At 35.6% G+C, this 57,671-nt stretch carries 47 protein-coding genes, 1 tRNA gene and 2 pseudogenes (2 of these 50 running past the window's edge); 23 read left to right on the forward strand and 27 right to left on the reverse strand.

All coding sequences use genetic code 11. The annotated features are described in order from the left end of the window. A protein-coding gene (locus tag ABN217_RS03120) for a methyltransferase (RefSeq protein WP_231619297.1) crosses the window boundary here: on the reverse strand, nt 1-537 show its 5' portion. It extends 483 nt beyond the left edge of the window; the window shows 537 of its 1,020 coding nt (coding positions 1-537); its start codon is at nt 535-537; its stop codon lies beyond the left edge, outside the window. A 237-nt stretch (nt 538-774) separates the two neighbouring features. Here ABN217_RS03120 and ABN217_RS03125 point away from each other — a divergent pair, with 237 nt between their 5' ends. The 3 genes from ABN217_RS03125 (at nt 775) to yqfB (ending at nt 2,690) form a co-directional block, all read left to right on the forward strand. Beyond that, nucleotides 775-1,395 (forward strand): DNA-3-methyladenine glycosylase family protein, encoded by a 621-nt coding sequence (locus tag ABN217_RS03125; protein ID WP_196553018.1) that lies wholly within the window; start codon nt 775-777, stop codon nt 1,393-1,395. A gap of 65 nt (nt 1,396-1,460) precedes the next feature. Further along, the gene (gene ada / locus ABN217_RS03130; protein ID WP_196553019.1) at nt 1,461-2,309 is read left to right on the forward strand and encodes a bifunctional DNA-binding transcriptional regulator/O6-methylguanine-DNA methyltransferase Ada; all 849 of its coding nucleotides are present in this window, start codon (nt 1,461-1,463) and stop codon (nt 2,307-2,309) included. Between the two features lie 60 nt (nt 2,310-2,369). Next, nucleotides 2,370-2,690, forward strand: a complete 321-nt coding sequence (yqfB, locus tag ABN217_RS03135) for a N(4)-acetylcytidine aminohydrolase (RefSeq protein WP_196553020.1) — start codon at nt 2,370-2,372, stop codon at nt 2,688-2,690. Nucleotides 2,691-2,746: 56 nt separating this feature from the next. On the opposite strand, the gene ABN217_RS03140 is transcribed toward yqfB, so the two are convergent. From ABN217_RS03140 to ABN217_RS03150, 3 genes are all read right to left on the reverse strand, one after another. Continuing rightward, nucleotides 2,747-4,495 carry an ABC-F family ATP-binding cassette domain-containing protein gene (locus ABN217_RS03140; protein ID WP_197269191.1) on the reverse strand — a complete coding sequence of 583 codons (1,749 nt, stop codon included), beginning with the start codon at nt 4,493-4,495 and terminating at the stop codon, nt 2,747-2,749. 335 nt (nt 4,496-4,830) lie between these two features. After that, entirely contained in the window at nt 4,831-6,009 is a 1,179-nt protein-coding gene (locus ABN217_RS03145; RefSeq protein ID WP_197269192.1) for an MFS transporter, read from the reverse strand. Between the two features lie 133 nt (nt 6,010-6,142). Then, complete coding sequence (locus ABN217_RS03150; protein ID WP_072068100.1) at nt 6,143-6,577, reverse strand: MerR family transcriptional regulator; 435 nt, start codon at nt 6,575-6,577, stop codon at nt 6,143-6,145. 202 nt (nt 6,578-6,779) lie between these two features. Between ABN217_RS03150 and ddlA the strand changes: the two genes are divergently transcribed. Continuing rightward, the gene (gene ddlA, locus ABN217_RS03155; RefSeq protein ID WP_196553023.1) at nt 6,780-7,880 is read left to right on the forward strand and encodes a D-alanine--D-alanine ligase; all 1,101 of its coding nucleotides are present in this window, start codon (nt 6,780-6,782) and stop codon (nt 7,878-7,880) included. A 65-nt stretch (nt 7,881-7,945) separates the two neighbouring features. Here ddlA and ABN217_RS03160 read toward each other — a convergent pair. After that, nucleotides 7,946-8,706, reverse strand: a pseudogene (locus ABN217_RS03160) (DMT family transporter); the annotation flags it as partial. A gap of 248 nt (nt 8,707-8,954) precedes the next feature. On the opposite strand from ABN217_RS03160, the pseudogene ABN217_RS03165 reads away from it, so the two are divergent. Further along, nucleotides 8,955-9,014: pseudogene (locus tag ABN217_RS03165) on the forward strand (recombinase family protein); the annotation flags it as partial. A 169-nt stretch (nt 9,015-9,183) separates the two neighbouring features. Next, a complete protein-coding gene (locus ABN217_RS03170; RefSeq protein WP_349459049.1) occupies nt 9,184-10,053 on the forward strand; it encodes a YopJ/AvrA family T3SS effector serine/threonine acetyltransferase in 870 nt (289 codons plus the stop codon). Nucleotides 10,054-10,263: 210 nt separating this feature from the next. On the opposite strand, the gene ABN217_RS03175 is transcribed toward ABN217_RS03170, so the two are convergent. After that, nucleotides 10,264-11,370 (reverse strand): alpha/beta hydrolase family protein, encoded by a 1,107-nt coding sequence (locus ABN217_RS03175; protein ID WP_349459050.1) that lies wholly within the window; start codon nt 11,368-11,370, stop codon nt 10,264-10,266. A gap of 533 nt (nt 11,371-11,903) precedes the next feature. Here ABN217_RS03175 and ABN217_RS03180 point away from each other — a divergent pair. From ABN217_RS03180 to ABN217_RS03195, 4 genes are all read left to right on the forward strand, one after another. Continuing rightward, a complete protein-coding gene (locus ABN217_RS03180; RefSeq protein ID WP_231619298.1) occupies nt 11,904-12,281 on the forward strand; it encodes a lysozyme inhibitor LprI family protein in 378 nt (125 codons plus the stop codon). A 200-nt stretch (nt 12,282-12,481) separates the two neighbouring features. Then, entirely contained in the window at nt 12,482-13,015 is a 534-nt protein-coding gene (locus ABN217_RS03185) for a carbapenem self-resistance protein CarG family protein (RefSeq protein ID WP_072068095.1), read from the forward strand. Nucleotides 13,016-13,233: 218 nt separating this feature from the next. Beyond that, on the forward strand, nt 13,234-14,034 hold the full coding sequence (locus ABN217_RS03190; RefSeq protein WP_196553027.1) for a MetQ/NlpA family lipoprotein: 801 nt from the start codon (nt 13,234-13,236) through the stop codon (nt 14,032-14,034). 278 nt (nt 14,035-14,312) lie between these two features. Next, nucleotides 14,313-15,596 (forward strand): cystathionine gamma-synthase family protein, encoded by a 1,284-nt coding sequence (locus tag ABN217_RS03195; RefSeq protein ID WP_340896512.1) that lies wholly within the window; start codon nt 14,313-14,315, stop codon nt 15,594-15,596. Between the two features lie 71 nt (nt 15,597-15,667). Here ABN217_RS03195 and ABN217_RS03200 read toward each other — a convergent pair whose 3' ends face one another. Then, nucleotides 15,668-16,222, reverse strand: a complete 555-nt coding sequence (locus tag ABN217_RS03200; protein ID WP_340896511.1) for a GNAT family N-acetyltransferase — start codon at nt 16,220-16,222, stop codon at nt 15,668-15,670. A gap of 213 nt (nt 16,223-16,435) precedes the next feature. Here ABN217_RS03200 and ABN217_RS03205 point away from each other — a divergent pair, with 213 nt between their 5' ends. Together ABN217_RS03205 and ABN217_RS03210 are read left to right on the forward strand one after the other, a co-directional pair. Continuing rightward, on the forward strand, nt 16,436-17,281 hold the full coding sequence (locus ABN217_RS03205) for a helix-turn-helix domain-containing protein (RefSeq protein WP_197269195.1): 846 nt from the start codon (nt 16,436-16,438) through the stop codon (nt 17,279-17,281). Nucleotides 17,282-17,413: 132 nt separating this feature from the next. Then, nucleotides 17,414-17,950 (forward strand): metallophosphoesterase, encoded by a 537-nt coding sequence (locus ABN217_RS03210; RefSeq protein WP_072068090.1) that lies wholly within the window; start codon nt 17,414-17,416, stop codon nt 17,948-17,950. A 186-nt stretch (nt 17,951-18,136) separates the two neighbouring features. Here the strand turns inward: ABN217_RS03210 and ydeE are convergent, their stop codons facing one another. After that, a complete protein-coding gene (gene ydeE, locus ABN217_RS03215; protein WP_196553032.1) occupies nt 18,137-19,324 on the reverse strand; it encodes an efflux MFS transporter YdeE in 1,188 nt (395 codons plus the stop codon). A 304-nt stretch (nt 19,325-19,628) separates the two neighbouring features. Between ydeE and accA the strand changes: the two genes are divergently transcribed. Together accA and ABN217_RS03225 are read left to right on the forward strand one after the other, a co-directional pair. Further along, on the forward strand, nt 19,629-20,591 hold the full coding sequence (gene accA / locus ABN217_RS03220) for an acetyl-CoA carboxylase carboxyl transferase subunit alpha (protein WP_115349747.1): 963 nt from the start codon (nt 19,629-19,631) through the stop codon (nt 20,589-20,591). A gap of 78 nt (nt 20,592-20,669) precedes the next feature. Further along, on the forward strand, nt 20,670-21,557 hold the full coding sequence (locus ABN217_RS03225) for a LysR family transcriptional regulator (protein WP_196553479.1): 888 nt from the start codon (nt 20,670-20,672) through the stop codon (nt 21,555-21,557). A gap of 21 nt (nt 21,558-21,578) precedes the next feature. On the opposite strand, the gene ABN217_RS03230 is transcribed toward ABN217_RS03225, so the two are convergent. Continuing rightward, a complete protein-coding gene (locus ABN217_RS03230) occupies nt 21,579-23,081 on the reverse strand; it encodes an MFS transporter (RefSeq protein WP_196553034.1) in 1,503 nt (500 codons plus the stop codon). A gap of 152 nt (nt 23,082-23,233) precedes the next feature. On the opposite strand from ABN217_RS03230, the gene ABN217_RS03235 reads away from it, so the two are divergent. Continuing rightward, nucleotides 23,234-23,830 (forward strand): TetR/AcrR family transcriptional regulator, encoded by a 597-nt coding sequence (locus ABN217_RS03235; protein WP_349459051.1) that lies wholly within the window; start codon nt 23,234-23,236, stop codon nt 23,828-23,830. A 105-nt stretch (nt 23,831-23,935) separates the two neighbouring features. On the opposite strand, the gene fhuB is transcribed toward ABN217_RS03235, so the two are convergent. From fhuB to ABN217_RS03305, 14 genes are all read right to left on the reverse strand, one after another. After that, nucleotides 23,936-25,903 carry a Fe(3+)-hydroxamate ABC transporter permease FhuB gene (fhuB, locus tag ABN217_RS03240; RefSeq protein WP_196553036.1) on the reverse strand — a complete coding sequence of 656 codons (1,968 nt, stop codon included), beginning with the start codon at nt 25,901-25,903 and terminating at the stop codon, nt 23,936-23,938. Then, on the reverse strand, nt 25,893-26,813 hold the full coding sequence (locus ABN217_RS03245; protein WP_196553037.1) for an iron-siderophore ABC transporter substrate-binding protein: 921 nt from the start codon (nt 26,811-26,813) through the stop codon (nt 25,893-25,895). Before ABN217_RS03245 ends, fhuB begins: the two co-directional genes overlap by 11 nt. Continuing rightward, the gene (locus ABN217_RS03250) at nt 26,804-27,586 is read right to left on the reverse strand and encodes an ABC transporter ATP-binding protein (protein WP_196553038.1); all 783 of its coding nucleotides are present in this window, start codon (nt 27,584-27,586) and stop codon (nt 26,804-26,806) included. The genes ABN217_RS03245 and ABN217_RS03250 overlap by 10 nt, the downstream gene beginning before the upstream one ends. 75 nt (nt 27,587-27,661) lie before the next feature. Beyond that, nucleotides 27,662-29,746, reverse strand: a complete 2,085-nt coding sequence (locus tag ABN217_RS03255; RefSeq protein WP_349459052.1) for a TonB-dependent siderophore receptor — start codon at nt 29,744-29,746, stop codon at nt 27,662-27,664. Nucleotides 29,747-29,857: 111 nt separating this feature from the next. Next, nucleotides 29,858-30,979, reverse strand: coding sequence for a hypothetical protein (locus tag ABN217_RS03260; RefSeq protein WP_349459053.1), 1,122 nt, complete (start codon nt 30,977-30,979; stop codon nt 29,858-29,860). 2 nt (nt 30,980-30,981) lie between these two features. Beyond that, nucleotides 30,982-32,151, reverse strand: a complete 1,170-nt coding sequence (locus tag ABN217_RS03265) for an ABC transporter substrate-binding protein (RefSeq protein WP_349459054.1) — start codon at nt 32,149-32,151, stop codon at nt 30,982-30,984. A 9-nt stretch (nt 32,152-32,160) separates the two neighbouring features. Beyond that, nucleotides 32,161-34,350, reverse strand: coding sequence for a TonB-dependent siderophore receptor (locus tag ABN217_RS03270; RefSeq protein ID WP_349459055.1), 2,190 nt, complete (start codon nt 34,348-34,350; stop codon nt 32,161-32,163). Between the two features lie 228 nt (nt 34,351-34,578). Next, a complete protein-coding gene (locus tag ABN217_RS03275; RefSeq protein WP_349459056.1) occupies nt 34,579-36,177 on the reverse strand; it encodes an ABC-F family ATPase in 1,599 nt (532 codons plus the stop codon). 216 nt (nt 36,178-36,393) lie between these two features. Next, on the reverse strand, nt 36,394-37,023 hold the full coding sequence (locus ABN217_RS03280; protein ID WP_196553044.1) for an NAD(P)H-binding protein: 630 nt from the start codon (nt 37,021-37,023) through the stop codon (nt 36,394-36,396). A gap of 6 nt (nt 37,024-37,029) precedes the next feature. Then, nucleotides 37,030-37,518: a heme utilization cystosolic carrier protein HutX gene (gene hutX / locus ABN217_RS03285; RefSeq protein ID WP_208105246.1), complete on the reverse strand. Its 489-nt coding sequence runs from the start codon at nt 37,516-37,518 to the stop codon at nt 37,030-37,032. 42 nt (nt 37,519-37,560) lie between these two features. Continuing rightward, complete coding sequence (hutW, locus tag ABN217_RS03290; protein ID WP_419775775.1) at nt 37,561-38,907, reverse strand: heme anaerobic degradation radical SAM methyltransferase ChuW/HutW; 1,347 nt, start codon at nt 38,905-38,907, stop codon at nt 37,561-37,563. A 20-nt stretch (nt 38,908-38,927) separates the two neighbouring features. Continuing rightward, entirely contained in the window at nt 38,928-39,812 is an 885-nt protein-coding gene (locus ABN217_RS03295) for a heme/hemin ABC transporter substrate-binding protein (RefSeq protein WP_349459057.1), read from the reverse strand. Nucleotides 39,813-39,814: 2 nt separating this feature from the next. Next, nucleotides 39,815-41,953, reverse strand: coding sequence for a TonB-dependent receptor plug domain-containing protein (locus ABN217_RS03300; protein ID WP_340896500.1), 2,139 nt, complete (start codon nt 41,951-41,953; stop codon nt 39,815-39,817). A 276-nt stretch (nt 41,954-42,229) separates the two neighbouring features. Next, on the reverse strand, nt 42,230-42,712 hold the full coding sequence (locus tag ABN217_RS03305; protein ID WP_072068074.1) for a MarR family winged helix-turn-helix transcriptional regulator: 483 nt from the start codon (nt 42,710-42,712) through the stop codon (nt 42,230-42,232). 97 nt (nt 42,713-42,809) lie between these two features. Between ABN217_RS03305 and ABN217_RS03310 the strand changes: the two genes are divergently transcribed. Then, on the forward strand, nt 42,810-43,685 hold the full coding sequence (locus ABN217_RS03310) for an EamA family transporter (RefSeq protein ID WP_349459058.1): 876 nt from the start codon (nt 42,810-42,812) through the stop codon (nt 43,683-43,685). 69 nt (nt 43,686-43,754) lie between these two features. Continuing rightward, a complete protein-coding gene (locus tag ABN217_RS03315; RefSeq protein WP_072068072.1) occupies nt 43,755-44,210 on the forward strand; it encodes a YaiI/YqxD family protein in 456 nt (151 codons plus the stop codon). A gap of 100 nt (nt 44,211-44,310) precedes the next feature. Here the strand turns inward: ABN217_RS03315 and ABN217_RS03320 are convergent, their stop codons facing one another. Then, complete coding sequence (locus ABN217_RS03320; protein WP_340896497.1) at nt 44,311-45,552, reverse strand: TerD family protein; 1,242 nt, start codon at nt 45,550-45,552, stop codon at nt 44,311-44,313. A gap of 173 nt (nt 45,553-45,725) precedes the next feature. On the opposite strand from ABN217_RS03320, the gene ABN217_RS03325 reads away from it, so the two are divergent. Together ABN217_RS03325 and ABN217_RS03330 are read left to right on the forward strand one after the other, a co-directional pair. Continuing rightward, nucleotides 45,726-47,126 carry an amidohydrolase gene (locus ABN217_RS03325; RefSeq protein ID WP_340896495.1) on the forward strand — a complete coding sequence of 467 codons (1,401 nt, stop codon included), beginning with the start codon at nt 45,726-45,728 and terminating at the stop codon, nt 47,124-47,126. Between the two features lie 352 nt (nt 47,127-47,478). Then, nucleotides 47,479-49,125, forward strand: coding sequence for a mucoidy inhibitor MuiA family protein (locus ABN217_RS03330; protein ID WP_349459059.1), 1,647 nt, complete (start codon nt 47,479-47,481; stop codon nt 49,123-49,125). A gap of 187 nt (nt 49,126-49,312) precedes the next feature. Here ABN217_RS03330 and ABN217_RS03335 read toward each other — a convergent pair whose 3' ends face one another. After that, entirely contained in the window at nt 49,313-49,750 is a 438-nt protein-coding gene (locus ABN217_RS03335; RefSeq protein ID WP_349459060.1) for a GNAT family N-acetyltransferase, read from the reverse strand. A gap of 253 nt (nt 49,751-50,003) precedes the next feature. Further along, nucleotides 50,004-51,380 carry a hypothetical protein gene (locus tag ABN217_RS03340; RefSeq protein WP_349459061.1) on the reverse strand — a complete coding sequence of 459 codons (1,377 nt, stop codon included), beginning with the start codon at nt 51,378-51,380 and terminating at the stop codon, nt 50,004-50,006. 169 nt (nt 51,381-51,549) lie between these two features. On the opposite strand from ABN217_RS03340, the gene ABN217_RS03345 reads away from it, so the two are divergent. Then, the gene (locus ABN217_RS03345; RefSeq protein WP_196553052.1) at nt 51,550-53,109 is read left to right on the forward strand and encodes a bifunctional metallophosphatase/5'-nucleotidase; all 1,560 of its coding nucleotides are present in this window, start codon (nt 51,550-51,552) and stop codon (nt 53,107-53,109) included. A 191-nt stretch (nt 53,110-53,300) separates the two neighbouring features. Continuing rightward, entirely contained in the window at nt 53,301-54,044 is a 744-nt protein-coding gene (locus tag ABN217_RS03350; protein WP_349459062.1) for a DUF4184 family protein, read from the forward strand. A gap of 87 nt (nt 54,045-54,131) precedes the next feature. Here ABN217_RS03350 and mnmH read toward each other — a convergent pair whose 3' ends face one another. Next, nucleotides 54,132-55,217 carry a tRNA 2-selenouridine(34) synthase MnmH gene (gene mnmH, locus ABN217_RS03355; protein ID WP_349459063.1) on the reverse strand — a complete coding sequence of 362 codons (1,086 nt, stop codon included), beginning with the start codon at nt 55,215-55,217 and terminating at the stop codon, nt 54,132-54,134. Nucleotides 55,218-55,566: 349 nt separating this feature from the next. On the opposite strand from mnmH, the gene ABN217_RS03360 reads away from it, so the two are divergent. Further along, a tRNA-Arg gene (locus ABN217_RS03360) sits at nt 55,567-55,638 on the forward strand. Nucleotides 55,639-55,725: 87 nt separating this feature from the next. Beyond that, nucleotides 55,726-57,671: the 5' portion of a hypothetical protein gene (locus ABN217_RS03365; protein ID WP_349459064.1), read on the forward strand. Its footprint extends 367 nt past the window's final position; the window shows 1,946 of its 2,313 coding nt (coding positions 1-1,946); it begins with the start codon at nt 55,726-55,728; its stop codon lies beyond the right edge, outside the window.

The raw sequence follows: 57,671 nt of genomic DNA on the forward strand, positions 1-57,671 counted from the left end.
TGTCACTATTTTGTTCTCTGGAAATTTATAATGCTTAATAAGAAAATAATTTTCTATTTTTGATAAAGAGCTCATACCTGCTTGAAAATCATGATCTTCTCTTACATTATCTTGCCAATATTGATAAAAAGACATGCCATATAAGTTTTCAAAAGCAGGGTTACCCTGAACTGACTCAATAACATCGCCAACTGGGCGCCATAACGTTTCATTAGTTAACATTAATACGGCATCACGCAAGCTATATTTATGATCACTTAATAAAAATCGCCCCGCGGGAGCAAGAGAGTAACGCTCTCCTTCTGACTCATAAAATATACTTTCAGATGCTAACATTCTTAATATTCTATTTAAAACATAAGGAATTGAGTTCGTTTTCTTTGCAAGTTCATTTATATCTTTAGGCCCTTCTTTTAATAAATCTGCAATTTTTAATTTAGCTGCAACTCTTAAAGCGCCAGGAATAGTAAAGCTCATGGATTTTTTCATTAAATCTAATGCCGCTGATTTATTATTTAAATCTAAATTTTCATTCATAATATTAAACTCCATTGTGTAATGCAGGTGACTTGATAATAAAAAAACTTTTCAAATAAATTATAGAGTATTTTTTATTTGTGTTATTTTTATAAATATTTAAATTTCATTGTTAACTGTAATTGTTTCTATAATTATTATTCTGAGTATGAAAATAAAAAAGCAAGAAATGGAGTGCATAATATCTTGTTTTTCAAGTTATACTGACTTCTAATATATTTTTAATAGAGAATAGCTATGTATTTTCAGTATGGCGAAAAAGAGATAAAAACCTTAAAGCAGCGTGATAAACGCTTAGCTGCACTCATTGAAAGAATGGGTGACATTAAACGTCCTATTACACCTGATTTATTTACCGCATTAGTTAAAAACATTATTGAACAACAAATTTCTGTTTCTGCCGCCATAACGGTACACCAACGGCTATTGAATTTATGTGAGGGCATTTACACGCCAGAGCGTATTGCAAAATTATCAGAAAAAGAGGTACAGCAATGTGGAATGACTATGCGTAAAGCGGGTTATATTATCGGTATCGCAGATGCTGTTATTTCAGAAAAATTAGATTTAAATAAAATTCCTAATATGACAGATAAAGAGGTTATTGATACTTTAATTCAACTGAAAGGTATTGGAGTTTGGACAGCAGAAATGTTATTAATTTCTTCGCTTAATCGGCCAGATATTTTAAGTTGGGGAGATTTGGCCATTCAACGCGGAATTATGCGCCTTTATCGTCATAAAACATTAGATAAAGCACGTTTTGAGCGTTACCGTAAACGATATTCACCTTATGGCTCTACAGCATCGCTTTATTTATGGGCATTATCTAAAGAGCCTGAAATTATTGCGCAATAAACGGAGTTTTTTATTTATTATGACTGTTGATAATAACCGTAATCCCGCATTAAAGGACTGTCATAATGGAAAATAAGCGTAATCAACTTATTGAACAAGCCTGCCGTTTTATTGAACAAAATAACGGTGATGTTTCACTAGCTCGTATTGCTGAGCATGTTATGGCAAGCCCATATCATTTTCATCGTCTCTTTAAATCGATTATGGGTATCACCCCAAAAGATTATGCTAATGCCTACCGCCAAAAATTAATAAAAAAAGCCCTGATTGAAGATGGCAGTATTACTGATGCAATTTATCAATCAGGTTTTAATGCTAATAGCCGTTTTTATGAAAACGCAGCTGCAATATTAGGAATGACTCCAACCAATTGGCGTACCGGTGGTAAGAATATTGCTATCTTTTTTGCGATTGCACTGTGTTCTTTAGGTAATATTCTAGTGGCTCAAAGCGAAAAGGGAATTTGCGCTATTATGTTAGGGGATGATGCAGAACAATTATTAGAAGATTTACAAAAACAATTTCCTCTTGCTGAATTAATTGGTGCAAATAAAGAGTTTGAACAAATAATAGCTCAAGTTGTTGGTTTTATTGAATTACCTAAACAACCACTATCTTTGCCTCTTGATATTCAAGGTACTGTTTTTCAGCAAAAAGTGTGGCAGGCATTATTAGATATTCCTTTTGGTAGTACCATGACATATCAAGAAATTGCCAATAAAATAGGTTCCCCTAAAGCATATCGTGCCGTAGCAAATGCCTGTGCAGCTAATAAACTTGCTGTGGCGATACCTTGTCATCGTGTTATTCGTCAAAATGGCGAATTGTCAGGTTATCGTTGGGGGATCGAGCGTAAAGCAAAATTGCTTCAGACCGAAGCATCAAATAACACAATAATTAGCAAAAAAAGATAAAACACCAGTAAGACATGGTAAGATAATCAGCAAGTTATCAATTTATTCGTGAATAATACTATGTCATTTAACCCTACAGAAATTACTTTTTTTGAGCGTTTAATTCCTTCAATTCTTAAAGAAATAAAAGTAATTACTATTCGAGATGAAAGTGAAAGCTATTATAAGCCAGGTAGTGTGGTTGAGTTATATGCTAACGAACATCGTACTTACTATGGAAAATTAAAAATTCTAGCTGTATCACCTTTACATTATGATGATATTAATGAGTATCATGCACAGCAAGAAGGAATGACACTTCCTGTATTAAAAGCGCTTATTAAAGATATTTATCCAACAACTCAGTCTTTATACCTGATTGAATATGAATTAGTAAAATAAGAACAATAAAAAGGATCACAATGTGATCCTTTGAGTTACACCAAAATCTTATTCTTTTACATCATATTAAGCGATTGCTTTAACTGACTAATTTCCAGTTTCCATTGTGCTTGTAAAGTAGGTTTTTGATGGTTGGGTTTACGTGCTAAATCAGCATCCAGTTTCTCTTCTAATTCAATGAGCTTAAACAGTTTTTCATCATCATCATGGTGAGAAACAGACAGCACCGATGCATGATTTTCTATATCACTTTCCTTATCTGTTATCTGTATTTCTGGCATTTCCTCTTCAGAAATAAGTTGATAAATCGTTTCAATATCATGATGTTCAGTCAAAATACCATTGTGAATATACCAAAAGCGATTACAACTATTTTCAATCAATTCTCGATCATGACTAACTAATAAAATGCCACCAGTGAATTGACTAATTTGTTCAGCTAACGCCTTTTTGCCGTCCATATCAATATGATTCGTCGGTTCATCAAGCATCAAGAATGAGTATTTCGCTAAACTCAGACCGATAAATAATAAACGAGCACGTTCACCACCACTTAACGTACTCACTTTTTGCCCATGACGAATGTAAGCAAAACCCGCACTAATTAGTGCCATTTTACGTTGTTCATCAGTTAAAGGCGCAAAAGGTTTTAATGCATCAGTGAGGGTATCATTATCCTTTAACTGCGCAATGTTTTGGTCGTAATAACCCAATTCAACACGTGGATGTAACCTTATTGTACTTTGTGTCGTTGTTTCAACTGAATTTAATGACCAAATCATCTTTAATAATGATGACTTTCCGGTTCCATTAGCACCGATTATTGCCACTCGATCACCACTTTTAATGCGCTGATTTTCGACAATATAGAGAACAGGGGCATTATCAGCAGGAATAACGGAAAGTTGGTTTAATTCACAAAGCCTATCAGCACGCAGTGTTGTACCTGAGAATTGTAATACCCACGGAGCCTCTTCAGCCACTTCGGTTTGTTCATCTTTTAAACGAACAATATGTTTCTCCATCTGTTTAGCTTTGCGAGATAAATTCTCGTTATCATAAACGTGCCCCCAAATTGCGAGTTGCTTCGCACTTTGGGTGATCCTATCTATCTCTTTTTGCTGTGCATCACGTCGATGTTGCGCACTCATATCTTGCTCTTCTTGCGCTACTCTGGCTTGAGAGCAGGGCAAGCGAAAGATAGATAATGACTTATCACGAATGATCCACGTACAATTCGTCACGTTGTCTAATAGCGTATTATCATGAGACACCAAAATAAAGCTACCACGCCACTGTTTTAAAAAGGTTTCTAACCATAAAATAGTGGGTAAATCGAGATGGTTACTGGGTTCATCAAGTAACAATAGGTCAGGCTCAATAATTAACGCCCTTGCTAATAATAAACGCGTATGTTGGCCACCACTTAATTGTGAAACACGTAGATTTTTTTCATCAAACTTAAAACCCATTTCATTGAGTAGTAACTCTGCGCGCCAGCCTTCAGATAATCTGTATTCTTCAGGAAGTTTATGAAGTACAGCATCCATTAATGTCATTGGCTGTAATTCTTGAGGAAGGTGCTGCTCTATATAGGCCATTACGGTTTGATTAGCAATGGAAATAACACCTTCATTCGGTGTTAATTGATGTGATAAAAGTTTTAATAATGTACTTTTTCCACAGCCGTTATGGCCAATTAAACCAATTTTCTCACCTTTAATTAAGGCTAAAGAAATATCATTTAGTAATAAACCGTTGTTATTATGAAAAGACAGATTTTGTGTAGATAATAATGTGCTCATAGCTTACTCATTCTTTAGGCGTAGAAACGCCTTGGGTAATATCTTGCGATAACCCTGTAAGCTGAGAGAGGTCATAGTTAACGTCGCTCAGGCAGGTTAACGCAGTAAAATACTGTGAAAGCCTGAGCTGTGACGATTACCAAAGAAGTGTGAGTATTCAATAAGATCACACAAAAACATAATTAGCCTCCTTCTCTAAGTTTAAAAGTGAATCGGTGATTTAATTCTATCAATATAGAATTCCTCTATGCAATCCCATAAGAAAGATAAAAAGTATCATTTAGTGTGAAAGCCCGCAATTTATGCAGGCTTGAGATAATCATGAGTGAATAAAATTATAACGTACTCGTTGAGGGTAAATGTTTTCGTAGTTTAATTGCGGCTAATAAAATCATGACAGCAACAGTAATACCAATAATGTTGGTGTGCTGCCAACCTATTAAATAAAAAGCAAGACCGCCTGTGATACTGCCTAATCCACCAAAGAAGAAAATTAAAAAGTCATTGGTACCTTGGACTTTTGCACGCTCATGCGATAAATACGTTTTAGATAGCAAATGAGTAGAGCTAATTAAGTTTAGATTCCATGAAATACCAATTAAAACAAAACTAATAAGGTAATGATAAAAGCTATTGCCTTGTAAGTTGATACCTAATGCAATTATCAATAAGAGTATGGCAGTAAAAAAGAAAATCTTGATCCCGAATCGGTGGATAAGTTGACCTGTAATAAAAGAGGGAGCAAACATGCCTAAGATATGGCATTGAAACACAAAAGCAATGGTGGCAAATTCAAAGCCATTTTGTTTCATCGATAGTGGAATAGCGCCAACCATATACACCACAATGCCATAACCTAATGCACTAACAATTGTGACTAAAAATAACAAAGGTTGACTGTATAATAGCGGATAACTTCTTGGTTTTTCTTCTGTTTGTATTCTGGTTTTTATTATTTTTTTTAAAGGAATTTTCAACAGTAATCCGAAGGCTAAAATATAAATAATACTTAATGCAGTAAAAGGTCCAATAAACGGATAATCTGCAAAGAATTGCCGCGTTGTTACCGCTAATGTTGGTCCAATAACTGCGGCAACAATACCGCCACTCATTACTAAACCGATAGCTTTTGCATGCATGCTCACTGGTGTTTCTTCGAGTGCGGCAAATCGATATTGTTGTGCTGTACCAATAGCAACTCCAGTAAAATAAGTACCAAAGGAAAACAGCATTAAATTATGATAATAAATACCTGCAATAGATAATAATGCGCCGATTAATCCGCCTATATTTCCAATAATAAAACCTGCTTTACGTGAATATTTCATCATAAAGTGTGCCATTGGAAGCGTTGCTGAAATAATTCCAATATATTGGCTTAATAAAGGAACCGTTGAATAAATAGGATCTTTAGCAAGTTGCTCTCCCACGAGGACAGCGACAGAAAGCACTAATGCGTTCCCAGTTGTAAAAAGAGCCAAAGAAAATGCCAACCACCAGACTGATCTAGGCATAGATATCTCCATTGATGCGATAAATAAATTAAAGAGATACGCATCTTACAACTTGAAGTTAACTTCAAGTAAAGAGGAGGGGGGTATTATTAAAATAGCGTCATTTGATTTAGCGCTTACCTAAAGTAATCGATTATTTCTTATTAATTCGTTTTTTATTCTTTTTTAGACTTAATGCTAAAATTTTTTGAAATCTATTGCATTGAAAATGGTTCTCTTCAGGGCAGGTTTGAATATGTTCTAATCCTTTTTTAAGACGTTTAAGTTCATTTATTTTATTATCAATTTCTTCAATTTTTAGATGAACAATAGTTCTATCTATTGAGGGAATTTTTTGATTGCAGCTTAATTGTGCAATTTCATCTAGCGAAAAATGCGCTTGTTGCGCTAAAGAAATTAAGGCCAAACGGCTCAATATATCGCGGTGATAAACGCGTTTAAGCCCTTTACGTCCTATCGAATTAATCAATCCTTTTTTCTCATAATAACGTATTGCTGAAGAGGCAAGCCCTGTTGCTTTTGCTACTTCAGTAATATCCATTTCAATCGGTTGTTTTATATCAGTCATGGTGTTTATCTTATACCAATAGAATTGTGATCGTTATTGCGCTGTTATATCTTGAAATAGTGATGTTTTAACACTCTAAATCATAGAATTTCATCATTTTATCGTAATTTTTCGCAGATAAGAACTATCTACCTACATTGGGCGTTTTTATCATGATATATTGCTACCTATTCGCTATAGCTGTCCTATAAAAGGTTAGAAAATGAGTAAATTAAGAGTCGCTATTATTTTTGGTGGGAAATCCACAGAACATCAAGTTTCATTACAATCAGCAAAAAATATTATTAATGAATTAGATCGAACGAAATTCGACCTTTGCTTAATAGGTATTAATGAGCAAGGACAGTGGCATGAATATTCAGAAGCTGACTATTTACTCAATAGCGATAATCCTAAAACTATCTCATTAAGCAAACCTTTAAGAGCGGTTGCTATTATTCCAGGTAGTGTAAAAAATCAATTTATTTCGCTTGAAGACGGTCAAGCATTACCACAAATTGATGTTGTCTTCCCAATTGTCCATGGTGCCTATGGTGAAGATGGTACACTGCAAGGTCTATTACACATGATTGATATGCCTTATGTCGGCCCTAATATCATGAGTTCAGCCGCTTGTATGGATAAAGATGTCACAAAACGCCTACTTGATGGTGCGGGATTAGCGGTTGCACCTTTTATTACGATTATGGCACACCAAATTAATGATATTCCTTATAACGAAATGGTTCGTCAATTAGGATTACCTTTATTTATTAAACCAGCAAACCTAGGTTCTTCTGTAGGAATTAGCAAAATTAATAACGAAGAAGAATTTAACGCGGCATTAGCCATGGCTTTTGAATATGATCTTAAAGTGATTGTTGAAAGTGCTATTGTTGGTCGTGAAATAGAGTGTGCTGTTTTAGGTAACGAAAATCCTGAAGTAAGCCCTTGTGGTGAAATAGTGTTAAATGATGCTTTTTATGGTTATAACACCAAATACATCGACGAAGATGGCGCTAAAGTTGTTGTTCCTGCTGTTATAAATGAAGACACTAGTTTACATATTCGCCAAGTGGCATTAAAAGCTTATCGTGTGCTTAATTGCTTAGGTATGGCTCGTGTTGATGTATTCTTAACTCAAGACAACCGAGTTGTGATTAATGAAATAAACACATTGCCAGGATTTACAAATATCAGTATGTATCCAAAATTATGGCAAAGTGCTGGCTTAGGCTATCAGTCGTTAATTACTAAATTAATTGAGCTAGCACTGGATCATCATAAAAAAACAGCTACCTTGAAAACAAAGTGTGAGCTTTAATTAAAATAAAAACACGCTAAATAAAAATATTTAGCGTGTTTTTAGCTTTAACTAGTTAATATTAATTAAGCATATTTTCGTGAACCAGCAACACAAAAAATAACACCAACAGTTACGAGCAACATCAATAAATTCACAAACTCATTGAGTAACACGGCCGCTAATGCTAAACCAAAGAAAGGCTGTAATAATTGAAGCTGTCCTACTGTTGCAATCCCACCTTGAGATAACCCTTTGTGCAAAAATATAAAGCCAATCAGCATACTAAATAAAGAAACATAACCTAAACCTACCCAGGCAGAGAGATTGATTGTCGTTAATTCCTCTGGCATAAGAATAAAGCTAAGAATAAGCATAGGAGGTAACGATACAATTAATGCCCAACAGATAACTTGCCAACCACCTAATGATTTCGTCAACGTTGCTCCTTCTGCATAACCTAATCCACAAACAATAACTGACGCTATCATGAGTAAATCAGCGCTGACAGATGAAACGCCTCCTTGAGAGAGGGCATATCCCATGACTAACAAACTACCAATAATAGAAAAAAGCCAAAAAATAGGACGCGGTTTTTCACCACCTCGTATAACGGCAAAAATAGCCGTAGATAATGGTAATAAGGCAAGAAAAACGAGGGAGTGTGCGGATGTTATCTCTTGTAATGCAATCTCGGTTAACAATGGAAAACCTACCACGACACCTAATGAAACGACTGTTAATAAAAAAACCATTGTTTAAATGTTGGTGATTTTTCTTTATATAACAACAACATTAATAAAGATAATAATCCGGCAATACTTGCTCTTGCTACTGTTAAAAATAACGAACGTTTTGCAATCTCTCCTGTCCCAACGTAACCATGCGGTCTTGTACATTGCAAAAATGTATTGCAATATAAAAATAAATGGCAACAGGAAATCGCAATTATGCTCATCGGTTATGCTCGAGTTTCGACACGGGAACAGGATGCTCAGGCTCAGATCTCAGCACTAAAGACAGCCGGGTGCGGAACTGATCTTCCAGGAAAGGGCATCGGGCGGACGATGGGAATGCCCCGAGTTACAATGACTTTTGCAACAGCTACGCAAAGATGATCAGGTTATTGTATGGAAACTGGATCGTCTTTCCCGCTCTTTGAAAGATTTATTGCTGACAGTGGAGAGGATTGAAAACACGGGGGCTGATGCTGCCCGTCTGTTCCGGGTTCACCCATCAATGATTGGACGTCTTATTGCAAGGCACCGTTTATCCGGAATATAAAATTCATATCGCTGTTAATTCTCTGAATAAGGATGTGTAAATGATTGGACCATTATCACAAATAAATGCGCTCAGTGGTTTATCAAAAAATGAGACTAGTTGTTCTTTAATCAGTAATGAAGAACTTCAAAATATCATAGTACAGTTGGAAACTGATATAGCGGATGGCTCTTGGCCCCATAAAGATTATTCAAACATGGATGTAAAAATCATGCCCGCATTGGTAATGCAGGCAAACAATAAATTCCCTGAAATGAATCTTAATTTTGTCAAGTCGCCACAGGACCTTTCTATAGAAATAAAAAACACAATAGAACATGGAATTGAATCTTCCCGATTCATAATTAATATGGGGGAAGGTGGAATACATTTTAGTGTAATTGATTACAAAAATATAAACGGAAAAACATCTCTGATATTGTTTGAACCAGCAAACTTTAACAGTATGGGGCCAGCGATGCTGGCATTTAGGACAAAAATGGCCATTGAACGTTATCAATTACCTGATTACCATTTCTCCATGGTGGAAATGGATATTCAGCGAAGCTCATCTGAATGTGGTATTTTCAGTCTAGCGCTGGCAAAAAAACTTTATATAGAGAGGAGTAGCCTGTTAAAAATACATGAAGATAATATCAAGGGTACATTAAGTGATAGTGAAATGCCTGTCCCCCACGATAAACTGGACCCGTATCTCCCGGTAACCTTTTACAAACACACTCAGGGTAAAAGACGCCTTAATGAATATTTAAATACTAACCCTCAGGGAGTTGGTACTGTTATTAATAAAAAAAATGAAACTATCCTTAACAGGTTTGATAATAATCTATCAGTTATAGACGAAAAGAACTTGTCAGTTTCGGCGCATAAAAAGAGAATAACTGAATATAAAACACTTCTCAAATCATAATGTACTTTGGAAATCTTAATCACCAAAGGAGCTAAGTTGAAAAATGAAACGGATCTGGGATATTGATGAACTGGCTGAACACTGGAGTCTGAGGTTTGACCTGCTACCACGCCTTAAAGCTATTGCCAGTCAGAAACTCTATCGTATCCAGCCATTTTTTCGCTCTTTGTCTTTCTCATGTTGCATACGATGTTCCATAGTTATTATGATTTATTTTTTATTGATAAGCCGTTCATTACAGTTATTGTTATTTGTACAGTCGAAATTTGTGTAGGCAGGTGATATTGGTGTGCCTTCAGCTATCCATGCGGTAAGTGCAGACAAAGCATCTGAAGAATAACTCTCTCTACCTTGATAAATAAAAAGTGCTTCTTTCCACCATGACCACTGGCTTTCTAGCTGATAATTGAACATAGGCGCTTTTAATAAACCGTGTGATGCATTAGGGAATAAGGCAACGGTTTTATCTACATGACCACCTAATAATGTTTTATATAAACAGGCATTCTTAGTTGCATCAACATTAAGATCTAACTCACCCAATATCGCTAATACTCGACCATTCATATTCGGTAGAAATTTAGAGGAATCACTCAAATAGTTTTTAATAACAAATTGAAAGCGATCATGAGACATCTCACCTTGGAATGAAATATCATGACTACCATTAATACCAAATACACGATCGTTTTGTTGCAATTGTTCTAATACTCTTCGAGTAATCTCAGCATCATCAACATGATTGTTTTTTAGGCGGACTTGCTGATAATACGCACCTTGATCACGCCAATTAATTGCGCCACCAATAATAACGGAAAAATCGGGTTCAGATTGCGAAGCCGCAATGGGAATAACCCAGCCTGCCTGGGAAAATCCAAGATAACCCACTTTAATATCCGTATTTATAAATTTTCCGTGTATCAGATGAAATGCAATTAGTGCTTCATCTGCTCTATCATACATGGATTGAAGTAACCAATTTCCTTGGCTTTCACCAACACCGGCTTTATCCCATGTGTAAACACCAATACCTGCATCAAGTAAATTATTAATTAAAGGTAAATAACCACTATTAGAAAATCGATCTTGAGCGCCATCACCATGAATAAAAATAGCGACCGCTTTTACTTTATTGTCACGGGGTAAGAGCAACGTACCTGATAATGTATCCATTTTAGACACAAAATTTACGGGTGTTATTTCTGACGTGTCAGAATTTAGTTCAAAATCAGAGTATTGCCCACGGCTTACAACTAGTGCAAAGGTAAGGATAAAAAGCCCTAAATAAAACCAAATAGAGTTAAAACATTTTTTCATAGCTTAAAAGATCCACCTTGAGTAAGAAGCGAGTGAGCATATTAAATGAACTATTTTTGAACATTTTTTATATAACATGCATTAATTAGACTAAATAGTCTAATTAATTATCTCTATTTTATTAAAAGCAACTTAAATAAAAACGAGTAAGAGGAGTTGTATTAAGGTGAAATTGATTAGATATTTTAATAATAACAACTCAGCACAACAGAAAACAAATCATAAAATATAGCCATTATTTTGCAAATAACATTTAATGTTAAAAAAAAGAGTGTTTAGTTATCATTTTTTTAAATATGTTTTAAAAAATATTTGTTTTAAAAAAATATCAGTATAATTACTTGTAATAATATCTTAATCTTATTTTGATTGTCTTAAATAGAGAGATTTTGCGTTATCTTCATGTAATTGTTATATAAGAAACATTGCTAAAATGATAAAGGTTTTACTTTATCTTCATTCCTTAAATTAAATATTAAAGTAGTGAAATAAATATTTTTAGCGATGTTTTTAATCAAAAAATGGACGGTGCGATGAAAAAACTTATCCTATTAAGTGCAATATCTGGCGGTATACTCTTTTGGTCTATACATTTACAAGCAGATAACTTTGATTGTCGAAATGCAGCAACGCAAACTGAAATAAATCAATGTGTATATCAAGATTTTCAGCAGAAAGATGAAGAACTTAACCACATTTACCAGCAATATTACGCCAAGTTAGATAGCGCTAGAAAAGAGCAATTAAAGCAAGCGCAGTTAATATGGGTTAATTTTAGAGATCTTTCTTGTCAGTATGAAGCTGACTATTACCAAGGAGGAAGTTTAGCGCCAATGGTATATAGCAGTTGCCTAAAAGATAAAACCAAAGAAAGAATTAATGATCTTAAAAATTACATTGCTTTATATTAAATAAAAAATTAAGCCTTAAAATAATAAAAAACAATTCATTTTATAATAGTCAAATAAGTAAATTCATTAGCATGGAAATATTTTCTGAATGATATAATTGTAAATTCTGTATTATTTTGAAACACAAAATTCCTTGACTAATCATTGCTACAAAGTAGTCTGATGCTCAAGTAATAAGCAAAAAAAAAGAAGCGAATACAATGAATAAGATATTAAAACTTGGGCTAGGATTACTTTTTGCATCATTACCTTTCACTTCAATATCATCTGAAATTAAACTCGAATATGGAGTAAATCTTATCGATTTTAATGGCGATGGTATTCCTGATGTCGTGGTTAAGTCTCGACGCTCATTAAATGATCCATCATCTTTTGATATGACGACCGTTTATATCAAAGGTAGCGATCAAAAAGTGTATATTGTCCCATCCATATATTCTAATGCGTTAAGTCTTTACAACAATAAGATTAAAGGTACTGATATCACTATTTCTGATTTTGAATTCATTGAAAAAAAAGGCAGGGTTGTGTTGTTAAGTGCTGAAAAAGTAGGAAACGATTTACAACGGCCAACTCCGATTCGTTTTTCTAGTTATGAAATATCAGAAAAGAAACAAGAGGATGAAATTCAGTTCAAATGGCAGTTTAATACTTATTGTGTCACTGAATTATCTTATCTTAGTGTTGAAGACTCATATTCTGATGCTTGTATAAATAAAATTATCAATGAGTAAATCTACAGTTTATTAACAAACACATCATATTTTGATGTGTTATTTTTTTATTTTATAAAACAACGAATTGTAAGAATAAAAAGAATATTCCTTTCTTTATATTCATTGAGTACTTGTATCATTTCTTTTTCCTTGTTATTAATCTATTATTAGGATATTTCTTAATCAAAATGATATTAATAGTACTGATCTTATCTGGGACTGTTTAAGAGGGAGATATGAAGGAAATTATTACGGGTTTACTTCTAGCCTCAATATCACTATTTACTGTATCTTGTTCACAAGAAGATGCACATAAGATAAAGGTGGCAATTAATACAGGACCTGATCAAGTGATTTGGGATGACGTTATTCGTTTAGCTAAATTAACAGAAGGGTTAGACGTTGAAGTTGTCACTTTTAATGATTATGTACTTCCTAATAAGGCATTAAATAATAAAGAAGTTGATGCGAATGTTTTTCAATCCATTCCTTATCTTCAAACACAAATGAAAGAAAATAACTATAAATTTCATATCGCGGGTAAAACCTATATTTTTCCTTTAGCTGCATACTCTAAAAAAATTAGTGATATAAATGAATTACAATTAGGATCTCTTGTTGCTATCTCAAATGAAGCCAGTATGAGAGGTCGAGCACTTCTATTACTAGCAGAAAACCATCTTATTACTCTTAATGAGAACGTTGGTTTCACTCCAACATTAGATGACATTATCTATAACCCTAAAGAAATTAAGTTTATTGAAGTCGATCCACCACAGCTCACTGAAGCACTAAATGATCCAGCAATTACAATGGCGGTTATTAATAATAATTTTTCGTCTCAAATTGGGTTAATTGCAACTCGTGACGGATTAATTCTAGAAAACAAAAACTCACCTTATGCCAATGTTATCGTAACCCGCGAAGATAACAAAGATGATGAAAATATAAAGAAGTTGATTTCAGTGCTTCACTCACGGCAAATCGAGTTGAAGTTTAAAGAAATGTATAAAGGTGATGCAGTCAGAGCATGGTAACGTCTTAACTTAAAGATAAAAGAATTTTTTTATCTTTAAGTTTTCCTTACTTTTCCACATGAATTACTCTTTTCACTAGAATGATCCACTCTTATTTAGCGTATTTTCTTGTCTAAATATCACTCAATTCTTAATATTTCATTATTAATCCTTATTTTTATTCCTAATTTCGCTATTTTTATATAACTGCTAGTTTCCATACTTTATAAAACATTCTAACAACATGAATTTTTTTCAGTATGATAACTCATCCTCCATTACACAGAAGAAATAAAAAAATGGCTGACTCTCAACTAAAAAAACAATATATCGGTGAACACAAACTATCGCCTGAAACACTTATGATGAGTTATGGATATGATCCATTACTTTCTGAAGGTTCAGTAAAACCACCTGTATTCTTAACATCGACCTTCATTTTTAAAAGTGCAGAAGAAGGCAAAGCTTTCTTTGATACAGTGAGCGGGAGAAAACCTTTACCTGAAGGTGAAAAAGCCGGTTTGGTTTATTCTCGTTTTAATCAGCCCAATAGTGAAATTGTTGAAGATAGGCTTGCTGTCTATGAAAATACACAATCTTGTGTATTATTCTCTTCAGGTATGTCAGCAATCACGACGACATTAATGGCCTTAACTCAGCCTGGTGATGTCATTTTACACTCTCAACCTCTCTATGGTGGAACAGAGACATTAATTGCAAAGACACTTGCTAAATTTGGTATTCAAGCCACTCCATTTACTGACGGCTTAAACCTTTCATTGATCCAAGCACAAGCCAATAACGCTAGCCAAAAAGGGCGGGTTGCCGTTATTTTTGCAGAAACACCTGCAAATCCAACTAATTCATTAGTCGATATTAGCGCATTAAAAATTGTTGCTGATAAACTAGAAAAAAAGCAGGGCTATCGTCCCATTATTGTTTGTGATAACACATTACTTGGCCCAGTTTATCAACACCCAATTGAACAAGGTGCGGATATTTCTGTTTATTCTTTGACTAAATATGTTGGTGGTCATTCGGACTTAGTTGCTGGCGCTGCAATGGGCTCTCGTGAACTGATTAATCAAATTCGATTACTACGAGGCGCAATAGGAACACAACTTGACCCTCATTCTTGCTGGATGCTTGGGCGCTCTTTAGAAACACTACAAATTAGAATGGAAAAAGCGAACCAGAATGCATTATTAGTTGCAGCGTTTTTGCGTGATCATAAAAAAGTAAAAGCTATTCACTATTTGCCATTTGCGGATAAAAACTCGATTGAAGGTCAAGTATTTGCAAAACAATGTACGGGTGCGGGTTCAACATTCTCATTTGATATTATGGGGGGGGAGAGTGAAGCTTTCCGTTTTCTTAATGCTATGAAAATTTTTAAACTTGCAGTTAGTCTGGGAGGTACAGAGTCTTTAGCCTGTCATCCTGGCTCAACAACTCATTCTGGCGTACCGATAGCATTACGTCATAACATTGGTATTCAAGACACTACAATTCGTTTATCTATTGGTATTGAAAATCCTCAAGATTTAATTGCTGATTTATCTCAAGCATTAGAAAACGCTTAATTAAGCGATTAGCTTACCTATTTTAGAAAAACACCAGATAACAATCGGTTACCTGGTGTTTTTTATTTTCATTACAACTGTTTTTGGATTTCAACCCATGCATCTTTAGTTAAGTGGCAAATATTTTCAACTTTCACTTCATCTAAAAATTCTACGTATTGTTCTTCAATAATGTGATGAAATTTAAACCCACATTTTTCTTGTGCTTTTTGTGACTTCTTATTATCAGCGAAGTATCCACACCATAAATTATCTAATTCCAAAGTTTCAAAGCTATGGCGACTAATTTCTCTCACCGCTTCAGGAATTAAGCCTTTTCCCCAGAACGGAACTCCAATCCAATAAGAGACTTCAGCATCATTATCGCCTATCGGAAAATTACTCTCTTTAGCAAAAGATAAACCCACTAAGCCGATAGCGCGATCATCATCAATTAATGTGACAGCATAAACTTCATCTCGCATAAATATAGTACGAATTATTTCAGTACTTTCTTCAATACTTTTATGAATAGGCCAACCAGCAATAGGGCCAACTCGTTCATCTTTCGCGTATTCATACAGGCTTGGGGCATCAGCAAGTTTCCATGGCCGTAGTATGAGTCTTTCTGTTTTTAATGTTTTCATTTCAATTAATTTTCTTTTTATCAATATGTTGCAATTTATCTTGTGTTTTTAAGATATGTGCATTCTAAAGAAAAGAAATAAAAATCCGAATGGCATAAAAGAGGTAAAATCGATACTTTTGAAAACAAAATAAAAGAAAATACTTGTTATTAAGTTAAATATCATCAAATATAAAAACTAATTAAATTAGAATAAAAAGAGATCGATAGATTTATGTTAAGTCAAGTACTGTCACAACTGAATACCTCATCGCAACACGCCATTATGGGTGAAAGCAGTATGGCAAATGAAATTAATTATCCATTACCCTTATCTTACATTGTGGTCATGGTATGCCTAGAAGGAAGGGCTATCATTAATATTGGTTTTCAGAAGCAGATGATTAAAGCGAATGATATTCTTATTTTGGGTGATGATATGATGACCGTTTTAAGCCAAAAATCAGCAAATTTTCGCTTATTTTATTGCTTTCTCGATAAATCTTTTGCTTCAGAAATTGCTTATTCTCTTTCTAATACTTTATTTGCCTTTCTCCATGAAAATCCCATTTGCTCTCCCAAAAAAGAACAAAAAGAAGCCTTAAATAGATGGGTAGAACAACTAAAATATATAGATAGTCACTATTCTGAACATAGAAAATTGATGTTAAAAAACCACCTGCAAAATCTCTTCTTTGCGATCACAGAATCAATACCAACGTATTTCTCTATCGCTAAAAAAGAATTTAGTCGTAAAGAAAAGCTTTGTTGGCAATTTTGGGAGTTAATTGGAAAACATTCTTTAAAGCATAGAGAAGTTGCTTTTTATGCAAATTGTCTTAATATTACGCCGTTTTATTTATCACAAATAACAAAACAATTTTTTAATGATTCACCTAAGACGTTGATTAATCGTCAAGTTATTCTTGAAATAAAAGCATTATTAATGCACACTTCGCTTTCAGTAAATGAGATATCAATAAAGCTTCATTTTGATGAGCCCTCTTATTTATGCCGATATTTCAAAAGAGAGACGGGGCATTCTTTATCTGGTTACCGTAAACAACATCAACGACAATAAAACAGATGATATTGTATTTATTGTTCTATTTTTAGCTAAGGGAGGTAATTATGTTGAAAAAATATCACTATACAGACCGAGGGAAAATACTTTCTTAAGGTTAAGATTTTTATTACTTATTAAGAAATTACTATGATTTATTTTACTTCTGATACACATTTTTGCCATTCAAATATCCTCAACCTTTGTGACCGTCCTTTCAATAGCGTAAGCCATATGAATGATACGTTAATCCATAACTGGAATGCTTATGTATCTGATCATGACGAAATCTATATTTTAGGTGATTTTCTCTATCGAGGAACAGGGCAAGATGCCAACCGAATTTTACGTCGATTAAACGGTAAAAAGTACCTTATCCGTGGAAATCATGACAAATTTCTCGATGATCCAGAATTTGACGCATCAGTATTTGAATGGGTAAAAGACTACTTTGAATTGGATTATAAAAAACGAAAAATTGTGATGTTTCATTATCCTATATTAGAATGGGGTGGTTTTTTCCGTGACGCTATTCATTTATATGGTCATGTACACAATTCACAAAAAGATCCAACTCAACGTAAGCGTTTAGATGTTTTAGGAAAAAATGCAATTAATGTTGGTGTCGATGTTAATGATTTCTTCCCTATTAGCATTGAAACAATACTCAAAAGAACATCAAAATAATTTTATTATGCAATATTTTTTATTTAAAATTCAAAATATTAATAATATTAGCTAGTCATATAACTCAAGATTAGGAAGAAATCTGTCTTACTTAATCCATTGCGGAAAAGAATAGAGACAAAATAAGTCGTCTACAAACTAAAAAGCACCTTAAGGTGTCTTTTTAGTTTGTGAAGTTTTCAGAAATTAAAGTGCAATAGCTATTTTTTTACTGGCATTCATTCCTTGGATCATACAAAACCAAGCCAATGCAGAAACTGCCATTAAAATAGCGAATAAAGAAATAGGAGGGAATGACGTTAAAATAAAACCACTGGCTAATGGATTTAATGCTGCACCTAACCAACCTAACGACTGAGCAGAGAAATAACTTGCTTTCATTCCTAACGGCGCAATGTTATCAATCATCATATACTCACCTGGCGCATAAATTAACTCACCAAAAGTAAAAACGGCAATGGCTAATGCCCAAAATATCAAGTTGTCACCAGCAAACATAAAACCAAGTAAGCCGAACATAAAAAATAATGTGCCTAAGGTCATTAATTTACGCAATCTGTCGGCTGTAACATGCTTACCCACAATATATTGCAAAGAAACGACAATAGCGGCGTTTACAGGCAGTACAACCGCAATAACGGACTCTGCTAATTTAGCATCGTACACTACTAAGATATATTGTGAAATACATGAGGCAAAAGAGCCAAATGTTAATGTACCGAAAAAAGTAGAGAGTACAAACCAACTTAATGCTCTATCTTTTAGCATTATTTTCGGGTCCCATTTCACACTATTTTCTTCATCTTTATTCACCGCTTTTGAGCGTTGAACAAAAACTTGGATCATAAATAGTGGAAATGTTGCCGAAATAGCGGCAAGCCAGAAAGGTAATTGCGTTCCGTACATTAATAATAAGGTGCCGATAGGAGGACCCACCGTCCATCCCATATTGATAAAGGTATAGTTTAGAGAAAATATTTTAGGCTTTGCTGAAACCGATAAGGTTTCAGAAAAATACGCTTTTAATACAGTTGAAAACACTAAATAAGAGCAGTTAATCACAGAGAAAAAGATAACAACTAAAATAGTACTATGGACAAGAGGGATTGCGGTAAATCCAAAAATAAACGTTAGAATTGCAAGGATCATATAACGTTTTTTCTCAAACTTATCAGCAAGCATGCCAAAACCAAGGCTGAAAAAAATTCCCGTTGTTAATGCAATAGACATGGCAATACCAATATCATCGACGGGTAATTGATACTCCCGCGACAAATAGATAGCCATAAATGGTAATGTTGCACCTCTTCCTATTGTAAGAAGAAGCGATGAAAATAGCAGTGCAGTTGTTGAGCGTGTTTTTTTTGAGAACATATTATATTTATTCTAATTATTTGTATTTTATGGAGTGTTTTATAATTTTTGCGATTTTTCACGGGTGTAAAAAGAATAAGTTCGCACTGTATATTAATACATAACTTAGTAATTACTGTATAGCTTAAAGTCAGAAAAAAAGCTCTTTTTGATCTTGTTTTTTTTCTTGTCGATCTTGTTGTAATGTTTAATTATCCCATTTTTGATAATAGTGTTTATCAAATTCCTCTCTATCAACACATTATTATTTTTTCTAAACTGACCCAATTACTGTTTTATTTACTGCATTAAATCTGAGGTCGTTATGTCTTTTATTCATCTTGAATTTGAAAAACCTATTGTTGAATTAGACGAAAAAATAGATGCATTGCTTACCTTTAAGCAATCTCAAGATGAACCAACAGGTATTAATTTAGATGAAGAAATCGCTCGTTTAAGACAAAAAAGCCTTTCGCTGACAAAATCTATTTTTACTGATTTAGGTGCATGGGAAATTGTGCAGCTCGCTCGTCACCCAATGCGCCCATATACCCTTGACTACATTAAAGCGGTTTTTACTGATTTTCAGGAGTTAGCGGGTGATAGAGCTTATGCCGATGATAAAGCGATTGTTGCGGGTTTAGCGCGTTTAGACAAAATGCCAGTCATGGTGATAGGGCAACAAAAAGGGCGTGATACAAAAGAGAAAATTCTTCGTAATTTTGGTATGCCATCACCTGAAGGTTATAGAAAAGCATTACGTTTAATGAAAATGGCTGAACGTTTTCATCTACCCGTTATTATTTTTATTGATTCTGCGGGCGCTTACCCAGGTGTTGGTGCTGAAGAACGAGGACAAGCAGAAGCTATCGCTCGTAATATTCTTGAAATGTCACGATTAAAAACACCGATTATTTGCACTATTACTGGTGAAGGATTTTCTGGAGGTGCGCTAGCAATTGGTGTTGGTGATAAAGTGAATATGCTGCAATACAGCACTTATGCGGCAATTTCACCAGAAGGCTGTGCTTCTATTTTATGGAAAAGTTCTGAAAAAGCGCCAATAGCGGCAGAAACCATGGGAATGACAGCACCTAAATTACAATCATTAGGCATTATCGACGCTATTATTCCAGAGCCATTAGGTGGAGCTCATCGTGATCATCAACAAGCAGCTGAATTTCTTAAACAACAATTATTGACTGACTTAGCCTTATTAAAAAGCTATTCAACCGAGGAGCTTTTAGATAAACGTTATCAAAAACTCATGTCTCATGGTTACTGTTAATTATTAACGAGAGAAAAGAAAATGAATGATACACTGCCTATATTAAGCAATAAAAATACAGTAGGTAGTGAATTATTTATGCAAATTGATCTTAATTTATTACGTATTTTTTCTGCTGTAGCCGAGCAAGGACAATTTGCCGCAGCAGCTCGGCTATTATCTATGCCTACCTCGAATATCAGTCGTGCTATTAAACAGCTTGAACAGCAACTCACTTGTAAACTTATTGATAGAACAACGCGAAAGATGCGTCTTACAGAACAAGGTAAATTACTCTATCAGCAAGGAAAGAAAACGTTAACTGAGTTAGACAATGTTATAAGCAATATCACTAGTGATGGCCCATTAACAGGAACGTTCCGTTTAACCATTCCTAGTGAATATGGTAGCGAACTACTGGCTGATATTTTAGCCGATTTTGCAGTCCTTCATCCTAATTTACTTATTCAATGTGACACTCAATTAATGCCAAGAAATATCATTGATGATGATATTGATTTACTATTAACTTTTCATCGCGGAAATCTAGCAGATAGCAGTTATCATTCACGGTTAATTAAATCGTGGCGCAGTATTGTTGTTGCCTCTAATGAGTTATTAGAAAAAACAGGTGTTCCAACTCATATCGAACAATTAAGTCAAATGCCTTGTATTTCTAGTTTAAGCGCATTAGAAGGGCAGCCTTGGATATTTATTGATGAACATAAAAAATCAATAAAAGTTACTATTAATAGCCATTACCGAGTAAATAGCGCCATATTAGCAAGAGCTGCGGTATTAAAAGGATTAGGGTTTGCTATTTTGGCTGAACATTGTTGTATTGATGCAATTAAAGCTGGAGATTTGCGAGCTATTGAATTTCCTCAACAGCCCGCCAGTATTAATTTAATCGCAATATATGCAAGTCGTAGTACGCTTTCTCGTAATATTGAATCTTTCCTTGAGTTTCTTACTCAACGTTTATAACTATCTCAACGTTTATCACTATCAATCGGTTATTTGCTGGGAAAGTGCGCTATGTTTTGTTTTTAAAGGTAATAACACGATAAATAAAGTGATAAAACATGAGATCCCAGCCGTTGCAATTGCATAAGCAAATCCGGAATTAAATGCCTCTGGTAGCAGAGTAATGAATTCTTTATCTAAATTGCTGGTAGTATTTTCAGTTACTAGACTGACAACATCGATATAGTTTACAGATATTCCTAATGCCTGACTTTGCATAACCATATAATGGATTGCTTGTTGCACCATTAATGTACCTAGTAAAGCAATCCCCATCGTCATTCCTGTTTGTCTTAATGCATTCATGGTTGCAGACGCCATACCAGAGCGAGATGGTGAAACACTTTTCATCACTAACGCACCAATTGCAGGCGTTGACAAGCCCATTCCAGCACCTAATACAAATAAATAACTTCCAGTTATTCCATAGTGGCTATTTGTTGCCAATGTCGCTAATAAGCAAGAAGAAATAGCGATAAACAAGAAACCACAGATCATTAGTTTTCTGACTGAAAAATATGCAGATAAACGACCAAAAGACATTGAAAATAGGGCCATTGCAATAAATTCAGGTGCCATTCTCCAACCTGTTTCTAATGCACTCCAGCCTTGTGCTTTTTGCAGAAAAAAAGCAATAAAAAAGACATTGCTATAAGTGGCAAAGCCCAAAGTGAAAGAAGAAAGGTTATATTGAAAAAATGCGCGATCTTTAAATAAAGTAAGTGGTAATAAAGGCCGCTCAACACGTTTTTCTATCATTAAAAAGAGAACGAGAAATATAACGCCTACCATCAATGTCGATAAAGTTCGATAATGCGACCAACCTACGGATCCGGCTTCAATTAAACCATAAGTCAGTAAGCCTAGTCCTAACATACTGGTCAATTGACCAAAGGGATCTAGTGCCACATTTTCAGGATCAGCGCTTTCACTTAATCCATACCAACCCAGTAATACAGTAATTATGCCTATAGGAATATTAATAAGGAATATACTTGCCCAACCGCTGGTATGAACTAATATTCCACCTAAAATAGGGCCAATAATCAGTGATAAAGCACTGACAGAAGACCAAATACCTATAATACGGACACGCTCAATATCAATTGGAAAAGCATGTGTAATTAGAGACAATGCGCCAGGAATTAGTGCGGCAGCAGCAATACCTTGAATAATACGGCCTAAAATAAGCACTTCATGTTGCTGTGCAATAGCACAAATCACAGATCCCACGGTAAAAATAATCACACCCCATAACCATACTTTTTTTCGTCCAAAGCGGTCACTTAAAGGGCCTGATGACAAAATACAGGCAGATAAACAAAGCGCATAAGCATCAACAATCCATTGTAAAGTTGCCATATCAGCATGGATATCATTTTGAATAGTGGGTAATGCTACATTCACGATACTAATATCAAGTGTTGCCATAAAAGTGCCTAAACAAATGGCACAGATAAGTGACAGTCGTTTCAAATAAGTCATAAGCTTTATTGCCTTAATGATGAATAATAATGGCATAATAATACTCGACCGACCGTCGGTCAATTGTTATTGATAATGAGTTTCATTTATCATCGTTGTGGCTAGCTTTAATTTAGAGTACTCTTTACAAGCGACTTTGAGGGAGATAAGCAATGTCATTAGAAGAACAAACCACAGATAAACCAAGAACAAAACCCGCAGAGGTTCGTTTAGAAGAGTTAATGAATGCAGCAGAAGCATTGTTTTTAGATAAAGGCTTTGATGCAACAACTGTGAGCGATATCGTAAAAAAGGCAGGGGTAGCTAAAGGAACCTATTATCACTATTTTTCTGCCAAAACAGATGTTCTTAACGCATTAAGAACGCGTTATATGGATTGGTACTTGGATAAAATAGACAGTGCGATGAATGCCTGCTCACAGCAAGATCACCGTGAAAAATTAAAACAGTGGTGTGAAATTAGTGTGATTGCTTATGTTGAGAAACAGCAATTACACGATATGCTTTTTCATCAAGTTTTTCATCAAAGCAGTAATATTCATGAAAATAGGGCATTGCAGCAAATACAAACATTGTTAATTTCAGGAACTGAAAATAAAACGTGGCACGTCACACAGCCTGAATTAACCAGTACGTTGATTTATCATGGTATGCATGCAGCGGTTGATAATTTAGGTCATAGTGAAGAATATACGGCAAAAACACTGGGCAATATGCTATATCGACAATTTACCCAATTATTAAAATAATAAATAATTACTTAGAGAAAATAGGGACGTTAAAATTCGTAATTAATTATATTCAAAGCCTAAGAATACTAGTAAAAATAACACCAATATCTTAGGCTTTTCAAATCAACGGCTACGATTTAACAGCATTAAGCAAAGGAAATAGCTACCACCTAAAATAGCCACTAAAGTTCCTGCCGCAATTTGTGCGGGATAAATAAATATTTGTCCAAGCCAATCAGCCCAAACCATTAAGGTGCCACCAATTAATCCTGAAACCATTAATTGTGATTTTATTTTTTGAGCACCAAGTAATACGGCCATATGAGGAGCAACTAAGCCAATAAAGGCAATAGGGCCTACTGTTGAAGTTACTAAAGCACATAATAACGAAACGATGATTAATAAAATAATACTGGCACGCTCAGTATGCAATCCTCGAGCTGAAGCAAAACTTCGACCAATTGATATTAGTGCAAGCCAGCGCGTTAATAAAAAGACACTTCCCACAATCAATGTAATTGCAAATGCAAAATAGAGAGCCTGTTCACTATTAACACGATAAGTTGAACCAGATAACCACAGTAATATTTTATAGCTGCTTAATGAGCCTTTCGCTAAGAAAAATTGAATAAAGGCTTCTAAACTCGCGGTTAATGCAATACCCGTTAATATCAAACTGGCTGGCGCATATTGGTGTTTTTTGCCTAAGATTAATAGAGTAATCATCACAACACCGCTACCTAATAATGCAATTCCCCACTGTGATGTTTGTAAGGTACTCCCTAAAATTAAGCTAGAAAAAACTAATGCAAAAGTAGCACCAGATGAAACCCCTAAAATATCTGGACTAGCTAATGGATTGTAGATTAAACGTTGTAAAATCACGCCAGCAATAGCCAGTGCAATACCGGCAAATAAAGCAGCTAATAAACGAGGAGAGCGTAACGCCCATTGGTAAACAGAGGGTATTTCCCAAAACCATTGATGCTCATTAATATGAATGAAAATTGTAAGGACTAATCCAAGTATTAATAATACAAATATTCCTATTACAGTATACATTGATACTGTTTTGGTCTGAGAATGAATAGAAATAGAAAGCTGATCTTGAGCTCTCATTTTCTTTCGACTAAACCAAATTAATGCAGGCGCTCCAATAGCCGCGGCTGTCACTCCGCTGGGAATAACCGTATTGAGCCACTGACCAACCCATATTGCTAAGCTATCTGTAATAAGTAATAAGCATATTCCCATTAAGCCGCTGGCAATAAGCTCTTGACGAGCAGTTCTTGCACCTAATGTTCTGACAATATTAGGTGCAAGTAATCCGATAAAACTAATGACGCCAACAACAGTAATTGATACGGAAACTAGCCAAGTACTTAATATAATAAAAAATGCAAATGTAGGTAAAACAGATAACCCTCGAGCCGTTGCACCTTCATGCCCTAATCGTAATAAAGTGAGAATACGAGGTGCAAACATAAAAATAAGTAAAACAGGTGTAATTCGAGGTAATAGCCAAAGGAATTTATCCCAACCGTCTTGCGCTAAATCACCTGCACCCCACATAAATATATTTTGAGCAAACTGTGAATTTAATGTCACCAGCGCGGTTGCAATTGCGCCTAATAAGATATTAATGACCATACCAGAAACAACGAGGGGTAAACCGGTCATATTGCGAATACCCGCAATAATAATGACAAGACCAAATGCAAATAAAGCACCCATCGTTGCAGCTAATGCACTATAGTCAGCAACCCAATCTGTAAACCAGATATTAACAATAACTAAAGCTAACCAAGCTCCTGAAGAAGTACCTAATGTTAACGGTGATGTCAGGTTATTTTGTGTTAATTGTTGCATTAAGCTGCCGACAACACCGAAAATCCCGCCAATCAGCAGTGTCATAGCTAAACGAGGTAATTGTGCATGAATAAAAAAAACATCGGCAAATAGGGCGTTTGTATCTAAATTTCCCAACAAATACCATTGGCGAGATAATGAAAGAGAATTATCAATTTGTAAGCTAGTAATGCTTAATAAGATGATCGCCAAAAAATAGAAAGTAAACTGCTTAATATTCATTATTCGGTGCCATATCTAATAAACTTTCTGTAATAGCTTCTGCCATTAACGTTAATGATGCTACTCCGCCATAATTCCATACTGGCTTCACTGAATGAAAATGCCTATTCTGTACAAATGGCATGGCTTGCCATAATGCGGATTTTTGCAGTTTGCTTTCATCAGGGAATGGCAACATATAAAGAACGTAGCCTTGTTTAATATGTTGCAATATATTCATTCTTCGCTGATCAATTCCCCAAGGTTGAGGAGGTAATGATATGGCGGATTTTAGACCCAACTTATTGACTACATATTCAGTTGTTGAGTTTTCGGTGTATAGAAAAACAGACGTTAATGTAGAAAAACGGATCACTTCCACTTCAGGTAACGTAATAAATGCTTGCTGTAATTTGCTCTTTAATTGTGCAAAAGTGTTGTCCATTTCTGCTAATTTTTGCTGTGCAAGCGCTGTTTTTCCTAAAATAGAGGCTAGGGTATTAAAATGCGCCAAAGCAACTTCTGCTGCATTATCTTGGCGAGAGAAATTAGGCAGATATACAACAGGGGCTATTGTTTTTAATACAGGCAATAAATCTTGCTGTGAACTTGATGCTAAAATAAGATCTGGTTTTAACGAAGCCATTTTTTCTAAATTAGGCTCTGCCCGCATACCCACTTCTTCAATAGTATTTGGAGCAACAGGGTAAGCTACCCATTGGTTATACCCAGCAATTTCAGTAGCACCCACTGGAATAACATCAAGTGTTAATATTTGTTCCAGTAAATCCCAATCCAAAACAATAATGCGTTGTGGCGTATTCGCGTTTGCTTCATGATTATTTTGCGCAGCATTAACAATGGGAGTGATAAATAAAATAGCCAGACAAAAAGACAGAAGCCTAACTATTTTTTGTAATATTACACACATACCACTGCCACCTTATGTTGTTGTGAACCTTTATTATCAGGGTGTTCAATCAGCTTAATGGGTGTTTCATAAAGTGCAGAAAGTCGTTCATCATCAAAAAGTAGTGAGGCTTCTCCTTCAAATGCAATTTTCCCTTTTTTAAGCGCGATAATATGAGTGGCGTAACGCAAGGCAAGGTTGAGATCATGCAAAATAACGATAATACCAACATGTTGAGTTTGATTTAATTCACTTAAAAGCTCCATTAGTTGATATTGATGATGTATATCTAAAGCAGAAGTTGGCTCATCTAAAATTAAAATGGGTGATTGTTGAGCCAGTAACATTGCAACCCAAGCACGTTGACGTTCACCACCAGATAAATCATCAGCGAGTGTGTCTGCAAAGGGTAAAACTCCCGCTTTTTCCATTGCCGTTGTGATTATTTCATCATCTTTTTTATTCCAACGGCCTAATGTTCCACGCCAAGGGAAACGGCCTAAACGCACTAATTCTCTTACTGTTAATCCTGCAGAAGCAGGCAATTTTTGAGGAAGGAAGGCTATCTGTTTAGCTAGATCACGTGGTTTATAGTGTGAGATATTGCAATTATTCAGTGTGATATTTCCACTATCAGGGATTTGCTGACCAGATAATAAACTAACTAAGGTCGATTTACCTGAACCATTATGGCCGAGCACAATAGTTAATCCAGAGTCTGAAATACGCAGTGAGGGGATTGATAAAATAGTACGTCCACCGCGATCCATTTGAATATTTGAGAGTTCGAACATGGTCACTCATTTATAAAATACTATTCCGCCTTTTAATTGCATATTTAGCAATAAAAGGCGGAATAAAAAAGAAAATTACCAGCGATATTTTGCGTTCAATAAAACAGAGCGCGATTGCCCATAATAACAGTAGTAATCACAACCAGAGATATACTCTTTATCGAGGATATTGTTGATATTTAACTGTAGTTGCCACTGTTTATCGAGGTTATAAGTTGCTGCCATATCCCATAATGTTGCACTAGGAACAGTTAAATTACTGCTTTTAGGGTTATCTTTAGATTCTCCTAAATAGCGTACCCCAGTACCTAATGTTAGATCTTGCGTCCCTGTAATTGGAATAGTGTAACTTCCCCAAGCTGAAGCGGTATGTTTAGGAATTAACCCCGCTTGTTGTTTACCTTTATTACCAGTGTCATCCGTTTGCATATCGGTATAGGTGTAATTGGCTTTTAATGCTAAACGTTCAGTCAACTGCACTTCACTGGAAACTTCGACACCTTTTGAGGTGACTTTACCCGTTTGTGTTGAAACAAAAGTTGTTGGGTTTGCAACAAGTGCATTTTTCTGTGTGATATCAAACCAAGCAATATTAAAATAACCATCCATAAAATCAGGCGTATATTTTATACCCGCTTCAATTTGGTCACCTTTGAGTGGTTTATAAAGCTCTTTAGTTGCCGGATCAATGGTGCTCATCACCTCGAATGACTCAGAATAACTGATATAAGGCGATACGCCATTATCTGCTAAATACATTAATCCTGCATTGAGGCTAAATTCACTATCAGTACGTGATTTGTCCTCATTTTTTGTTTGCGCTTTATTTTCTGTTTTTACCCAATCTTGACGAACACCGGCAACGGCAACCCAGTGACTATCAAATTTGGTTTGATATTGTGAATAAAGACTATATTGTGTTTTATCGATAGTACGATTGACATTATCAGCAGGGTTAAGTGGGGTATATTTACCGTAAATTGGGTTCCACGGATTAATTTTATCAAAACTATAATTATCTTGTTCATCACCTTTAGTTTGGTGATATTGTAATTCAGCACCGGCTAATAATGTGTGCTCAAAATTATCTGTATCCCATTCACCGACTATATTGTTATCAAAAGTGATACTTTGGCTTTTACCATCACGGAAGACAACACCTCGACTTAGCTCTGTTGCAGTGATATCTGAATTAGGAAAAGCATAGACACTGCGTAATAACAAATCGTTATAGCCATAGTTTAAACGTTGTGAAAAACGCCAAACATCATTGATATTATGGTCAAGTAAATAACCTGCTGAAATTTGGGTACGTTTATATTTATCATACCCAGGTTCGCCTAAGTTGGTAGAAGGCTTAATTTTACCAAAAGGGGATGAAATTAATGTGCCTGCTGCTGGGAAGAAAGGATTAGTTGGCGTACCATCATCATGAAGATAGGTTGCCATAAAAGTGAGTGATGTATCGTCAGTCAGGTTAATCGCAACACTTGGCGCTAGATAAATACGCTCATTATCAGTACCCGATAATTCTCCGTCTGATTTTTTCATTAACCCAACAAGACGATAGCGCACACGTTTATCATCCGTGGCACTTGAAACATCAAAGCCTAAGCCTCGTTGATCATTATTTCCGGCCTCAAGAAAAACTTCATTACGAGGAGTAAAACTAGGTTTCTTTTGTACTACGTTAACGGCACCACCAGGTGTCGATTCACCAAATAATACAGCAGAAGAACCTTTTACCACTTCAATTTGTTCAAAACCATAAGGCTCAAGTAGCCATGTATAATAACCATCACGAAAGAGGCGACTGCCATCAAGATAAGTTGCCGCCTCAAAGCCACGAATACGAAGCCAATCAGTATCGTTATCAGCACCAAAAGGTTGAGAGACAACACCTGATGTATAACGCAATGCTTCGTCTAATTTTTGTGGAGCATGAGTTTCTATATCTTGCTGAGAAATCACAGAAACCGATTTAGGCGTTTCTTGCAAACTAGTATTTACTTTTAATGCTTGAGCACTAACAACAAGCTTCTCTACTTGTTCTGTTTTTGCTGCATCTTCCGCAAAAGCCTGTGTAGCCAAAACAAAAGGAAGGGTGGCAGAACAGAACAATGCCACCGGTTTTAATTTAAACGCATGAAAATTAATCACAATAAGTCACCGAATAATAATAATTACTATTAGCAGTATTATTCATATAATCGATACTAAGGTAAATTAATTTATGCAAAAATATCTATAAATAATAATTTTTTAGGTTAATTAACTGGTTGTATCAATCCAAGCAAGGCGACCGCCGACAGAAGTACTGGAATGATGCTGATTATGACTTAAGCATAATGTTCGCATCCCTGCGGCTTTTTGTGAATACCAAGCGCCTCCGCGCATTAAAGAGCGTTGACCATAATTTCGTAAATAAACCTGATCATTGTCCTGTTGGTTTATTGCTGGATATAATCCTAATTCTTTAAATAATGTAGGTATTTTAATACTATCTTCTGCTGTTATTGCATTAAAATCGCCGTCCATTAATCCAGCAGGATAACCATTATCTGTTGGTGTGCCGTTATAGTGTTTTATTGAAGTTGATAAAATAGGAGTACCAGCATTTCCATCACAATAATCTGAAGGGGCATCGTATTTTGCGCTATTGGGATGATTGATTGGTAATAATTGTCCCGTTGATAATGCTATTGAGTGCCATTGCTCTATTACTGAGGGATCACCACAAAATACAGAATCATTATCTTTAATTATCTGTATTTCTCCGGCATTTAATTGCATACCACTTTGCCATTCCCAAAGGTTGCCACATAAATCACTAATACCAAACTCACTATTATCATGATACCAATTCGACCATTGTGGCCCCGTTATTGTCGTGGGATCACCTGTGGTAAAGTCCATATCACCAGCTTCTTTACCATCAACACGAGTAACAGATTGCTCTGGGTGAAGAAAGCTTCGTCCATAATCCGTATTACCATCTTCAATCATATTGTGGTGGCGACACCACAGCATTAAAGCAGCCCATTCTGCATGTGTACTTAAATGAAATCCTCGTCCTGTATGTTGTGCATATTGCTGGAAGCTCAATAAATCTAATGATGTCGCCGGTTTTTGGTTAGGTAAACTTAACAATTCATCTTGATGTAATGAAGCGGGATAACACGCATAGAAAAACTCATTCTTAACTTTTCCATTTACAATAAATGCAGAGTGAGTTGTATCATCAAGATTATCTGATACTTCATTTAATCGAAAATAAGGAACAACATACAAATAGTTAGGTTGGCCTTTTGCTGAGTATAAAATTGTTCTTTTTCCTGCTGATTGTGACTCAATTTTTGCCCGTAAAGGATCGGGTGAATAGATATCAAACATGATTATTCCTTATCTTGATCAAACAAAGTGACCCAATAGCCCGTTTCCCATTTCACTGGTAAAAATTGAGTATGGTAATCATAAAAAATAGTGTCTACATCGAGGTGTGAAAAACGCTCAGGGTGTAGCCATTTAGCCATTTGTAATATCGCAATAAAACCAAAAGGGCTGTCATAAAATGAGTGCCAAAGAGCATATACTTGTTTATCTTTAACCGCATCGAGTGTTTTGTAAGCAAGTCGGTGCATTAAAATTTCAAGTTGCTGTTTTGCCAAATCTAAATTTGCACCTGGGCCTAAATTAACCCAATCACCTGAAGGGTTATAGCCACTCCAATCAGCCCCTGTTAAAAAAATCTTATCCGGTTTGGCATAAATCACCGTTTCTTGGTTCAAAATCCCATAAGTGCCTTTTATATATTCTGAACCTAAGTTTTGACCACCTGCATTTTGTAACATTTGTCCCATACTGCCATTACCATAAGAAAGACAACATTCAGGTGTAAAACCAGCGGCTCGTTCAAATAACACATTAGGGCGTTTAAATGGCTTTTTTCTTAATTGCTGAGAAATATAATTGAGTTGTTTTTCACGAAATTGATTCATGGCTTGGCTTTGTGAAATATTACCCAGTAAATTTCCCATTATAGATGTGCTAATTGGTGTGTTATTAAGTGGGTCGATACTCAAATCAAACACGACAACGGGAATATTCGCTTTCGTTAATAAATCCAGCACACCATTAACACTAATTGCACGATAAGTTCCAACCGCCACAATAATGACATCGGGTTTTAGCGCGATAAGTTTTTCACTATTAAAATGTCCACTCGACATAGCCGTAAACTCAGGTAATGCCAATAATTGAGGAAATGCTCGCGTATATTGGTGATATAAACTTAAGTCGGCAGTACGGAAGGCGGATGGCATCCCGATAAGACGCTCATAAAAAGCGCCTCCACTTAATGAAGCATAAAGTAAAAATAACCCACTATCTGCCACATAAATGCGTGTTAATTCTTGTACTAATACAATTTCTCTTCCCAGAATATCAACAATTTCTCTCTGTCTTGGTTTTACATAAACAAGTTTTGCATAAACAGGAAAGGGGTTTGCTAATAATAACGAGAATGCACTGGCACCTTTTAGTAATGAACGTCGATAGTTATCCATGTTCATCTCCTAAAAATAGTAATTGAGGATACCAAGCACAACACGATCGCTTCCCACACTGCAATAAGTTGAACTAGTACAACTAGAAACATAGGATTTATTCGTGATATTGCTGACAGTTAATCCTAATTCTAAACCCTGTAATTCACGATTAATTGCCGATAATTGATAACGGAAACTCACATCCCCTAACCATACTGCTGGTACCTTAAATGTATTCGTATTATCACCGTAAGTTGAACCTAAATAACGTACACCAGCACCTAATAATGCACCGTTTAAATAAGGTTGATGAAAACGATAATCTATCCATGCAGATCCCGTATGAGTAGGTACTTGGACAGGGTGTTTATTTAAGGTGGTTGGATCGCTAGTCGATGTCACAATATTATGAAGATAAGCATAATTGAGCATCATATTAGCTTGTGGCGTTAGCGCTAATTTACTTTCAAGCTCAATGCCACGAGAACGAATTTTACCCGATTGCTGATAATAATCAGGATTTCTAGGGTTATGTGTTGTGACATTCTCTTGGGTTAATTGATATACAGAAACACTAACCAGTTGTGTTAACTCAGAATTTTGATATTTAACACCTGCTTCATATTGTTTTGATTTCATTGGAATAAAAGCTTTTCCATCTGCATCTGTACCTAATACAGGATCAAAACTATCTGATGTACTTATCCAAGGTGAGAACCCATTATTAAATTGATAACTTAAACCAACACGATGATTCCATGCCGTGTTATGGCTTTGCTGTGTCATACCTGAAATTTGATTATGTGTCTCTAAATCCGCACTGTCATAACGGCCACTGAGTAATAAATTCCATCGCTGCCAACGAAGGTGATCTTGTAAATAGTATCCATAGCGATCAAATTGTTGTTTTGTGGAAGTACGCGAAACAGGGTAAGGCTCAAAATCAGGCTTGTGATGTGATGCCCAAGGATCAAAACTAACTGTTTGTGAACCCCACCAATCTTTGGTCATATAGCCATGTTGATAATCAAAACCAGTTATCACAGTATGATTGATATCCCATGTTGCTAATTTACCAATCAATTGTGAATCAGTTACCCATGTTTCTGATGTACTTGGCGCCTCCTGATAAACCGCAGTTAACAAGCGATCACCGGGCAGAAAGCCACGGGTATAGTCACGGCTTATTTCTGTATCAACCTTCATAAAACGAGTATTTTGCTTAAATTGCCACTGTGGGGTCAGTTCATATTCAAACAATGAAGTTAACGATTGTTGTTTACGATGTGAATTATCATGGCTTTGATTATTATAATTTCGATTAGGATCAACTTTACCATTAGGATTAGGTAATAAACCTAATGCTTGAGCAGGTAGCGTATTGTAGTAACCCAGACGAGGCTCTTTTTGATATTGTCCCAATATTGTCCAACTCAATACATCATTAGGTTTCCAAGTGAGAGCAGGTGAAATAAGAAAACGAGTTTGACGAGAAGAGGGTATTTGCGATCCTTGTTCAAGCATCAAACCTGAAACACGATATAACCATGTTTCATTTTCATTAAGAGCTGATGTGGTATCAAATTTAATACCATGATTTTTATTATTGCCCGCTTGTAATTGCACTTGGTGTTGCGTTTCTGCACAAGGACGACGCGATATCATATTAATCACACCACCTGCACCACCTTGGCCATATAAAGCAGAAGCGGGGCCATGCACAGCCTCTAAACTTTGCAAACTCCAACTATCAATTTGAGGTGCCCAAATACCACTATTACCCAGCATCCTTAAACCATCTAAATAATAATCAGCATCAAACCCTCGCATTTTTGAATAATCAATGCCACTGCCAAAAGCGCCAAATTTTTCACTGACAATCCCAGAACTATAACGTAATGCCTGACTAATAGATTCAGAGGGTAAGTTATCTAGTTGACTACGATTAACAACAGAAACCATTTGTGGTGCTTCTAATAAAGTTGCATCACTTTTCGTCCCAGTTGTCTGTTTTTTGGCAAGATAACCCCGTGGCTGTTCATCCGTTTGCGCATTTGATGCTGAGGTCACAATAATTTTCTCAATATGCTCAGTAGCAAAAGCCGGTGACACAACATTAAGGGAGATTAAGGTAGGTAGGACAAGTGAATAACTACATTTCCAATAATTTTTTAACTGCTTATTTGGATAATGTTTCGTCTTCGTTAATAGCAACATATTAATCCCAAGAAATAAAAACAAACTATGATTGACTCGTGGTCGGTAACATACATTAGCGACCGACTGTCAGTCAATATAAATGATAATTATTTTTATTTGTATTGATGGAAGAATATTATTGAGAGAAAAAACGATGTTGATAACGGGGGAGGTAAAGAAACAAAAAAAGGCTCAATAATGATTTATTAAGCCTTTGTTATCTCATCTATTTAATAAGCGATTAAATTAGAGTGTTACGCCTTTTTTCGCAAGAAACTCATCATAAGTGCCTTGGAAGTTTTCTACTTTTTCAGGTGTGATTTCAATAATGCGGTTGGCTAATGAGCTCACAAACTCACGGTCATGAGAAACAAAAATCAAAGTACCTTGATAAAGTTCTAATGCCATATTCAGTGATTCGATAGATTCCATATCTAAGTGGTTGGTTGGTTCATCCATAATCAGAATGTTTGGCTTTTGCATCATCAGCTTACCAAATAACATTCTGCCTTTTTCACCACCTGATAAAACTTGAACTGATTTTTTCAAATCATCTTGAGAGAACAATAAACGACCTAATACGCTACGTACAGATTGCTCGTCGTCTTCTGGTTTCATCCATAAGCTCATCCAATCAAATACAGTCATATCTACTTCAAAATCAGTTGCATGATCTTGTGCATAATAACCAATATTTGAGTTCTCAGACCATTTTAAACGACCTGTATCTGGTGTTAATTCACCGACTAATGTTTTAATCATCGTCGATTTACCCACACCGTTATTACCCAGAATGGCAACTTTTTCGCCCACTTCAAGCATCATATTGACGTCTTTAAACAGCGGGGCATTGTCATCATAGCCTTTAGAGATATTTTCCACTTCAAGCGCATTACGGAATAATTTTTTCTCTTGTTCAAAGCGAATGAATGGGTTTTGGCGACTAGATGCTTTAACTTCAGCTAATTGAATTTTCTCAATTTGCTTAGCACGAGAGGTTGCTTGGCGTGATTTAGATGCATTAGCACTAAAGCGACTTACAAAAGATTGTAATTCACTAATCTGTGCTTTTTTCTTCGCATTATCCGCTAATAAACGTTCACGCGCTTGAGTTGCAGCAAACATATATTCATCATAGTTACCCGGATGAACAGCAAGCGCACCATAGTCTAAGTCAGCCATGTGCGTACATACCATATTTAGGAAGTGACGGTCATGGGAAATAATGATCATGGTACTGTTACGTTCATTTAGCGTTTGTTCAAGCCAACGAATAGTATCAATATCCAAGTTATTCGTAGGTTCATCCAGTAACAAAATATCAGGATCAGCGAATAGGGCTTGTGCTAATAACACACGTAATTTCCAACCCGGTGCGACTTCACTCATAGGGCCATTATGTTGCTCTAATGGAATGCCTACATTTAATAATAATTCGCCAGCACGAGATTCAACGGTATAGCCGTCCATTTCACCAAACTTTACTTCCAGATCAGCAACTCGTAAGCCATCTTCTTCACTCATTTCTGGTAAGTTATAGATGCGCTCGCGCTCTTGTTTAACTTCCCAAAGTTCAGTGTGACCCATAATCACGGTATCAAGCACTGTATATTCTTCATAAGCAAATTGGTCTTGTTTTAATTTACCAAGACGCTCATTAGGATCAAGAAATACGTTGCCACTACTTGGCACTAAATCGCCACCTAAAATTTTCATAAAGGTTGATTTACCGCTACCGTTAGCACCGATTAAACCATAGCGATTTCCGCCACCGAATTTGACAGAAATGTTTTCAAACAGTGGCTTTGAGCCAAACTGCATAGTGATATTATTGCTGATTAACAAGACGAATACTCATTATTAGTGAATGACAAAAGGTAATGGGGCCGCATTATGCCACAAGTTACCCCCATTAAGACAGTAAAGTGACAAATGACTATTGAGGAAATTTCATTATGAGTAGAAAACTCATCATAATGTGAGCTATTGACCATAATTAAACTAAGAAAAAAGAGATAACACATAGGTCATCTCTTAAGGTAATTTTGTTGGTATTAATATCTATGACTTGGTTGGTACTAAGCCCGGTTCAACCACTGCATAAACTTGGTCATCTAGCAGATCAGCATCCATAAGTTGAGTCACTAAACGTGCAACATCACGACGATTAACTAAGCCGTGAGTCTCTTCATATTGATAAAGCTGAGCTTTACCCGTTTCTTCACCATTCAGTAACCCGCCAGGTCTTACTATTGCATAATCAAAACGGCTAGTTTGCAGCCATACTTCAGCTAATGATTTTTCTCTAACGGCTTGCCCAAAAGCAGCTTTTGCTCTGTCAGATAAGGCAACCCAACTATCACCACAGCCTAAAGAAGAAACCATGAGCATTCGTTGAAAACCCATTTTTTCCGCAGTATCAATCACTGTTCTATGCGCAAGATAATCATTTTCTCCCCCCATCGTTGAAATGATATCTGCTTCATTTCCAGCTAGTGTTAATACGCGGTCAACAGCATCAGGATCTATCGCATCACCCACGACTGTTTTTATTCCTTTTGTTTCTAAACGTGTTGCCGCTTCTGGATTGCGAACTAAAGCCACAATAGGGCGTCGTTGTGCTACACCAATATCAGCAATATGTGCACCAATCCCTTTACCGCCAGCGCCAAAAATAACCCAAGTTTTCACGTGCAATTATTCCTTATTTAATTGTTGTGCTAGTTGACGGAAAGCTGATAACTGTTCGGGTAATAATTGACGATGTTCATCTCGCCCAAGGAAGATTTTAAACATAGCAACGCCTTGTTGATTGAAAAATAAAATAGAGGCGGTATCCATACCCATAAACTTACGTTCGATCATTGCAATAGATTGGCAATTTTCGGCTTTAATATGGCCGGTCATTCCTTTTTTACCCCGTAAATTAAAATAGCCATGACGATGGAAACCACTTGGCAATTCACCACTAAACTCTAAGATAACATCTTGAGTATGCACAAGCGTGGTGACATTACCCCATTTCATCACACTATCCCAAACCGTATCGAATTGTTCGCCACTCATTAATGAGCGTGATGGTAAATGTCTCACAACCTCCAACAATGTGGTATTAAATTGTGTTGCAATGGTTTCCAATGTTCCATCAGGCTCAGTCATTAAAAATTGTTGTAACTCAGTATTCATGATGTTGTTTCCATCTTCTAATTAATATTCAGGGTAATAAAATTAACGAGGCGTATTTAATTGCAAAATTAATTGCTGTAAGGATGTCAGCAAGTTACTTGCCCAAAATCGACCTTCATTGGTTAATTTCATACAAAGAAAGTCGTCTTCAACAAGACCAGCTTGATACCATTGATTTAATAAAGGAGAGAGTAGAGTCGCTTGTGGGCTTAACTTGGCTAAGTCAACACGCCCGCACTCAATGCCAGCTTGTAACTCATGACGCCAACGAAAACCACTATCGGTTGTACGGCTCATCATCATTAAGGGTTTTTGGTTATCTGTAATTTTTTGATAATAATTATCAAGCGAACGTTCAATCATCCATGAATAACCATTAACAGAGCCACCAGCACCCGAGCCAAAAGCTAGGCAATCTGCCCCTTGTTTGATTAATAGATTGTAAAGATTACGCTCGCGGGTTGTTCTTGCCCAATGGCTATTACTGATCTGACGCCAGCCCACATTTTCCATAAAGTCACAACCTTGAAGATAAAGATCACGTCTTTGTATTGGTGAGGGCACAGTAATTCGTTGATTTTCAACTGCTTTACCTAATGGTGTATTAGGCAATAAGTTCAATGCATAGAGATCGACACCATCTAAGCCAATATCATGAGCAATAGTGAGATCTTCTTGCCAGTTCGTTGCATCTTGCCCAGGTAATCCAAATAATAAATCACACACCACGGCAGCACGATCTCGTAAACAAAGCCCTTTCATAAATTTGGTAGCTTCTTCACCCGTTGAGGTTCTCGCCATTCGTTTACGAATTTTACTGTTAAAGGTTTGAATACCTATCGAAAAACGGTTTGCACCTGCATCTAAACAAGCATCAATGCGATTATCATCAAAATTTAAAACTCGACCTTCAATAGTAATTTCGCAGTCAGGGGCTAGAGGTAGTGATTGGCGCAAATGTGCGATCACACGATAAAGATCTTTGGCGGATAACGCAGAAGGGGTTCCACCACCAAAATAAACGGCATGAATTGGTGCTGATTGATAAAGTAAGCTATCTGATTCAGCGGAGATCTCGCGTAATAATGCATTGGTATAGCGCGTACAGGCTTCTTCGTGATAGTTATTTTGATAAAAACCGCAAAATGTGCAATGTGTTGCACAAAAAGGGATATGAATATACAACAAACGCTTACAGGCTGGCGTTTTACTTGCTAATAAGGCTTGCCATGTTGATTGATGTTCTTCTTTTACAATAGGTACAGAACCTCGCCATGGCATGGTGGCATGCCTATCTCGAAAAGGACTATCACCTTCTAAAGCGAAGTGAGCAGTAAGATCAATTTCAGCAGAAGGGGGCATAACATGTGTTGCGACTGACTCTTTCATTATTAAATCATTCCTACTTATTATTCGCTCTTATTATCTTTTACTAGATCAGCGGGATAAAACTGTTGATGCAATAACTCTACAGCATCCACAATACGAGGCCCCATTCCCAAAATAAGGGATTGATCAATTTCGATAATGCGTTGATTTTTCCATGCTTGAGTCATTGACACTCCGGGCACAGAAGCTAATCCTTCAGACGCTCTTATTGTGCCTGTTTGGTTTTTTTGGCTTTGTGTCGTAATAACAATTAACTCTGGGTCAGCTGCTATAATGGCCTCTGCGCTATAGATACGATAATTCTCGTGTGTAGCGATATTCTCACCACCCGCTAATTGAAGGATCGCATCTGCGACACTGGTTTTCCCTGCAACTTGAGGAATTCCTCCTCCCGGTGAAAGAAAGAACATCACTTTTACTTTCTGTTTAATTTGATTATTTTTAGCCTGAATAGAGGCTAAACGTGATTGTAATGAATCAATTAATGCATCGCCTTGTGGCTGTTTATTCAGTGAGATGGCTAACGTGCGGATGTTTTGAAGCATTAACTCAAAAGTTGCTGGCGTTCTTGGTAATGTGATCACCTTAACGTTATGTTGAGCAAGCTGACGTAAGACCATTTTCGGTTCAGCATCATCCCACGTTACAAAAGTAGAAGGGCGCAGAGACAAAATGCCCTCAATACTTAGCTGTTTCCAATACCCAATATGGGGTAATGCCTGAGTTTGCTCTGGGTAAGAGGTGGTTTCATCAACACCAACAAGCTTATTGCCAGCATCCATGGCATAAACTAATTCCACAATAGAACCACCCGCAATGACCCAACGGTCATTTTTTATATTCTCTTTTGCCGTTAAGCTAAAAGGCAACAATAACAAACTGAGAGTAATTAATATTTTTTTCATTATTAAAACGCCCACGTCAGACCAACTGCAGCATTAATACCTGCAGCAGGAATAGATTCATGAGCTGTTTGATAACGCTTATTTAAAATATTATTTAAATCAAAGTTAATACGATATTGATCGTTATGGCCAAACTCACTACTAAGTGAAAGATTAACCGTTGTCCAGCCGGCGTAATGCTGTTTATTTTCTGGATTACTATGATCTTTCGCTTGCGTTGCTGCTCTTAAATATAAATCTGACATTAGATTCATATTATTGAGTAATAAGAGATGTTTAGTACCAACTCGTGTAGTGACTGTAGGTTCCCCTGTATCCCATGTTTTTAGGGTTGGGCTAATAAATTGGCGACGCATCACATTGGCAGAAACATAAGGTGTAATTGGCCAACCTTGATATTGGGCCATTACCTCCATACCATAAGTTTTCGCGCGGTCGATATTGTCATAATAGAAGTAATCTGCTCGGCCTGTTTTGCTATTTCCTTCGCAAATACGTTCCCCAGCACAAGCGACTGAGGTGATGTAATCTTTTGCTTCAGAATAATAAATGGCGCTATCAATATACCAATTATTACCTTTATAACGTGCACCAAACTCTACGTTATTAGAGTGTTCAGCCTCAAGATCATGATTACCATAAGTTACCGCACCACCCGCCGTTGTGTTCATAAATTGCTGAACTAACGTAGGGAACACATAACCTTGTGCAAATGCAAGGCGCAACTCAGTATCTTTGAACCCGGAATAACGTAGATTGGATGAAACAATAAAAGCATTATCTCTCACAGATGTAGAGGGTAATGTCTTATAGCTTGTACCTGTTTTATTATGATTAACAGTCTCATCACCATCTTGTAATTCTGATTTTAACCAATACTGCCTAGCCCCCACAGTCCATGACCAATCTTCTGTTATTTTCCAACCATTTTGGGCAAAAACAGACACATTAGTTTGCTGACTGCGATTATGTAACAAAGATTGTTTTTCATAGTTTACGGCAGGTGGAAAACCCGTTGTACTATTTGAAGATGTTTGGCCAACAGAGGTTTGTTTTACTTTATCTTGTTGATATTGCGCGCCTAAAATGAGTTCATTATTTGCAGGTAACGTAAAGTTTGCCTGCATAGTCATTCCATAAGTATTCTGTGTATCCTCTGACTGTGTCCGGTTTTTAACAGTTAAATTACCAATCATTGGACTGCCTGTTGGCGTAACGACACCAACTCGGTTTTCAAATTTTCGTTCAATTCGCTGTGTATATGCATCTATATGAAGTTTTTTAAAATAATCAGCATCAATATCATAATCATAAAATAAGCCGATTTTTTCACGCTCAAGCTTAGGAACTTTAACGCTAAACTCTTGATATTTTCCCTCATCAGCATAATAAGATTGCGTAGATAAATCATAGCGATCAAGCGAAAGCCCAAATTTATGGTTATCAACTGTATAGCCTAACCATGCCCCTTGACCATTATTTCTAAAATGAGTATTAGCTAAGCGACCATCAGGAGTATCGCGATCACCATGATCTGCATAACTCCCATTAAAACGGTATTCAAAATCACCTATTGTGCCTGAAATTAACGCTGACTCACGCCATCCCATCGTTGCTGAGTCATAAACAACTTTAACATTGCCGCCAAAGGGCTTATCGCCGCCTTTCTGGGTGATTAAATTCACCACACCGCCAATAGCTTGTGAACCATAAAGTACAGAATAGGGACCTTTAACCACTTCAATACGCTCTAGTGCAGATTCATCAATTAAAATACCCGCACCAAAGTTTTGACCACCTCGTTGATAGGTAACTTCTTGTCCATCAACCAACAAAAGTACGCGTGATGAAGCCTCGCCACGAATACGAATTTGTTTACGACCCGCGAGGCTATTATCAGTGACTTCAACACCAGGAATATCACGCAATTGATCTGCAATAGAAGACGCGGTTGATTGATTTAATGATTCTTTATCAATGACTTGAATAGTCGCAGGGCTATTCCATAAAGAGGAGGCACTACGCGTTGTAGTAACAACCAGCGTTTCTTCTTTAGGTGACGCCGTTTCAGCAATGGCGTATTGAGAAAGTGAGAGGGTTAGAGCCGATAATACGAAGCAAGATTTAAATTGAATACACATAGTTACAGACCTTAATGAGATCAATAATAATTATCATTCGCTTTATAATTTAACTTTTGGTATTCAGCAACCTAAAAATAGCAAATAGAATACATCTTTGATTTAAATCAAAGTAAAAATGTGACTTCATGCACATTAGGTGCCTAAATAAACAAAAATGGCATAAAAAGAAGGGTTTTTAAGCAAACAAAGAAAAGAAGGTAAGTAAGAACACTCAGTTTCTGTACTTACCTTTATTATTAAATATCTTGCAGAAAATAGAATGAGGGCAAAACATTATTCTAGAGAATTAAGAAAAACCTTTAGTAATTCATTTAATGCTTGCTGTTCTTGTTGTGATAAACCCGCAACCAAACGTTTTTGATTGTTAACATGAGCCTCAATAACTTGGTTGATTAATTCTAAACCTTGTGGTGTTAAAGAAACTAAAAAGCTACGGCCATCTTCCGGATTAACTTTACGTATAACCCAGCCTGCTTTTTCTAATTGATCAATGCGATTTGTCATTGTGCCCGATGTAACCATCAATGTTGATAACATTTCACCAGGGGAAAGGGTATAAGGATTTCCTGCTCGTCGTAATGTGGCTAACACATCGAAACTTGATGTATTCAAGCCAAATTGGGAAAAAACTTTCTCCATTTCGCGGGAAAGATGCAAAGTAATATTACCCAATCGGCCAATTAACCCCATAGGGCTAATATCAAGATCGGGTCGCTCACGCTGCCATTGTTCGGTAATTCTATCTATTCTGTCCATGCATTTATCATGTCAATTATTTATCTTGACGTCAAGGTATTATCAATTTATCTTGACCTCAAGATAAATTACAATGGCAAATAACTTGAGTCACTTTATGAACCGATACACAACGCTTTTATTAACCGCTTTAGCTCCTATTGTTTGGGGAAGTACGTATATTGTGACAACCGAAATGTTGCCTGCAAACGTGCCAATGACATTGGCTGCATTACGTGCATTACCTGCTGGTATTTTATTATTAATGATTATGAGACAACTGCCACAAGGGATATGGTGGTTACGCGTGATAATTTTGGGTATTTTAAATTTCTCACTATTTTGGTGGTTATTATTTATTTCGGCTTATCGTTTACCTGGTGGTGTTGCAGCAACTGTAGGGGCGGTTCAGCCTTTAATTGTCTTATTTTTGTCTCATTGGTTATTACAAACACGTTTATCATGGCTTTCTATTTCAGCAGCATTAGGCGGCATATTAGGTGTGGCAATATTGATACTTACGCCTAATGCAACCCTTGATCCTCTCGGAATAATTGCAGGATTAGGTGGTGCTTTATCAATGGCGGCTGGTACTGTATTAAGTCGTCGCTGGCAACCACCAGTTACTCCTTTAATGTTTACCGCATGGCAGTTAACTGCGGGTGGTGCTGTATTATTACCTCTTGCGTTATTATTTGAACCTGCATTACCTTCATTAACGGGTATTAATCTTTTAGGCTTAGCTTATTTAACGTTAATTGGTGGGGCATTAACCTATATTTTCTGGTTTAGAGGATTGGCATTATTAGGGCCAAGCTCTGTGGCATCATTAGGCTTTTTAAGTCCACTTAGTGCTGTTATTTTAGGCTGGGCATTATTAGGACAACAATTAACTGGTTTACAAATTATCGGTATGATTGTGATATTAGTGAGTATTTGGGTTAATCAACAATCAGAAAAACGAGCACGAGCAAAGCTACAATCACTTAGTTAGGATTATTGTGTTATTTTAACCACCTTAACCATGCAATGTTTAATACAGAATAATCAAGAGAGAGTTGTTATGCCTATATGGGTTGATGCTGATGCATGTCCAAAAGTAATCAAAGAAGTGTTATATCGTGCAGCAGATAGAGAAAAAGTGATTATTACTTTTGTTGCTAATCAACGATTAATCGTACCTGCATCACCTTTCTTACGTACATTACAAGTTTCTGCTGGATTTGATGTTGCAGATAACGAAATTGTCCGCCGTACCAATAAAGATGATTTGGTGATCACGGCAGATATCCCATTAGCGGCGGAAGTAATTGAAAAGGGTGCGGTTGCTCTAAATCCTCGAGGTGAACGTTATACTGAAGCAACTATTCGTGAACGCTTAAATATACGTGATTTTATGGATACGATGAGAGCCAGTGGTATTCAAACGGGAGGGCCTGCAAGCCTAAACCAACGCGACCGCCAGCTTTTTGCTAATGAATTAGATAAGTGGCTATTACAGCAAAAAAGACGCACTTAACTTCACAGGTTATTATCTCTTTAAATAAACAAACGGGCATAGATATTATTGCCCGTTTTTCTTAAGATAAACTTTAACTTATTTCTTCTTTATAATGAGATTAGACATAACGCTTTGAGCCTAAAATACTCGGTTTCTTCCCTTTAAAAACATGCGGACCATCCATCGTTAATTTAAGCTCATCACCAATACGTGTTAACCAAGGAGTGGCTTCACTGCCTGCTCTTGATGTTACACCTGAAGGCTTTAACGTAATGCTCTCTTGATCAATTTCAATAATACCAATGACATAGGTATAAATCATATTATTGAAAAAACCTTTTTTGTATTCACAAGAGCACTCAACGATTTGATTACCATATTCCATGCGCATTGTTGGTTTTAATGATGCAACAGAAACGCAACCATTACTAATGGCAGAATAAACACTACAAACTAATGCCACTTTTCCGCCCATTAATTGAGAAATAGCGGGGTTTATTTCAACTGTTTCACAACCGGGCTGATCTTGGCTAACACTGACCACATCACCAGTATGGAAAACAAAAGGATCCGTATTAAAAGCACCACTTTTATCTGGCGCTTGAATAATAGACATTTGACCATTAGGACGCAAAATACCCACACGAAGATCTAAATCATCGTTATCCTTACCATCACCATTATCTATCCACGTTGCACTGACTAAAATGCGCTTAGGTGCATCACTCCCTTTTAGTAAAGAAACACGGTGACTACTATCTGGTTTCGTCAGTTTCACCACGCTTTTTTGTATATTAACTGGTGGTGTCGGTACAGGTGCAATAACGGGGGCGGGCTCCTCAACTTCAATACCATAAAGATCACATAACCCAGCAAGTCCCGACGCGAACCCTTGCCAAACAGCACGCACTTTATTTTGCCCATTTCGAACATACAGTTCTAAAACAATAATGCCCGTTTCTTGCGAAAATTGGCTTGGTGCTAATTCAATAACGTCATTATTTAACAATACTTGCGCTTTTAATTGCGCCACAACAGCAAAACCACCAGCGCTTCCATCTTGCGTCAAGGTAATAGCAATTTTGGTAATATTGGTAGGCAAACGAGATAAGTCAAAATCAATACTATGAATAACCGATGAACCTTGAGTAACTGGTGCAATAAATGACGCGGCACCTGAGGCATGATGAGGGGCATTAAAAAAAACCATGTCATCATCATGGACGACTTTGCCTGACTCAGTGACTAAAAAAGCAGTCAAATTAATATCAAGGTTATTGCCTACTGCATGAGAGACTCTAACTTGTCCTTTATTTTCACTTAGTGATGTATTTTCACCAGGTTGCAACGTTTTACTCATTAAAACTGCTCCTTGATTGATAAGACCAACTGCAAGAAATTGAGATGAAAGAAGTGATAATAACTTCAATTAATTATTTATTCGGTGATCTCTTTCACTTTCATTAGATATCAAAACCCAATGAATTTATTTATAATCTTAGGGAAATTTTTCCATCAAGACGAGAGGTAATGATGTCATTTTCTAAATCTATGCTTGCTTTGGCTGTAATGGCGGTCTCTTTTTCCAGTTACGCTACAAAACAGGCTGATTTGATGATAGTTGACGGTACTGTTCTAACTATGGATCAGCAAAATAAAATTATTGAACAGGGTACTGTTGTCGTAAAAGAAAATAAAATTATTGCCGTTGGAGGCCCTGAGCTTTCCAAAGAATACCAAGCGAATAAAGTTCTAGATGTTGATGGTGATATTGTTATGCCTGGGTTGATTAATACTCATACTCACGGTTCAATGACAGTATTTCGTTCATTAGCGGATGATGTTCCAGATAGGCTTCACCGCTATATTTTCCCGCTTGAAAGCAAAATGGTTTCTCGTGAAATGGTCAGAGTAGGCGCTGATCTTGCAAATATCGAGATGGTAAAAGGTGGTGTAACAACTTATGTTGATATGTATTATTTCGAAGATGAAGTTGCTAAAACCGTTGATAAAATGGGAAATCGTGCTGTATTAGGAGAATCTGTTATTAATTTCCCTGTTGCAGATGCGAAAACACCAGAAGAAGGCATTCAATATGCGGTAAATTTTATTAAAGAATATAAAGATCACCCTCGTATTACCCCTGCTTTTGCACCTCACGCACCTTATACAAACACCACGGAAAATCTTCAGAAAATTGCCAAATTATCCATTGAGCTAGATGTGCCAGTAATGATCCATTTAGCTGAAACAGACCGTGAACAAGAAGAAATCGCCAAACGCACAGGTGGCAAAAGTCCTGTTCAATATATGGCCGATATTGGGGCGTTAAATAACAAAGTTATTGCGGCGCACGCGATTATGGTTGATGAAAAAGATATTGATTTACTGAAAAAATATGATGTTGGCGTTGCTCATAATATCAGTGCTAATACAAAATCAGCGAAAGGGGTTGCACCTGTCGTCGCAATGCTAGAAAAGGGTGTTCGTGTCGGTTTAGGGACTGATGGTCCAATGTCGAGTAATACACTAACAACCATGAATGAACTGAATCTTGTAGGTAAAATTCATAAATTAGAAAATAAAGATCGTGCTGCAATGCCACCTTTAACGGTTGTAGAGCTGGCGACTATGGGTTCAGCAAAAGTCTTGCATATGGAAGATAAATTGGGCTCATTAGAATCAGGTAAACTTGCTGATATCATAGTTGTTGATACAAAATCACCTAATATGGTGCCTATGTATAGCCCATATGCCGCATTAGTGTATGGTGCAAATGGCAGTAATGTCCGCCATACCATTGTAGATGGCAAAATTTTAATGGAAGATCGTCAACTATTAACGGTTGATGAGAAAGCGATTATTAAAGAAGCACAAGATTTCTCTAATAAAGTACGTAAAACTGTTATCGATAGTGGCGAAGTGGTTAAATAAAAATCGATATCAAACATCTTTATCCTAGGCAGTTTGCTTTTAAACTGCCTTTTTATTTTTATCATTAAAATATTTCTCTTATTTTTATCCAAACAGGACTAATTAAGATAAAGTAACGACTAAATCTTTCACCATTACTAAGATAATCTTGATTATTTATAATGATTATTCTGTCTAATACTGTAACACTCTGTTTTATCTTGATCCTTATATTCTAATGTCACTTCCTCTTTAAGTTTATTCTGTTATCTAAATTATTAGAGATGCAATACTATCTCAATATACTTATGCAATAGTGCATCCCTATTTAGTATTCTGACAACACTGCTCATCAACTATGGATAGAATAAAAATGATGATTAAACCTAATAAACTCACTCTTTCACTTTTTACATTATCGATTATTGGTGCATCTAACGCGTTGGCTAATGAACCTAACTCAGCAGAGCTAACTAAAACGCTTTATCAAGATGTAACACTTAATCAAGCCACTATTTTCTTACGAGGCGCAGAGCTTGAAAATAGTACGACGCTCAATTTGTCAGCAGGACAAAATGAAGTCATTTTATCAAATGTTGCGGATAATCTTGATCCCAAAAGCCTATCAATTAGCATTGATAATGACGATGTGATTATTAACACCATTAACGTTAAAAAAATTCCTATTGCTCCTAGTTACCCTCCTGAAATTGCAGTATTGATGAAAAAACAGAAAGACATTAATAAGCAAATTGAAGAATTAAACATCAATATTAATGTAGGTGATGAACAAATTGCTTTACTAAAAGACCAATCATTTTTTGGCTCTGGTGAAACGCAGACATTAGAGCATTCATCACAGAAGTTTGATTTTATTAGCCAAAAAATGACATCTATTTTAAATCAGCAAAAAACAGCGCGTGAAGAAATAGCTAAACTGACTGAGCAATTAGAAGAATTAACACGTAAATTAGAAATCGATATGCCAATTATTGCGCAAGAGAAAACACAAATTGTTTTATCTTTAGGCACATCAAAAAACCTAACAAGTAAAATGCGTATATCTTATATAACACCAGATGCTGGATGGTCTCCCGCTTATGATATTCGAAGTCAAGGTATGGATAAGCCAATATTACTTACCTATAAAGCAGATGTTATTCAAAATACAGGCCTAAATTGGGATAAAGTAAAGCTGGTTTTAACATCCACTAATCCATCTTTAAATATTACTGCACCCACTTTATCACCATGGTATCTCGCTCTTTATAATGATAATGCTAAATTTAGAAGTAAAAGTATGAGCATGGATATGGCTTCAGCACCTTCCCCCGCAATAATGAGAGAAGAAAGCTATGAAAAACAATTAAATAAAGGCGTAACGCGGTATGTGACAACCAATAATAATGGTATTAATTTAAGCCACGCTATCGCATTACCTTACACCTTAAAAAATAGCACAGAGCCTAATACATTAGTGATTAATCAAAAAGAAGTTGTTGCAGATTATCGCTATTTAACCACACCAAAATTAGCTGAAGAAGTCTATTTACAAGCTGAAGTCAAAGACTGGGAAAATTTAAATTTACTTAATGGCCGTGCTAATATCTACTATATGAATAGTTTTGTAGGTAATAACTATATTAACACTAATGAATTAACAGAATTACTTAATATTCCACTTGGAATAGATAAAAACATCCAAATTAGTCGTATTAATAATGAAAAAATAAGGAAAGAACCCATCTTTATTGGCACCACAATAGAACAAAAAGAAAGCTATACTATTAAAGTAAGAAATACGTATAACACGCCGATTAAAGTGACAATTTACGATCAATTACCACTTAGCCAGGAAAATAATATTAACGTCTCAAACGCTGATTATAAAGATGGCGTACTTGATAAAGATACAGGTGAAATAGAGTGGAATATCACGTTAGGGGAAAAACAAGAAAAATCCTTACCATTAAATTATACGCTTTCTTACCCTAAAAACAGACAAATTATCGGGCTATAATTACGACCTTTAGGTTGATAAAAAATAGAAGAGGGTGCAATTGCACCTTTTTCTATTTTAAAGAGATCAATTCTATATTATAAAAAATCACTTATCATCTTTTTTAAAATTAAATAAAATTTAATCGAGTATTGGTTCACTAATTGAAATTCATTATTCCAATAACCTATGATCATTATATTTCTTTTCATACTCTTATGACTGCCAACATATCATCACCATCTTTATCCAGACCTATCTCTTCAAAACCAAAAGAACTATAAAAATTTTTAGCTACTGGATTTAATGGGTTGTAACAAATTTCGATTTCATTGATTTGCTTATCTTGCTTAATTTCACTTAAAGCAATATGTAGTGCTTCTCGGCCTAATCCTTTATTTTGATGTACTTTATCTATCATAAAACGCCAGATAGCAATTTTATACGAATTTTCTTTCACCCACATAAAAAAACCAACAGATTTATCTGATAAATAAATTCCTCTGACAATATAGTTTTCATTATAAGCCGCTTCGACTAAAGACCACATATTAGAAGCAATATAATCTTCTTGATATTCTTCTACTTCAAGTAAACTAATTTCTTCATAATTATCTGAAGTTATAGGTTTTAAACTGATGTCCATTATATTCTCTTTTTAAATCACTAATTCACATATCAATATAAGTTCACCACTTATTATCATGGCTAAAATTTAAGAAAGATTAAGAGAAGATTTAGATAGCACTATAAGTCACATTACTTTATCTATTCCAAATATTGAAATAAAAAAATAACAATAGACAAGGATTAAAGTAGGAAATCATTATTAAAAATAAATAGATAAATTTTAGATGTGAAAATGCTTTGTTAAACACTTTTAATAAGGCGTCTTTATTTTAAGCAAATAGCGCTTCCAATGTTATCATTTCTTTTCTTAATCCTATTTTTTGTGCGGGCGTTTCGTTTTCATTGATAAGACAATAATTATAATAAAAGCTATAAATAGACAATAATAAACTTACTGTACTAGGCGATAATTTTCTTAAAAATACATCCGGAAACTTCTCTTTAAATGATTGAATAAACAAATGACTATAATCAAGAGAAGGAGCTATTTTAGTATAAAAGTTAATATCATCTGTTTTATTTAACCCTAAATTACATAGATAAAAAAGCTCTTGATTATCTTGAGATATAAACTCATACCATTTATTATTCCACCAACCCAATGTATAACTCCCTTTATAAGAAAAGTCAGTTGTTAAACGAGTTCCTTTTGAAACCACATAATAAAGGTTAGATTCTTTTCGCTTTATTTCTTTTCCATAGGCCACCATACACCCACCACGTATAAAACTATCATGATAAATAAAATGGTATTGGATAGTTATTGGTAGAATAAATTTTAATTTAAGAAAATGAAAGTGTGATAAAACAACGGGTTCAATAATATGTTCAGAACAAATTTTTTCTGTATATTGAATTTGTCCAAAACTTTTTCTATTATTTATTTGTTCATATCGCATAATAATATTATCAAGTAATATACCTTGCGTATTATCTAGCACCTCTTTTTTTGTATTGTTATGATATTGGCTGTCAGGACTCACGACAGCCTTACTCCAATTAACACTAGACAGAAAAACATAACCTGTATTAGAACAACAGGTTACAATCCCAAATAGCTCATTTGAAAAACCTTTTTTTGTATTATTTCGGCAATTCAAAGTAAATACATTTGTTTGTAAACTATAGATTTTGTTTCTATTCAAAGATTGTTCATATTTTCGTGTTTTTATTTCTAGCAATTGTTCAATTTTAGCTAATTTCCGATAAAACAGAGCGGGGGTAATATTTAAATTATTGATAATATAAGTTGGTGTTTGTGTTTGTAAAATAAGGAGGTCTATTATTTTATTATAAAGATGTTTTAAATCTATATTATTTTTAAGAGAGAAAACAGCATTACACTTTTTGCATTGATAACGTACTGTTCTTTTTGCGGTTTTTCCATAAAATATTTTCTCTGATGAATCACAATTTGGACAGTATTCATTGATATTTAAATTAAAAAAATCAATATAAGGATTTAATAATGTTTTTATATCTTCATTATTGATTAATACACTGCTACCACCACAACCATTACAATAAACAGCGGGAAAGCCCAATTTAAAAGAAGGGATGATATAAACATCTTCTATTACGTCAGCAAAATGTTCACAACTCTCTGTTTTGCATATATTAACATTGATTTCGTTTGTTATTTTCATCAGTTCTTATCATAAAAAACCAACACGAAACGATAATAACATAATTCAATCGGGTATATTGCTAACTTACTGTGATAGTTATCATACTTTTAATAACTCAGCTGTTATTAACTAGATATCGAACATCAACAACGTTATTTCAGTATTCTCATTATTACAGGATATTATTATGCATAAGCCTATTTTTATATTGCCTCTTTTAATTGGCACGTTATTAGGGAATTCTTCAGTTTTTGCTCAAGAAATTACCATTTATCACACTAACGATTTGCACGCGAATGCCGTTCCTTTTAAAGCTCCTTACGTTAGCCAAGATAGATTAGTTGGCGGTTTTGCCAATATTGCAACCATCGTTAAAGAGGCAAAAAAAGATAATCAAGGCGTCTTATTTTTTGATGCTGGTGATTATTTTACAGGACCTTATTTAAGCACCTTAACACAAGGTGAAGCCATTATTGATATCATGAATGAAATGTCTTTTGATGCTGCCTCCGTGGGAAATCATGAATTCGACCATGGTGTTGAAAATATGGTTACACAGCTTAATAAAGCGAAGTTCCCCGTACTTTTAGGTAATATTTTCTATGAAAATAATGGGAAAGCTGTTTGGGATAAACCGTATATTATAGTAGAAAAAGAAGGCGTTAAGTTTGGTGTAATAGGACTACACGGTAAATTTGCTTTCTATGATACTGTCAATAAAGATAAAAGAGAGGGTGTAGAAGCGAGAGACGAAGTTGAATACCTTAATAAATATCTTAATGAACTAAAAGGGAAAGTTGATATAACTGTATTACTGGTTCATGAAGGTGTTCCTGCAAGACAATCTAGCTTTGGCTCAGCAGATGTCACCCGTATGCTACAAAAAGATATTGAATTAGCACAGCAAGTAAAAGGGTTGGATATTTTAATTACTGGACATGCTCATGTGGGTACACCAGAACCTATTAAAGTAAATGATACGTTGATTGTTTCTACGGATGCTTATGGCATTAATGTGGGAAAATTAGTTTTAGATATCAATGATAAAACTAAAAAAATTGATAGCTATAAGGGCGAGTTAGTTAATATCTTTGCCGATGAACATAAACCTGATCCAGATACACAGAAAAAAATAGAAGCATGGACTAAAAAATTAGATGAAATTGCACAACAAAAAATTGGTAACGCCCATAATGAACTAACGCGCTCTTATGGTGGATCTTCTGAAATTGGTAATTTAATTACCGATGCTTTTTTAGTCACAGATAATCGAGCTCAAATTGCTTTTGTTAATAGTGGTGGTATTCGTAACGAGATCCATAAAGGAGATATTACGATCGGGGATATTATTAGTATGTTCCCATTCCCTGATGATTTAACTTACATGGAATTAAGTGGTAAAGATTTACGGGATTTAATGAATCACTCTGCAAATTTAACTAATGGTGTATTGCAGGCTTCTAGTGGTTTTGAAATGCAATATGATAGCTCTAAACCTGTTAACGAGCGTGTTGTTTCTGTTTCTATTAATGGAAAACAAGTTGAAGATAATGCTTACTATCCCATTATTGCTAATTCCTTCTTAGCAAGAGGCGGTGATGGTTTCACTGCCTTTACTCATGGCCAAAATACTAAAGATATTCCTAATACCAGTGCAGCAACGGCCGTTATTGAATATATTAAGCAAAAAGCCACTATCAACATGCCTAGAGAAGAACGAATTGTTGATATCTCCACAAAAAAGTAGTGTATAAATAACCAATAACCCATCATATAACGCCATTAATATTCTCACTATTTATGGCGTTTTTTGCATTAATTAATAAGAAGGTTTTTTATTAATCCAGCAGATCGCTGTGATATCAGATAAAACTTAACTCATCTGCTGATATACTCATGCTTATTTTGTTATTCACTTTGTTTTGTTGAGATATTCCTATGCCGTGGACTTTTTCACATCCTTCCATTGTTTTCCCGATAAAACAGTCCAGAATAGGCAAATATCTTAATTTACCTGCATTAATTGTGGGAAGCACTTCACCTGATTTACTCTATTCTTTTGGTTTATATCAATCAGCAACAACGGCTCATGATTTATTAGGCTGGTTTTATACTGCATTTCCTTTTTGTATCTTTGTTTTTATCTTAAATTACTTATTCAGAAATCCATTAAAATGTGTATCGCCCATACCTTTATATGATCCTCTAAAATTCAATATTCGAGCATTATGTCTATTTGTTTTATCCCTGTATATTGGTGCAGTAACACATATTGTATGGGATTCATTTACCCATGAAACAGGAACTGCAGTCAGATTTTTTTCTGTATTACAGGCTCAATTATTACAAGGAATGACAGACAGCCAAGAGATTGCTATTTATAAATTATTACAACATTTAGGCTCGGCGATAGGAGTACTTTATTTGTGTTGGAAATACATTCAATATCAGCGTAAACAAAACTATCTAACACAAAAAGAAAACCGTATTAAATTATATCGCTTAGTTGGGATCGGCTTTCTGTCTGGCTTGTGTGCTTTACCTTTAGCTTTGCAATTCTCAAATAAAGGACAGGGGATCAACATTAATCGATTTATTTTCTTAGAACTATCTTTAGCTGTGCCTTTTTTCTTTGGTTTAATGATAATCTTAGGGTTATGGTTATATCGAACTAAAACTTGACCAAATAAACTAAAAAAGCCCCGTAATATAAATTTATGGAGCTTTTCTTAGGTGTCCGTATTTAATACAGAAAATCTTAGCTATTTATTAGTTTTTAAACCACTGCATGACTTCTTCATAACTTCCTTGGTAAATAATTTTATCTACCTTTTTGCTTAATTGATAACGATACATAGGATCGTAATACTCTTTCAGCAAAGGAGTTAACCAAGTAAAGTGAACTTCAGTATTGGCTTCTTTTTTTTGTATTTCTAACGCGTTATCAAGTAATTGTGTTAATTCCGCAGCTCGTTGAGATCCCAATCGACGGCGGATAGCGAATAAACCATGATGTAAATAATCACTATAAGCTTGCCAGCCTTTATCTTCGCCATATGCCTCTAGAAAATCATGAGTCATACGATCAAAATACTCTGCTTTTAGACGCTCAATGCGTCGCTCTAAGGGATCATCAACAACAACGATTGATGCCTCAGCCATTTTTGCTCGCAAACATTCAGGTAATCCATTAGCTCCAATAGCACGGCCTTCATCTTCGAGTACCCATCTCGTATATTTTTGTGATTTTTTCAACATTTCAACACCAAGATGGTTTTCAAATGTAGCTTGAGAGAATTGATCTTCAACAGTACGGCCAAAAGAAGAACCTCGATGATGAGCAATACCTTCAAGATCAATACCTTCAGGTAATGAACGCACTAATGTCGTTTTTCCATTGCCAGTACATCCACCAATAAGGATAATAGGGCGCTGAACGAACTCATTGGTCATTTCAATAACAGCCTGTCTTAATGCCTTATATCCCCCTTCAATTAATGGGAAATCTATACCTGTGTCTTTAAGCCATTGCTGCACGATATGAGAACGCATCCCACCACGAGCACAGCAGATATAACCATTGGGAAATTGCTCACAGGCTTCACGCCAAGCTGCAATTCTCTTATCACGGATTTCACCACTAACCAATTGATGTCCTAAATCGACCGCTTTTTGTGAGCCTTGTTGTTTATAACAAGTTCCCACAGCCGCGCGCTCTTCATCATTCATTAAAGGCAAATTAATCGCATTAGGGATCGAACCTTGATTAAATTCAATAGGTGCACGCACATCAATAATAGGTGTGTTAGTAGCAAGAATATGTCGAATATTTTGAGCAGAAAACGCTGATTCCATAATAAAAATTGTTATATCTAGTCTGGCTGAAAGATTGACTACTATACTCTTAAGAACATGTGATGACACGCTCTGATCGTATGTTTTTATTAAATTATAGTGTGTTATTTCTAACCGAATAATTTTTTATAGAACAAAAAAATACATCACTGTCAGTAAATCCCGTGGCATATTCTTAAATTTTCACAGCAGCATTTTACCACTGCTTAATATTTCTATCTTCCGGTATCACTGACGTTAATTTAACTAATAGGGGTAATAATTTTTGCTTAAAATCATCCATAAAGATGTAAATAATAGGTATAATTTAGATGATATTTTTTGTTTATCACTTATAATCACAACGTATTCCAGAATAGCTCAGTGGTAGAGCATTTGGCTTCGGACCGAAAGGGCGCAGGTTCAACTCCTGCTTCTGGATCCCTCATTAATAATAATTTCTATTGCTTAATCCCTTTCAAAGCAATCAAAAACCACCTTAAATACCTCTCTTTATTTGGTGAATATCATGGCTGATAAACAAAACCTATTACCCGTTGGACTTTCTTATGCACAATCGCAATTGGCTAAAGTGTTAAGCCAACCCGAGATAAATAACAATAAAGTTCAACAATGGGAAGCTGTCTTACACCAGATACTACAAGGGCAAGCCACTTATGGCAGTCGAACACCATTCGAAAACACACCTGCATGGATCACCCTTGAGGTTATAACAGGCGGATTCGCCACTGGTAATTGGTTGGCTGGGGGAGAAATAACATCTGAAGAGCAATACTTATTAGATAAACTGCAAATAAAAACCTCACCTGAAAATCAGCGATTAGCGTTAAATAGCTACTATTTAACTGATGAAGGAATGAATGTTCTTAATAAATGTTTAGATAATGAAAACTATCTTATTACGGTTCCTGAAGAGAGTGTTTTACTCACTGTTGCATGGTTGATCAGAAATAAAGCACAATCTTACGCAAGAGACTTGCTTGATATTATTTCGCCTTGGTTTTCAACATTAAGATTTTACCCTCGCATTGTCGAACAGCCTGTTATTTCAAGTAGTACAGTAAGAGTGCAAGATCTCGATATAACAATTTACGACCTTAAAAGAATAAAACCAAATAAACGAGTATTAGCACAAAAAGAAGCAGTGACTATTTGGCATCCTTTTAAAATTAAAATGGTAGCGTTACTTTCAGAAATTATTGATAAGTCATCGAGTAATACAATTACATCGTTATGGAGGCAATCGGCAAAAGATCTTATTGCTGAATATTCCAAATTACGTAAACAATATTTTCTTTGCAATAAACCTGTAAAAAATAAAGGTGACTTTGCAAAATTACGTATTGCTATTGAGCAGTTATCCTTTGAGAAGAATGAGTTAGATCTTCATCAAGCACAACATATTCGTATTTTATTACAACGTCATATCGAGAAGTATGGTGAACCAAACTCAGAGAAAAGCGATAAAATACAAAAAATAAAGCAAGGTGATGTACAAGCGCCATTACATTACACATTAAGTCGAGTCATTTTAAACCGACTTGATTGCTTAGATATTAATAATGGTTTTGATAATAAAGAAATCGCCACAGAGGCAATTTCTGAAAGTGAAGCAAATAAATTTAACTTAACACAAGGTTATCCTATTCCAAATATCATTACGTATAAAACAATGCGTAGTTTTAATACCACAGCAAGCCAGCTTGTCGAACAAAAATTAATTACTTCTTCAGAAGCGTTAAGTCATATTATTCCTCAAATTACAGCGGGTTTACGTGCCAATAGTCTATTAGATATTCCATTACGCCATCTTTACGAAAAAAACTATCGAGCATTTAAACAACGTCGCTCTTTGTTGTTATTAGATTTACAACATCAAGTACAACTAGAAGAGCTACCGTGGGTTACGATTATTGACAAGTTTCGTACAAAACAAATTTCCAATAAAACTATCTTTACGGAAGTATTAAATGAGTTTCTATTATTAAACTTTCGTTATTTTCCACAAACGCAGCTACCTAATCCTTTATTACAAGAATTAAATTCACTGACATCTGAAATAGATCCAAGCATTAAATGGAGTGAAGAACTTGCCGCAGATATCTTTATGGGAATGTTCAGTAAGAAGATCGCGAATATATTGGTAAAAAATGCTGATTCAATTTTACCTTACAGCCTGTACTCACAATATTATAAAGTTGATTATTTACTGTTGAAGCATGAATTACTCACCGCTTTATCGTCAGTAAATACACAAGGGAGCGACCCTTATGCGACATCTCGCGTGATTTTAAAATGGTGTGAGGATAGAACAAATGAAAAATTTGGCTCTTATTCGCCAGCAATAAATGGGGAATTACTTGAACAATCCTACATATTAACAACCCATAATCTTAGTACTATTTTTAATGTGCTTGGCCTTGCTGACAAATTAAAACCATTCTTGCTTGATAT

The organism is Proteus sp. fly-1067, assembly GCF_040139345.1.
Taxonomy (GTDB): Bacteria; Pseudomonadota; Gammaproteobacteria; order Enterobacterales; family Enterobacteriaceae; genus Proteus; species Proteus vulgaris_B.

Coding starts and splice junctions, on each gene's coding strand:
- ABN217_RS03125 (WP_196553018.1), top strand. CDS start 775: ATGTATTTTCAGTATGGCGAAAAAGAGATAAAAACCTTAAAGCAGCGT.
- ada (WP_196553019.1), top strand. CDS start 1,461: ATGGAAAATAAGCGTAATCAACTTATTGAACAAGCCTGCCGTTTTATT.
- yqfB (WP_196553020.1), top strand. CDS start 2,370: ATGTCATTTAACCCTACAGAAATTACTTTTTTTGAGCGTTTAATTCCT.
- ABN217_RS03140 (WP_197269191.1), bottom strand. CDS start 4,495: ATGAGCACATTATTATCTACACAAAATCTGTCTTTTCATAATAACAAC.
- ABN217_RS03145 (WP_197269192.1), bottom strand. CDS start 6,009: ATGCCTAGATCAGTCTGGTGGTTGGCATTTTCTTTGGCTCTTTTTACA.
- ABN217_RS03150 (WP_072068100.1), bottom strand. CDS start 6,577: ATGACTGATATAAAACAACCGATTGAAATGGATATTACTGAAGTAGCA.
- ddlA (WP_196553023.1), top strand. CDS start 6,780: ATGAGTAAATTAAGAGTCGCTATTATTTTTGGTGGGAAATCCACAGAA.
- ABN217_RS03170 (WP_349459049.1), top strand. CDS start 9,184: ATGATTGGACCATTATCACAAATAAATGCGCTCAGTGGTTTATCAAAA.
- ABN217_RS03175 (WP_349459050.1), bottom strand. CDS start 11,370: ATGAAAAAATGTTTTAACTCTATTTGGTTTTATTTAGGGCTTTTTATC.
- ABN217_RS03180 (WP_231619298.1), top strand. CDS start 11,904: ATGAAAAAACTTATCCTATTAAGTGCAATATCTGGCGGTATACTCTTT.
- ABN217_RS03185 (WP_072068095.1), top strand. CDS start 12,482: ATGAATAAGATATTAAAACTTGGGCTAGGATTACTTTTTGCATCATTA.
- ABN217_RS03190 (WP_196553027.1), top strand. CDS start 13,234: ATGAAGGAAATTATTACGGGTTTACTTCTAGCCTCAATATCACTATTT.
- ABN217_RS03195 (WP_340896512.1), top strand. CDS start 14,313: ATGGCTGACTCTCAACTAAAAAAACAATATATCGGTGAACACAAACTA.
- ABN217_RS03200 (WP_340896511.1), bottom strand. CDS start 16,222: ATGAAAACATTAAAAACAGAAAGACTCATACTACGGCCATGGAAACTT.
- ABN217_RS03205 (WP_197269195.1), top strand. CDS start 16,436: ATGTTAAGTCAAGTACTGTCACAACTGAATACCTCATCGCAACACGCC.
- ABN217_RS03210 (WP_072068090.1), top strand. CDS start 17,414: ATGATTTATTTTACTTCTGATACACATTTTTGCCATTCAAATATCCTC.
- ydeE (WP_196553032.1), bottom strand. CDS start 19,324: ATGTTCTCAAAAAAAACACGCTCAACAACTGCACTGCTATTTTCATCG.
- accA (WP_115349747.1), top strand. CDS start 19,629: ATGTCTTTTATTCATCTTGAATTTGAAAAACCTATTGTTGAATTAGAC.
- ABN217_RS03225 (WP_196553479.1), top strand. CDS start 20,670: ATGCAAATTGATCTTAATTTATTACGTATTTTTTCTGCTGTAGCCGAG.
- ABN217_RS03230 (WP_196553034.1), bottom strand. CDS start 23,081: ATGACTTATTTGAAACGACTGTCACTTATCTGTGCCATTTGTTTAGGC.
- ABN217_RS03235 (WP_349459051.1), top strand. CDS start 23,234: ATGTCATTAGAAGAACAAACCACAGATAAACCAAGAACAAAACCCGCA.
- fhuB (WP_196553036.1), bottom strand. CDS start 25,903: ATGAATATTAAGCAGTTTACTTTCTATTTTTTGGCGATCATCTTATTA.
- ABN217_RS03245 (WP_196553037.1), bottom strand. CDS start 26,813: ATGTGTGTAATATTACAAAAAATAGTTAGGCTTCTGTCTTTTTGTCTG.
- ABN217_RS03250 (WP_196553038.1), bottom strand. CDS start 27,586: ATGTTCGAACTCTCAAATATTCAAATGGATCGCGGTGGACGTACTATT.
- ABN217_RS03260 (WP_349459053.1), bottom strand. CDS start 30,979: ATGTTTGATATCTATTCACCCGATCCTTTACGGGCAAAAATTGAGTCA.
- ABN217_RS03265 (WP_349459054.1), bottom strand. CDS start 32,151: ATGGATAACTATCGACGTTCATTACTAAAAGGTGCCAGTGCATTCTCG.
- ABN217_RS03270 (WP_349459055.1), bottom strand. CDS start 34,350: ATGTTGCTATTAACGAAGACGAAACATTATCCAAATAAGCAGTTAAAA.
- hutX (WP_208105246.1), bottom strand. CDS start 37,518: ATGAATACTGAGTTACAACAATTTTTAATGACTGAGCCTGATGGAACA.
- hutW (WP_419775775.1), bottom strand. CDS start 38,907: ATGAAAGAGTCAGTCGCAACACATGTTATGCCCCCTTCTGCTGAAATT.
- ABN217_RS03295 (WP_349459057.1), bottom strand. CDS start 39,812: ATGAAAAAAATATTAATTACTCTCAGTTTGTTATTGTTGCCTTTTAGC.
- ABN217_RS03300 (WP_340896500.1), bottom strand. CDS start 41,953: ATGTGTATTCAATTTAAATCTTGCTTCGTATTATCGGCTCTAACCCTC.
- ABN217_RS03305 (WP_072068074.1), bottom strand. CDS start 42,712: ATGGACAGAATAGATAGAATTACCGAACAATGGCAGCGTGAGCGACCC.
- ABN217_RS03310 (WP_349459058.1), top strand. CDS start 42,810: ATGAACCGATACACAACGCTTTTATTAACCGCTTTAGCTCCTATTGTT.
- ABN217_RS03315 (WP_072068072.1), top strand. CDS start 43,755: ATGCCTATATGGGTTGATGCTGATGCATGTCCAAAAGTAATCAAAGAA.
- ABN217_RS03320 (WP_340896497.1), bottom strand. CDS start 45,552: ATGAGTAAAACGTTGCAACCTGGTGAAAATACATCACTAAGTGAAAAT.
- ABN217_RS03325 (WP_340896495.1), top strand. CDS start 45,726: ATGTCATTTTCTAAATCTATGCTTGCTTTGGCTGTAATGGCGGTCTCT.
- ABN217_RS03330 (WP_349459059.1), top strand. CDS start 47,479: ATGATGATTAAACCTAATAAACTCACTCTTTCACTTTTTACATTATCG.
- ABN217_RS03335 (WP_349459060.1), bottom strand. CDS start 49,750: ATGGACATCAGTTTAAAACCTATAACTTCAGATAATTATGAAGAAATT.
- ABN217_RS03340 (WP_349459061.1), bottom strand. CDS start 51,380: ATGAAAATAACAAACGAAATCAATGTTAATATATGCAAAACAGAGAGT.
- ABN217_RS03345 (WP_196553052.1), top strand. CDS start 51,550: ATGCATAAGCCTATTTTTATATTGCCTCTTTTAATTGGCACGTTATTA.
- ABN217_RS03350 (WP_349459062.1), top strand. CDS start 53,301: ATGCCGTGGACTTTTTCACATCCTTCCATTGTTTTCCCGATAAAACAG.
- mnmH (WP_349459063.1), bottom strand. CDS start 55,217: ATGGAATCAGCGTTTTCTGCTCAAAATATTCGACATATTCTTGCTACT.